Here is a 49,250-nt window from a genome sequence, read left to right on the forward strand (position 1 = left end):
TACGGCAGCTTCATGCTGACCTTGCCGTACTTCGTCTTCGGCCGCAAGGCGTATGAACGCCTGGGGCGCATCGCGCTGCTGGCGTCCCTCGTGTGCGGCATGACGGCGCCCGTGGCGCTGCTGGCCGACCTGCACGGGCCGGGCCGCTTCTACCATTTCTATATCTACTTCCAGCCGCAATCGTGGATGTCGTGGGGCTCGTTCTTTATTCCCCTGTATTTGGGTTGCCTGATGCTGTACGCGTGGCTGGCGCTGCGGGTGGATTTTGCCACGCGAGGGCAGGGACATGACCGACTTGCCTTTGCCTATCGCCTGCTGGGGCGCGGTGGCGCCGCATCGCGCAAGGCCATCGTCAGCGCCGCCGCCTTCACCTTGCTGGCCGCCTTCGTGGTGGGCCTGTACACGGGCATGGAAGTGATGGTGGTGCGTGCCCGTCCGCTGTGGTTCACGCCCTTCCTGCCGGCGCAATTTGCGGCTACGGCCTTTGTTGGCGCGGTGGGCTTGGCGCTGCTGTTCAACCGCTTCCTGCCGGGCCGCGAGCAGGCGCTGGAAGTGTCGCTGAACCGCGCGCTGGCCCTGTCGCTGGCGCTGGTGCTGGCGCTGGGCGGTGGCTGGCTGTTCGTCAGTCTCTCTGGCGTGAGCGCCAGCCACAGCATGGCGTTCACCCAGGTGGCGGGCATGCCGCAATGGCAGTTCACGGCTGTCTGGGCCGTGCTGTCCTCCATTGTGCCGATGGCGCTGGCCATCTGGCGCCCGGCCACGAGTGGCCTGGTCAACGGCCTGATCGCGCTGCATAGCGCCTGGATGATGCGCTGGACGATTTTCATCGGCGGCCAGACGATCCCGAAAACGGGCGCGGGCCTGTACGACTACCACCTGCCGATGGGGAATGATGGCTTGATGGGGATTATCGGCACGGCCGGCCTGTGGATCGCGCTGCTGTTGCTGATGCTGGAATTTTTGCCATGGGCCGGACGCATGCTGCGCAATCGTCCCGCCATGGCCACGCACTGAGGAGCTAGAAATGAACGAACACACACACGACGACGTCTCTGAAGACGAGAATGAAAAGCGCCGCAAGCTGCTGCGCTATGGCGCCATCGGCGGTGGCCTGGCCGCGTTTGCCGCCAGCTTTTCCACCACGGCCGGCCGCATGGTCGACCACGCGCTGGGCAAAGACAAGCCTGTGCAGAAACTGCACGGCAATTCGCTGCCGCCCGAGTTTTCCGTCGACACGGCCACGGGCAAGTTGACCGTCAATCCGGACCAGCAAGTGAGCTACACCATGTGCATGGGCTGCACCACGTTTTGCGGCGTGCGCGTGCGCCTCGATAAAAAAAGCGGCAAGGTCTTGCGCGTGGCGGGCAATCCGTACAGCCCCCTGTCGGCCGATCCGGCGCTGCCATACCAGACCTCGATACGCGACAGCTTCGTCTCGCTGTCGCGCTTCCAGGAAAAGGGCTTGAAGGGCCGCTCGACGGCTTGCGGCCGCGGCAACGGCGTGCTGGAACAGATGGAGTCGCCGTTCCGCGTGCTGGCGCCCATGAAGCGTGTGGGGCCGCGCGGCGGCGGCCAGTGGGAACCGATCGCTTTTGACCAATTGGTCAAGGAAGTGACGGAAGGCGGCGACCTGTTTGGCGAAGGCCATGTGCAGGGCTTGCGCGCCTTGCGCGAACTGGAAAAACCGATCGATCCGGCGCAGCCGGAACTGGGTCCGCAAGTGAACCAGGTGGGCCTGATGTGCAGCACCGACGATGGCCGCCTGGCGTTCGGCACGCGCTTTTTCAAGCAGTCGTACGGCAGCTTGAACCTGGTCAACCACGGCTCGTATTGCGGCGGCGCCTACCGCAGCGGTTCGGGCGCCATGTTCGGCGACATGAAGAAAATGCCGCACGCGAAAGTGGACCTGGAAAACACGGAGTTCTGCATTTTCGTCGGCACGGCGCCGGGCAATGCGGGCAACCCGTTCAAGCGCCAGGGCACCCTGATCGCCAAGGCCCGCTCGGGCAAGCGCGAATTCAGCTACGTCGTCGTCGATCCCGTGCTGACGAACGCGGACAGCCTGGCCGCGGGCGACCGCAGCCGCTGGGTGCCGATCAAGCCGGGCACGGACGGCGCGCTGGCCATGGCCATGATACGCTGGATCATCGAGCACGAACGCTATGACCGCAACTTCCTCGTGCAGCCGAACCTGAAGGTGGCGGAAGCGGCGGGCGAGGCCGCCTGGTGCAACGCCACGCATCTGATCATCAACGAAAAGGGCCATCCGCGCGATGGCCGCTACCTGCGCGCGTCGGACATCGGTGCGGTGGATCTGGCGGAAGAAGAGCGCTACAAGGATGGCGACGCCTTCTGCGTGATCGACGCCGCCACGCAAGCCATCGTGCCGCACAACGCAGCCAAGGGCGAGGCGCGCCTGTTTTTCGATGGCCCGCTGGACGTGGCCGGCGCGCCGCTGCACCTGAAGACAGCGATGACGATGCTCAATGAAGAAGCGCAGCGCCACAGCATGGATGACTACGCGACCGCCTGCGGCATCGCGCGCGACATCATCGAAGGCCTGGCGCAGGAACTGACCAGCCACGGCAAGCGCGCGGCCGTCAATGCGCACGGCGGCATGATGTCGGGCGCCGGCTTTTACAACGCGTACGCGCTGGTCATGCTCAATACCCTGATCGGCAATTTGAACCGCAAGGGCGGCACCCTCGTCAATGGCGGCAGCTTCAAGGATGCGGGACCCGGCCCGCGCTATAACCTCGAGAGTTTCGACGGCGAGATCAAGGCGGCCGGCATGCCGATCGGGCGCAATGTGCCGTATGAAAAAACCTCGGAATTCAAGCTGAAGAAAGAAGCGGGCAAGGCATATCCGGCCCGGGCGCCGTGGTATCCGAACGCGCCCGCGCTGGCGACCGAATGGCTCACCAGCGCCATGAACGGCTATCCGTACACCTTGAAGGCGCTGATCCTGTGGAGCTGCAATCCCGTCTACGGCATCACGGGCTTGCGCGCGCAGATCGGCAAGGAGCTGGCCGATCCGAAGAAGATTCCCCTGATCGTCGCCATCGACCCCTTCATCAATGAAAGCTCGGCGTTTGCCGATTACCTGCTGCCCGATACCTTGCTGTATGAAAGCTGGGGCTGGGCTGGCGCCTGGGGCGGCATGCCCGTCAAAATGAGTACGGCGCGCTGGCCCGTGGTCGAACCGCGCGTGCAAAAGACGCCGGACGGCCAGACCATCTGCATGGAATCGTTCTTCATCGCGCTGGCAAAAACGATGGCCTTGCCCGGCTTCGGCCCGGACGCCTTGCAGGATATGGATGGCCAGCGCTATCCCCTGCAGCGCGCGGAAGACTGGTATCTGCGCGGCGGCGCCAACATCGCCTGGCAGGGAAAAACGTCGGTGCCTGACGCGAGCGACGACGACATCGACCTGTCCGGCGTGGCGCGCATCCGCCCCGAACTGGAACGTACCCTGAAGCCGGAAGAGTGGCGCAAGGTGGCCTTCATGCTGGCGCGGGGAGGGCGCTACCAGAGCTATGGCGAGATGTTCGGCCTGCGCCTGCCACCCGCGAATGCCAAGGCGCCGGCTGCTCCTGTGCCCGTGACCGACGAGACGCCGTATCCGCAGGACTGGTCCACGCACCGCTATCTGAAACCGATGATGCTGTACAACGAGGGCCTGGGTGTGAGCAAGAACAGCTTGAGCGGCAAGCGTTTCCCCGGTACGCCCGCGTGGAGAGTGGCGGCGTTTGCCGATGGCACGCCCGTACGTAAAACCTATCCGGCCAGCGAATGGCCGTTCGAACTGATCAGTTTTAAATCGGCGCTGCAAAACTCGTACAGCATCGGCGCGCGGCGCTTGCGCGGCATCCATCCGGACAATCCCGTCGCCGTGCACCCCGACGACGCGGCCCGCTTGAAGCTGCAAAATGGCGATGAAATTGTTTTGGAAACGCCGGGCGGCAAGGCCAGGGCCACGGTGATGCTGCGCCATGGCGTGCAGCGCGGCGTGATCGCCATCGAGCACGGTTTCGGCCACAAGGAGCACGGCGCGCGCGCCCACCGCATCGGCAAGCTGCGCCAGCCCGATGAACCGGCCATCGGCGCGGGCATCAACCTGAACGACCTGGGATTGACGGATCCGAGCCGTGGCGACAAGAACGTGTTTGTCGATCCCGTTTCGGGCACGGCTGTGCGGCAGGGGCTGCCGGCGCGGATCGTGCGGACTTAGATTTGTCCACTAGTTGGTAGGTCGGATTAGCGTAGCGTAATCCGACAGACAGCCTAAATTGCCCCACCCGCCATCAGCAGCCGGGCTACCTCGGCTGCTGAATGCAGGCCCAGTTTTTCCATCGTGTTATGGCGGTGCACCTGCACCGTCTTGTCGCTGATGCCCAGTTCGCGGGCGATGACTTTCGACGCTTTGCCTTCGGCCATCAGCAGCGCCACTTCGCGCTCGCGCGCCGTCAATGTCGCCAATGCTGCCTGTGCCGTATTGGTGCTGGCGGCGCTGCGGCTTTCTTCCACGCTGCGGGCCACGGCGCGCGAGACGGCGTCCAGCAGCACCTGGTCCTTGCATGGCTTTTCCAGAAAATCGCAGGCGCCTGCCTTCATCGTCTGCACGGCCATGGCCAGGTCGCCGTGGCCGCTGAGGAAAATCACGGGTAGCGCAATCGCGTGGCGTGATAGTTCCTGCTGCAATTCCAACCCGCTCATCAAAGGCATGCGCACGTCGAGCAGCAAGCAGCCGGGCGCATGGCCCGCGTAGCGCTGCAGGAAATCGCGCGCCGATTCGAACGTTGCCACTTTCCAGCCGGCCGAATCGAACAGATAGGCCAGCGAGCGGCGCATGGCGGCATCGTCGTCGACGACAAAGATGATGGCGTCGCTTTCATTCATGGTGTTTCCTTATTTGCGTCCATATGGCTATCTTCGGGCAGGCGGAACCAGACCGTCAAGCCTGGCGCATCAGCGTTGGCGTGCGCCGACAGGCTGCCGCCGAACGATTCGATGATGCTTTTGCTGAGCGACATGCCCAGGCCCAGTCCTTCGGCCTTGGTGGTAAAGAACGGTTCGAACAATCGCGCCATCTGCGCTGCTGGCAGGCCGCATCCCGCGTCGCGCACGGCTACCGTGCAGGCGCCATTTTCACGGTGCAGCAGCACGCCGATTGGATGCTGCGGATTGCCGTTTTCCACCTGCGCATCGAGCGCATTTTTCAATAAATTGAGCAGCACCTGCTGCACTTGCTGCGGGTCGGCCAGCACGTGCGCGTCAAGATTGCTGCCGTCGTGGGTCCAGCTGATACGGGCGTGCGGATGGGCGGCGCGGAACAGTGCCACGGCTTGCTCGACGGCGCCGGCCAGGGCGAAAGCCGTGCTGTGCGCGGGACGTTTTTGCGCCATCGCGCGGATGTGACGGATGATGGCGCCGGCGCGTTCGCTTTGCGTGGCGATCTCCTGCGCGCCGTCGAGCAGGGGCGCCGCGTCGAGCCGGCCGGCCGTGATGCGGCGCGCCATGCCGCGCGCGAAATTGCCGATGGCCGCCAGCGGCTGGTTCAATTCGTGCGCGATGGCGCTGGCCATTTCGCCCAATATCGCCAGGCGCGCCGTGTGGTCGAGCGTGGCCTGGCGCTGGCGCGCCTGTTCTTCCAGCGCGCGCTGCTGGTGCTGGGCCGCGCGCAATTGCTCGGTGCGCCGGCTGACCAGGTATTCCACGCGCACCGTGTGCACGGCCCAGGCCACGAGCAGGGCCAGCACCAGCAGCATCCAGCCCCAGTAGCGGCGCAGCGCCGTCTCGAAGGTCAGCTTGTCCAGATAGGCGTAGGGGCCGATGTGCAAGTCGCGGAACAGTTCATCGACGATCTGGTAATCGCTGGGCACTGTCCAGCTGTAGCCTTCACCGGTGCGCGGCATGGCCAGCAGGGCTTGCGCCACTTTTTTTGCCAGCGCGGGCGGCGTCTGGCGCAGGGCAACGAAGGGCCAGTCCGGATACAGCCGCGACGAGCTGGCGCAGCGAAAGCCGGGAATCGGGCGCGTGGTGATCACGCGCAGTTCGTCGGCCCGTACTTCGCCGCGCGCCACCATCTGTTCGAGCAGGCAGGTGCGCACGATGCCCGCATCCATATGCCCCGACCGCACGGCGTCGACGATCTGCTGCGAGGGAAAGCCGCTGTAGCGCAGGCTGGCAAAATCATGCGTGGGATCGATGCCCGCTTCGCGCAGTTCGCGCGCGGCGATCTGGTAGCCGCCAAAGGCGTCGGGCGCCACGGCCATCACGTTCTTGCCCGCCAGGTCGGCCAGGTCATGCAGCGGCGACGCGCTGCGCACGACGATGGCCGAGCCGATGGCCTGGCGCGGCGAGTCCGTCCATGGCGATTCCAGGGTGGCGATGCGGCTGGCGCCGTCGCTGTGTTCGAGCGCCACGTAGTGGCCGCTGCTGGTGATGGCGAAGGCGATCGCTTGCGATTGCACGGCGCGCGTCAGGCCCGCCTGGTCGTAGTCGGCCAGGATGAAACGGATGCCGGGAATGCTGGCCTGCAGGTGGCGCGTCACGTACGACCAGTCCTGCTGCACCGCGTCGCCGCCCTTGTAGGCGAGTACGCCTATTCTGACTTCCGGCAGCGCCGTGTCGGCATGCACTGGCGAGAACAGGATCGCCAGCGCCAGTACGACAAGCCTGCGCACTAGAACATGCTGCGCTGCGCCGAACGCGCATCGCCGAACAGGTCCAGCAGCAGTTTCTTGATCGGTGCAGGCAGCGGCGCATCGGCGATTTTCGCGCCGTCGTACCAGACGTGCGTCGCTTCTCCTGCCAGCGCCAGACGGCGCGCCACGGTGATACGGCAGGGGACGATGTGCAGCTTGTAGTGGGTGAAGACGTGGACGATGGGCAGCAGCCGTTCCTGCGATTCGATTTCGCCGAACGGCGCCACGGCGCGCGCCAGCGCATCCTGATCGATGTCGCGCGGACAGTCCTCGCCGGCCAGCACGTGGCCATCGAGTTCGGGCAGGGACAGCAAGCCGCCCCAGATGCCCGAGCCGGGACGCTGCTCCAGCAGCACCTGGCCATCGTCGATGACGACCAGCATGACGGCGTGTTTTTCCGGGCTGGTTTTCTTCGGTTTGCGTACAGGTAAATCCTTGGTGCGGCCGGTGGCGTAGGCCACGCAGCGCGGCTGCAGCGGGCAGCGGCCGCAATCGGGGCTGCTGCGCGTGCACAGGGTGGCGCCGAAGTCCATCAGGCCCTGCGTGTAGGCCTCGATGCCTGTCTCTGGCAGCAGCGCTTCGGCGCGGCGCCACATGGCTTCCTCGACCCGTTTTTCGCCGGGATAGGCATCGATGCCGAAGGTGCGCGCGAACACGCGCTTGACGTTGCCATCCATGATGGCCGCGCGCGTGCCGCTGGAAAACGCGGAGATGGCGGCGGCCGTCGAGCGGCCGATGCCGGGCAGGTCGGCCAGCAGGGCCGGGTCGCTGGGGAACACGCCGTCGTATTCGGCCACCACGCGCTGCGCGCACTTGTGCAGGTTGCGCGCCCGCGTGTAGTAGCCTAGGCCGCTCCACTGCGCCATCACGTCTTCGACGGGCGCGCTAGCGAGGTCGCGCAGGGTGGGGAAGCGTTCGAGGAAGCGCGTGTAGTAGCCGAGCACGGCGGTGACCTGCGTTTGCTGCAGCATGATTTCGGACAGCCAGATCAGGTAGGCATCACGCGTGTTTTGCCAGGGCAGCGCGTGGCGGCCATGCTGCTTTTGCCATGCGATGACGGTGGCGGAAAAAGTCGGGTCGACATAATCTTCAAAAGGTGCCATGCCCGTGGCGGGCGAGAGCGGGTGCAGCAAACGTTTCATGCAGGATTCCAGTGTTCTGTTGTCTATGTTGCGCTGGCCGCACGCAGGGTGGCCAGCAATTGCGCCAGCTGCGCCTTGTCGCGTTCGAGCGCCGCCAGGCTGGCCTCGAAGCCGGCGATTTTCTGTTCCAGGCTGCCCGTCGCGTCGTGGATGCGCTGGATCGAGGCGAAGCGCAGTTTCAGCTGTTCCTTGTACTCGACGATCTGCGCTTCGAGCGGCGCCATGATGACTTTCAGCCAGGCGCTGGCGTCGTCATTGGCGTTCGTGAAACTGCGGCGCACGCGCGAGGCGATGGTGTCGAAGAATTTTTCCATCAGCACGACGCGGCTGGTGGTGAGCAGGGTCGCCGTGCCGAACTGCTTATGGTAGACGGCTTCGATGTCGGCGATTTCCTGGCGGTAGCGGGCCAGCGAAAACGGCATCGGCAAGGCCAGCGCCAAACCATGTTCGGAGGCGAATTTGCGGTACATCACGTTCATCATTTCCGTGATCTCGGCCGTCTTGCCTTCCGAGCGGTCCAGGTTGCTGGCGATGCGCTCGAAATACTGGCGCACGGCTTCGCGCAGGCCCGTGAAAAAGCGGCTGCGCTGCATGGCGGCGCGCACGCCGTCGATATCGTCACGCACGATGTCCATGCCCAGGCTCGTGTACAGCTCCGTCGACAGGCGGGTAAACACGGCGCGCGTCGCCTGCAGCTTGAACAGGCTGCTGTCGAATTCCTTCTTCTCGATATCGATGCGCCGCATCATGTGCGCGATCACGCTCTGGTTCTTGCCGCGCAGGCTGTGCAGCTCGTGCAGCTGCTCGGCGATGCCGCGCGCGCGGGCCGCCGCCTGCACCTGCTGCGCCGCTTCGATGGCGTCCAGGTCGAACGCCAGCTGGCGCCGGATGATGTCCTTGCGCGCGGGGATCAGCTCTTCGAACAGGGCCGTCTCCAGCGGCAGCAGGCGGCTCTTTTCCAGCAGCGCCGCATCGTCGTTGATCTTGCCCACGAGGGCCTTTTGCGCCGAGACGGGGAACACCTGGCTCGCGTCCAGTGTCAACAGATGCGCCACGCTGGCCTGCTGGCGTTCGATCGCCTGCGCCACCTCGGCATCGCCGCGCAATTCGTCCCACATGCTGTCGATCTTGTTGAGTACCACCAGGCGCCCCGCGCCGGCGCCGATATGGTTGCGCCATACCTCGATATCGCTGCGCGTGACGCCCGTGTCGGCCGCCAGGATGAATAGCACCGCGTGCGCATTCGGGATCAGGTTCAGGGTCAGTTCCGGTTCCGTGCCGATGGCGTTCAGGCCCGGCGTGTCGAGGATGACCAGGCCCTGTTTCAGCAGCGGATGGGGGAAGTTGATGATGGCATGGCGCCACATGGAGATTTCCACCTGGCCGTCCTCGTCGAGCATGGCGGGAGCATCCGCGTCGTCGGCGTCGTACAGGCCGTAGCGCGCCGCTTCCTCGACGCTGACTTTTTTCGTCAGGCTGACTTGGCGGATCGCTTCCTGCATGTCGCCGCCCGCCTCGATATTCAGGGGCAGAATGGTCCAGGCGGCGGGCAGGTCGCGGTAGTCGCTGGTCGACAGGTTCTGCGCGCGCGTCTCGATGGGCAGCAGCCGGATCGAGGGCGGCCAGGCCGCGTCGTACAGCAGCTCGGTGGGGCACATGGTGGTGCGGCCCGCGCCCGATGGCAGGATGCGCTGGCCGTAGCCGGCAAAGAAGATGGCGTTGATCAGCTCGGATTTGCCGCGCGAGAATTCCGCCACGAAGGCGACGGATAAACGGTCGTCGAGCAGGCGGGAACCACAGCGCGCCAGGCGCAGCGCGGAGGCGCCGTCGACCAGGCCTGCCGCGCTGGCGGCTTGCCGGTATGCCTGCAAGGCGGCCTGCACGTCCTGCCGCCAGGCGCTGTATTGTTCCAGGTCTCTGACCATCTGCTCCCCTTTACCTATGACTTACTTTTGACAGTTCACGCAGTAGAACGTGGAACGCTGTCCCTGCACGATCTGGCGGATAGTCGCGCCGCACACGCGGCAGGGCTTGCCCGCGCGGTTGTACGTGAAATACGTCTGCTGGAAGTAGCCGGACTGGCCATTCACGCCGATGAAGTCGCGCAGGGTGCTGCCGCCCTGCACGATGGCTTCGGCCAGCACGTCGCGGATCGCCTGCGCCAGTTTTTCGTAGCGCGCCAGACCGATGCGCCGCGCTGGCGTCTTCGGGTTGATCCCCGCGCGGAACAGGCTTTCGGAACAATAGATATTGCCCACGCCGACGACGATGTCGCCCGCCATCAGCACCTGCTTGATGTTGGTGCCCTTGTTGCGCGTTTTTTCGAACAGCAGCTGGCCCGTGAAGCCGCCTTCCAGCGGTTCCGTGCCCAGGCCGCGCAGCAGCGCGTGGCCGTCCAGCGGGCCGTCGGCCTCGTCGTGCCACAGCACGGCGCCGAAGCGGCGCGGATCCGTCATGCGCAGCACCTGGCTGCCGCCGTCCGCATCTTCCACGACGAGGTCGAAATGGTCATGCTTTTGCGCTTCCGTCCCCGTCGGCAGCACGCGCAAATGGCCCGACATGCCCAGGTGGATGATCAGGGTGCCGTGGCGGAAGTGGATCAGCAGGTATTTGCCGCGCCGCCCCGTCAGACCGATGGTTTGCCCCGACAATTGTTCGCCCAGGGCAGGGGGGAAGGGCCAGCGCAAGCCGTCGCGGCGCAGCACGACGGAGCGCACGGCGCGCCCTTCGAGGTGGGGCGCGACACCGCGCCGTGTGACTTCGACTTCTGGCAATTCTGGCATAGGGCTCGATTGGTTGAAAACCGGGTAAAAAAACAGGCGGGTTGCCGGCCGAGGGCTGGCCCTGGCAGGCTACGCCGCCACGACGTATATATTTCGTTACATACGTGAAGTACGCGATAGTCGCGTTGGGCGTAGAATCAAACTTTGCCGTTTAGCCAGGATCAGCCTTTGAAAAACGCTTTCGCCATTGTAACCTTGTCCGCCCTGATGGCCACGCATGCCATGGCACAGACGCCTGTCGCCCCTGCCGATGCCGCGGCCAGCCCCTCTGCGTCCGCTCCCGCCGCGCCGCAGGAAGAGGGCAGCGAGTCCAAGGTGGACGCCAAGGCGGACGGCTTGCCCAAGGTCGAATTGAGCAGCGACCTGCTGTACAAGCTGACCCGCGCGGAAATGGAATTCAAGAGCGGGCAGTGGCAAGGGCCGTACGTGACGATGATGGTGGCGGCGCAGCAGACGCGCGATCCGCGCCTGGCGCGCCGCGCGTCCGAAATGGCGCTGGCCGCCAAGCAGGGCAGCGAAGCGCTGGCGGCCATCCGCCTGTGGCGCGAGCTGGCGCCCGACTCGGACGAGGCAACGCAATTCTTCCTTGGCTTTGTCGTCCTGACCGACAAGATCGAGGAAGCGGAACCGATCTTCGCCGAACGCCTGGCCAATGCGCCGGGTGGCGCGCGTGGCGTGGCCCTGTTCCAGATGCAGCAGATTTTGTCGCGCTCGAATGACAAGCTGTATGCCTATTCGATGATGACGCGCCTGGTGCAGCCTTACCTGGACATGTTCGAAGCGCATCTGGTGCTGGCGCAGGGCGCCTTGTCGCTTGGCGAGCGTGACCGCGCCATCCGTGAAGCGAACAAGGCGCTGGCCATCAAGCCGAACTCCGAACTGGCCGCGCTGACCCTGGCGCAGGTGACGGGCGAACCCGAGGCGGCAAACAAGGTGCTGGCCACGTTCCTGCAAAAGAATCCGGACGCCGTCGAAGTGCGCGGCGCGTATGCGCGCCTGCTGGTCGAGCAAAAGCAGCTGGAGCCGGCGCGCGAACAGTTCCTGCTGCTGCTGAAAAGCCAGCCCGATAACGTGGGCGCCCTGTATGCGCTCGGCATCGTGGCGCTGCAGCTGGAAGACACCAAGGGCGCGGAGCAGTACTTCAAGCGCTTCCTGGCCGTGCTGGAAAAAAATCCTGGCGATACGCGCGATCCGTTCAAGGCCCTGATGATACTGTCGCAGATCGCCGAGACGCGCGGCGACACGGCCGGCGCAATCGCCTGGCTCGACAAGGTCGACAACAGCGCGTCGGCCGGCTATGTCGAGGCGCGCTTGCGCCGCGCCCAGCTGATCGCCCGCGGCGGCAATCTCGATGCGGCGCGCAAGGCGCTGACGGAAATCGAAACGGACGATCCGGTTAGCCAGGCGCAGGTGCTGCTGGTCGATGCGCAATTCCTGCGCGACGCCGGCTACGTGCAAAGCGCGTACACGGTGATGGAAAACGCCTTGCTGCGTTTCCCCGACAATCCGGAACTGCTGTACGACTACGCCTTGCTGGCCGAGCGCCTGGATAAATTCGAGCTGATGGAGGCGAGCTTGCGCCGCGTGATGGCGCTGGCGCCCGACAACCAGCACGCGTACAACGCGCTCGGTTATTCGCTGGCCGAACGGGGCCTGCGCCTGGAAGAGGCCCATGCGCTGATCGAAAAAGCGCTGCAGATGGCGCCGGGCGACCCGTTCATCATGGACAGCATGGGCTGGGTGCAGTTCCGCATGGGTAACCTGGCCGCGGCGGAAAATGCGCTGCGCCGCGCCTATGCCGTGCGCAGCGATCCGGAAATCGCCGTCCACCTGGGCGAAGTGCTGTGGCAGAAGGGCGACAAGGCCGAAGCGCAAAAACTGTGGCGCGAGGCGCAAAGCAACGACCCGAAAAACGATGCGCTGAAAAGTACGCTGGCACGCTTGAATGTCAGTTTGTGATTGAATCGATTAACTAAACTATAAAACCAGCGCCATGGCGCTGGTTTTTCCTTGTGCCCATGTTGAAAAAACTCCTCCCCCTCACGCTCGTCTGCCTGTCCCTCTCGGCCTGCTCGACCCTGACTTCCCCCTTTTCGTCCGGCGCCGCGCCATCCGGTCAAACCGTCGCCCCCTACCGCGACCAGGTCGAGCTGACGGGCCGCCTGAACGTCGTGTACCAGAAGGATGACAAGCCCGAATCGGCCACCGTCAATTTCAACTGGCAGCAGACGGCGCAGCGCACGGACGTGACCCTGTATTCGCCCGTCGGCAGCACGCTGGCGACGATCGTCGTCACGCCGCAGCAAGCCGTGTTGACGCAAAGCGGCAAGGCGCCGCGCAGCGCGCCCGATGTCGATGCCCTGAGCGCGCAGCTGCTGGGCTGGTCCTTGCCCGTGTCGGGCTTGCGCGACTGGCTGCAAGGCCATGCCGTGGGCGCCGACGGCAAGCGCTTCGTCGCTTCGCCGGCCAACGACAGCGTCACCACCAAGGACGGCTGGCGCTTGCGCTATGTGTCGTGGCAAGATGCGTCTGACAATACACCGGGCGCCTTGCCCCAACCGCGGCGTATCGATGCCGAACGCAATGCCAGCGCGCAGGCCGATGCCGTCTCGCTGCGCATCGTGCTCGATCCCGCCCCATCGGCTCAAGCACAATGACGTTGACTACCCTGAATAACTGCCCGGCCCCGGCCAAGCTGAACCTCTTTTTGCACGTCAACGGCCGCCGCGCCGATGGCTATCATCTGCTGCAGACGGTGTTCCAGTTGCTCGACCATGGCGACACCCTGCACTTCGCGCTGCGCGACGACACGGCGATCCGCCGCGTGACGGCCCTCGCCGGCGTGCCGGAGGAGCAAGACCTGATCATCCGCGCCGCGGCACTGCTGCAGGCCGAAGTGTTGCGCCGCACGGGCGCCTTGCCGCGCGGCGTCGATATCGCCATCGACAAGGTGCTGCCCATGGGCGGCGGCCTCGGTGGCGGTTCGTCCGACGCTGCCACGGCCCTGATGGCCTTGAACCGCCTGTGGCAGGCGGGTTTGACGCGCGAGGAATTGATGGCGCTGGGCTTGCCGCTGGGAGCCGATATCCCGTTTTTCATCTTTGGCGAGAATGCCTTTGCCGAAGGCGTGGGCGAAGCCTTGCAGCCCGTTGCCACGCCCGAGTGCTGGTATGTCGTGATCGAGCCTGGCGTGCAAGTGCCGACCGCCGCAATTTTTTGCGCGGAAGGCTTGACGAGAAATACCGAACCCGTCACAATAGCGGACTTTTCCAGGCACCTCGCAGAAGGAAACGATGCGGGCGGGTTTGGTAAGAATGATTTACAGCAAGTGGCATGCAGTCTTTTCAAGCCGGTAGCAGATGCGGTAGAATGGCTGGGTGCTTACGGTGAGGCCAGGATGACTGGTTCCGGTGCTTGTGTGTTTAGTGCGTTTGAGAGTCAGGAAGAAGCGGATGCGGTGCTCAGCAATGTGCCACCAGTCTGGATCGCCTGGAAGGCAAAAGCGCTGAATCGCCACCCGATGCTCACCATGTTGTAGAGAGCAAAAAAAGATTTTGCTTAGCGTCAAATAGTCGGTATAATACTGGCCAACATGACGGCAAGCAGTCAGTAACGTAGGGGAATCGCCAAGCTGGTTAAGGCACTGGATTTTGATTCCAGCATGCGAAGGTTCGAATCCTTCTTCCCCTGCCACCATTTCACCGTAGTCTGTCGATGCGAAGTTGGCGTCCAGTACGGGAAAAAGCAGATGTGCCGCCACGCGGCATATTCTAAACATGACTGACCGGGCCTATGCCCGGTTAGTGCTTTTCAAGACTTCTATATCACCTCTTGGGACTCCCATGGCTTACGAAAACCTGATGGTTTTTACCGGCAACGCGAATCCAGCGTTGGCAGAGGGGGTCGCAAAAAACCTCGGCATCCCTCTCGGTAAAGCAAACGTTTCGAAATTCTCCGACGGCGAAGTAATGGTCGAGATTAACGAAAACGTACGCGGCAAGGATGTTTTTGTTTTGCAATCCACCTGTGCTCCAACCAACGACAGCCTGATGGAAATCATGCTGATGGTTGATGCCTTGAAACGTGCTTCCGCTGGCCGCATCACCGCCGCGATTCCTTACTTCGGCTACGCCCGCCAAGACCGTCGTCCACGCTCCGCGCGTGTGGCGATTTCGGCCAAGGTGGTGGCGAACATGCTGGAAGAAGCCGGTGTCGAGCGCGTCCTGATCATGGACTTGCACGCCGACCAGATTCAAGGTTTCTTCGATATCCCAGTCGACAATATTTACGCTTCGCCAATTTTGCTGGGTGACCTGCAAAAGAAAAACTACCAGGATCTGCTGGTGGTGTCGCCGGACGTCGGCGGTGTGGTACGTGCGCGCGCCCTGGCAAAACGCCTGGGCTGCGACCTGGCCATCATCGACAAGCGTCGTCCAAAAGCGAACGTGTCCGAAGTGATGAACATCATCGGTGAAGTCGAAGGCCGCAACTGCGTGATCATGGATGACATGGTCGACACGGCAGGCACCTTGACCAAGGCTGCCGAAGTGCTCAAAGAGCGCGGCGCGAAAAAAGTCGTGGCGTATTGCACGCACGCGGTGCTGTCGGGCCCGGCGATCGACCGTATTTCGGCCTCGCCACTCGACGAGCTGGTCGTGACCGATACGATCCCCCTGTCCGAAGCGGCCCTGGCCTGCGGCAAGATCCGTCAATTGACGTGCGCGCCGCTGCTGGCCGAGACGTTCAAACGCATCATCAAGGGTGACTCCGTCATCTCGCTGTTCATCGACTGATTCGATCAGCAGTAACAGACGTAATGCCTGCGGCGCGACCGGCTTTTTGCCTGTTGCGCCGCAGTGTTTTAATTTTCGGGGTGTTTTGCACCCCATTTCCGAGGATTCCTGGTCGCGGGCATCCTCATAACACAAGGCGCAAGCCTTGTTCTTCTTGGAGTTTCACATGAAAGTTATCGCATTTAAACGCGAATTGCAAGGTTCCGGAGCGAGCCGCCGCCTGCGCATTTCCGGCCAAACCCCTGGTATCGTCTACGGTGGCGCTGAAGCCCCTGTGCTGATCTCGCTGGATCACAACGCCCTGTACCACGCGTTGAAAAAAGAAGTGTTCCACTCGTCGATCCTGGATCTGGAAATCGACGGCGTTTCCCAGCAAGTTCTGTTGCGCGACTTCCAAGTCCACGCATACAAACAACTGGTTCTGCACGCTGACTTCCAGCGCGTTGACGCATCGCAGCCTATCCACGTGAAAGTGGCTCTGCACTTCATCAACGCTGACGTTTCCCCAGCAGTCAAACTGCACGGCGCGACCATCAGCCACGTTGCCAATGAAATCGAAGTAGCTTGCCTGCCAGGCAAACTGCCAGAATTCATCAACGTTGACCTGTCGAACATCGACGTCGGTCACTCGCTGCACGTTGGCGACCTGGTCCTGCCAGCTGGCGTGACCGCTGTCACCCACGGCGCCAACCTGACCATCGCTACCGCTTCGGTACCTGCTGGCCACGTTGCTGCTGAAGCCGCTGCTGCTGAAGTTGTTGCTGACAAGAAGTAATTTTGCCGCCGCAGCAATGCGGTAGTCGCAAGGAAAAACCCGCCAGGTTCGCCGCGCGGGTTTTTTTCCGCCTGTTTTCACCGATAATGCTTTCTTTTACATTGCAGACACAGCCATGCCCATACGCCTGATCGTCGGCCTCGGCAATCCGGGACCCGAATACGAACAAACCCGCCACAATGCCGGCTTCTGGCTGGTGGACAATCTTGCCAACAGCTTGCCCGGCACGCGCCTGCAGCGCGACTCGCGCTATAACGCCATGCTGGCCAAGACTTCCATCGGCGGCAACGAAGTCTGGCTTCTCGAACCGCTGACCTTCATGAACCGCTCGGGCCAGTCCGTGGGCGCGCTGGCGCGCTTCTTCAAGATCGCCGCCGATGAAGTACTGGTCGTGCACGACGAACTCGATTTGATGCCCGGCATCGCGCGCCTGAAAAAGGGCGGCTCGGCGGGCGGCCACAATGGCTTGAAAGACATCACGGCCGCGCTGGGCACGCAGGATTACTGGCGCTTGCGCTTGGGCATCGGCCATCCGCGCACCCTGAGCCTGCAGCAGCAGGTGGCCGACTTCGTGCTGCACCGCCCGCGCCGCGAAGACCAGGAACTGATCGAGCAAGCGATCGACAAATCCTTGCAGGTGATGCCGCAGATCGTCGAAGGCAAGTTCGAAGCCGCGACGATGAAACTGCATACGGCCTAGTTATTTTCCTGCCTGGCCGAAGCCGGCCATGATGGTTTTCGCCATCTGCTGCTGGCTGGCCTGGGCGCTGCTGCCTTCGCCCGCGTTGGCGGCGATCAGCAAGCCGTCGCCGCTGCCGGGCGCCAGCGCGATCAACGCGTGCCAGTAGCCGTTCGAGCCCAGGTGGGTGAGCACACGCTGCGGCGCTTGCGGTGGAAAATGCATCACGCCCCAGCCCAGGGCTGCATTCGTGTCGCCCTGCGCCGTGTGCAGCAAGATATACGTTTCCCGTTTCAGCAGCTTGCCCTTGCCTTGTTCGCCGTGCAGTTGATCAAGCGCAAACTTGGCCCAGTCTTGCATGCTCAGGTGAATCTCCCCATCGGGCGCCATCATCAGCGGATTGCTGGCCATCAAGCCGGCAATCGGCTTGTTCTCCTTATGCCCCAGATTCTGTCCGCGCACGGTGGGGCCGAACGCGGCCCGCATGCCCAGCGGGCCGAACACTTCGGCCTGCATCAATTCCTCATACGTCTTGCCCGTGGCCTGTTCCGCGATGGCGGCGGCGATCATGGCGCCGCTGTTCGAGTAGTGCGATTCGCCGCGCGGCGCGGCCACTGGCGCGTCGGCCAGCGCGCGCTGCGCGTATTCCTGGCGCAGCAGCGGCAAGGGGCGCGTGTCCGCGTAGGTGGAATTGATCCACGCCTCGTCTGGATTGGGCGGCAGGCCGGCACGGTGCGACAGCAGATCCATCAGGTTGACGTCGCGGTACTCGGCGCGCATGCCGCCAGCCAGCGCGGGCAGCATGCGCGACAGCGGCGCGTCCCACGACAGCACGCCCCGTTCCACCAGCCGCGCGATCAGGGTCACCGTCATGGCCTTGCCATCGGAGCCGATATTCCACACGTCATCGGCGCGCACGGCATCGTGGCCGTCATTGGCGCGCACGCCAGCTTGCGCCTGCGCATCGATCTTGCCGTCGCGAATCACGAGTATGGTCATGGCCGGCACGCTCTTGTCGGCCAGCGCCTGCTGCAGCATGGCGTTCACGTCATGGGCGCGGGCGGTGCCGCTGAGCAAAAAGGCGGTGCTGCAAACGAGCGAGGCAAGCAGGGTTTTCATGGTGTCTCCAGTCGATAAGGGTGATGGAACATGCTAAAATGTTCGCAAAACATGATTTAATTATTGTTTTACGATAATTTATTCTAACGGCACTAGCCGCTTTCGTATACTTTTCTTTTAACTATGAAAAAAAATCAGACGGCGCCCGCGGCGCTGAGCCGGCGCGTGCGCTACGGCGTTTCGGGATTCTTTGTCTTGTACCTGCTGCTGACGGTGCTGGGCTGGCTGGCGCCCGCGCCGGCCGTGCAGGGAGCCGTCGGCGGCGCCGGCATGTATGAACTGTTGCTGCAATTGCAGAGCCAGCCATTCGAGCGCCTGGCCGCCATGCCCTTGTGGCAGCGGGGACTGGGCCTGGCGCTGGCCTTGCCGGCCTTGTGCGTGCTGGGTGACGCCGTGCGCCAGCTGGCCGCGGTCTTGCGCCAGTTCGAGCAGGGCGTGTTTTTTACGCCGCAGGTAGCGCGGCACTTTCGCCGTTTCGCCGGCGGCTTGCTGCTGGGGACGGTGCTGACCCTGCTGGAACCCACCATGCGCGGCATGCTGTTCGGCTTGCTGGAAGAGGGGGCCAGCCAATTGCGCCTGGTCATCGACATCACGGGCGGCGACTTGTGGACCTTGCTGCTGTGTTCAGTTTTCTTTGCGCTGGCGCAAATCCTCCATGAAGGCCAGCGATTGGCCGATGAAAACAGCGGGTTCATCTGATGGGTATCGTCGTGCGCCTCGACCTGGTATTGGCCAGGAAAAAAGTGAAATCGAAGGAACTGGCCGCCTTCATCGGCATCACGGAACAGAATTTGTCTCTCTTGAAATCGGGCAAGGTGCGCGGCGTGCGTTTCGATACCCTGTCGAAGATTTGCGAGATGCTCGAATGCCAGCCCGGCGACATCCTGGAATTCGATGCGTCGCAGCCGGACGACGGGGATGGCGGCAGTTAGCGGCACAGAGGGCGGTTTTTTTGAAGAGTAGGGTGCATAGAGGTACAATTGACCCTTACGAGCATTAATACAGCAAGATTATCCAGAAAACGCCGGTACAGGCCGTTTTTGCACCAGCCGCTTGCCGGCAAAATTGATTAATTAAAGGTTTTCCATGAGTCTCCAATGCGGTATCGTCGGCTTGCCGAACGTCGGCAAGTCCACCCTGTTCAATGCACTGACGAAAGCCGGCATCCCGGCTGAAAACTATCCGTTCTGCACCATCGAGCCGAACGTCGGCGTCGTCGAAGTGCCGGATCCGCGCATGGATGCGCTGGCCGCCATCGTCAAGCCGGAACGCATGGTCAACGCCATCGTGGAATTCGTCGACATCGCCGGCCTGGTGGCAGGCGCATCGAAGGGCGAGGGCCTGGGCAACCAGTTCCTGTCGCACATCCGCGAAACGGACGCCATCGTCAACGTCGTGCGCTGCTTCGAAGATGATAACGTCATCCACGTGGCCGGCAAGATCAACCCGCTCGACGATATCGAAGTCATCCAGACCGAACTGGCGCTGGCCGACATGGGCACTGTGGAAAAAGCCATCCACCGCGAAAACAAGAAAGCCCGTTCCGGCGACAAGGACGCGGCCAAGCTGCTGGCCATCATGGAACGCATGATGCCTTACCTGAACGACGCCAAGCCCGTGCGCGCGATGGGCCTGGACGCGGACGAAATGGAACTGATCAAGCCGCTGTGCCTGATCACGGCCAAGCCCGCCATGTTTGTGGCCAACGTCTCCGATTCGGGCTTCACGGACAACCCGCTGCTGGACCAGTTGACGGCCTATGCGCAATCGCAAAACGCCCCCATCGTCGCCATCTGCGCGGCGCTGGAAGCGGAAATCGCCGACCTGGACGATGCCGACAAGGGCGCTTTCCTGGCCGACATGGGCATGGAAGAGCCAGGCCTGGACCGTTTGATCCGCGCCGGCTACAAGCTGCTGGGCCTGCAAACCTACTTCACGGCAGGCGTGAAGGAAGTGCGCGCGTGGACTGTCCCTGTGGGCGCCACTGCACCGCAAGCGGCCGGCGTGATCCACACCGACTTCGAACGCGGCTTCATCCGCGCGCAAACCATCGCCTATGATGACTTCATCGCCTACAAGGGCGAAGCGGGCGCCAAGGAAGCGGGCAAGATGCGCGCCGAGGGCAAGGAATACGTGGTCAAGGATGGCGACGTGCTGAACTTCCTGTTCAACGTCTAAAGGACAGATGCTTGCTGGCGAGCGCCAGCAACATACTGCATTAGTCCATTGCGAAAAGCCGCTCAATGTTTGGGCGGCTTTTTTTTGTCCGTGATTTGAAAAGGCCTGTCATGCAGCCAGATAAGCAACCGTTCGTTTCCATTGTCATGGCCACGTATAACCGGAGCAATATCCTCGGGTATGCGATTCAATCGGTACTCGCCAGTACTGTGCAGGATTGGGAACTGATTATTGTCGGCGATTGCTGCACCGACGATACCGCCGAGGTAGTGGCCGCGTTCGGCGACACGCGCATCCGCTTCGTGAATCTGGAGACCAATTACGGCGAGCAGACGGGGCCCAATAATATGGGCGTCAGCCTGGCGCGCGGCAAGTATCTGGCCTTTCTGAATCACGATGATTTGTGGTTGCCCGATCATTTGCAAAGCAGTATCGATCTTCTCGAACGCGCCGGGGCTGACCTGGTCTTTGGCCAGGGACTGGTGGTCTTGCCGGTGGGATATCACATGGTGGGGGCGCTGGCGGACGGCGTGCAAGCGTACCGTCCGTGGATGGACGTCCCCGCTACTCTGTGGGTCATGCGGCGTGAGCTGGCCCTGCGGATCGGGCCATGGCAGCCATCATGGGAAGTGCGCTGCTGGCCGTCGCAAGCCTGGTTGCACCGCGTGTATCGCGCGGGGCGGCCGATGCTGGCTCATCCCCGTATCGGCGCCATCCTGATCCAGTCTGGCAGCCGCAGCAATGCCTACCTCGACCGGCAGCAAAGCGAGCATGCGTTCTGGTGGGCACACATGCAAGATCCCCTCAATATTCTGCAGGCTGTCACTACGCTCTATGGCCAAGTTGCTCATGAGCGGCTGATTGCGCCGCTACAGTCTGCCGTGACGACCATAAAAGCGTTATCGCGCCGCATTTGTTATATGTTGGGGCTGTGGCCGCCGCATCCCGGCTTTTGGATAAAATATTGGCGCAAAGGAACGTTTATACGTGAATTACGGCGTCGCCGGGGATTGAAGGACATGCCGCAGCGATAGATAATACGGTTGCAATATATAAGAGCATTTTTATAAAATTTCTGGGGGTAGATCTGGTGGTTGAGAAAGATAACTGGCTGTTGGCTGGCGCGAAGCAAGATGGCGAAAGCATTACCAAGGAATGGAAGCCGAAATCGCCTTCCTTGATCGACGGCGTGATCTTTCAGGAAATCAAACCTGTCTTGACGGCGTATGGCAGCCTGACTGAAATTTTCCGCACCGAATGGGTGCCGGATGCCGCACAGATCGGCCAGATATTTGCCTCGACCCTGGAGCCGGGTGGACTGAGCGCCTGGCATGCGCACGCCATCACGACAGACCGCTTGTTCGTGGCTGCGGGCCAGATGCGCGTGGTGCTGTACGACGCGCGCGAGGATTCGCCCACCTTTGGCATGCTCAACGAATTCAAACTGGGCACCAAGCGTCCCGGCTTGCTCGTCGTGCCGCCGCGCGTCTGGCACGGCGTCCAGAATTATTGCAGCACGCCGGCCATCCTCGTCAATGCGGTGGACCATGCGTATCGCTATGATGCGCCGGATCACTGGCGCGTGCCGGCCGATTCGGACACGGTTCCCTATCGTTTTTCCAACGATAGGCATGGCTGAGATGCCGGGCCTTGCTGAACGATGCGTCTGAACCGTCTCGCGGGTTTTTCAGCCGGCCCCATCTTGTCGCTACTGTGCAGCCTTGCCACCGTGCCTGCCGTGGCCTGGCTGTTTCCGCCTGCTGACATAGGCAAGCTGGATTTTTTCATGACCGCGTGCACGGTGACCGGCTTGCTGCTGTCGCTGGGGCTGGATAAGGCTTTCCTGCATGAATACCATTACAGCACGAGCCGTAGCGGCTTGCTGAAAGCGTGCCTGTTGCCTGCCATGCTGTTGGCGCCTGTCGCACTTGCGCTGGTGCTGCTGCTTGCCGCACCGGTATCTCGACTGTTATTCGATGTGACGCAGCCTGCACTAGCCTTGCTGTTCGTTGCCGGCGTGCTGAGTGCCTTGGTCAATCGCCTGATCGCGCAGCTCTTTCGCATGCAGGAGCGCGCCTGGGTTTTCAGCCTGGCGCAGGTATTGCCGAAAATATCGCTGCTGATGCTGCTGCCGGTGTTGTGGTGGGATCCGCAGCGCAATTTTGTGCACCTGGCAAGCCTGGTCGTGGCCACCACCTGGATGGTCACGTTATGGCTGTTGTGGCATGCGCGCGAATCGCTGGCGCAAGCTTGGGCCGCCCCCGTGGACCGGGGGCTGCTGCGGCGCCTGCTTTCCGAGGCCGGGCCTCTGCTGGTGAGCGCCATTGGCTACCTGTCCATGCTGTCGGCCGGCATGGGCTTGCTGCGCTCTTTTGCTGGCTTTGACGAGCTCGGTATTTATGCGCTGGCCATGCGCGTGGCCACCGGCGCCTGGCTGGTGCAGTCCATCTTCACCATCGTATGGGTGCCGCAAGTACACAAATGGGCCGCCGCCGGTGGAGATCTATCGAATATCGAGGCCATTTGCCGCCATGCGCTGGCCATCGTGGTCGTGGGTTTTTGCCTGACGGGCACCCTGGCCTGGCTGATCGGATGGGTCTTGCCTTCCAACTATCATGGCGTCGCCTATCTGGCGGTGGCCACCGTGGGCCAGCCGCTGTTGTATGCTTTGGCAGAAGTGACAGGCGTCGGCATCAATCTGGCCCGCCGTCCTGCATTATCGATCGCCGCTTTCGCGGCAGGCTTGCTGGGTACGCTGTTGGCTGGCGCCGTGCTGGTGCCGCGTTGTGGCGCCATGGGAGCCGCCGTGGCGCAGCTGCTGGGTTTCCTCGTGTATTTTGTCGTCAAGACAGAATTAGGTATGCGCGTCTGGCGTCCGCTGCCGCGCCGTTCGATCTATCTCGGTGTTGCCCTGTTGTCTTTCCTGGCGGTGGGCCATGCGTTTTTTGCGCAGCGTATGGGGCCGCTTGCCCCGCTGGCGTGGTGCGTGCTGCTCGCGGCCGCACTGTACATTTACCGGCCTTCGCTGCGTGCCGCATTCAGGCTGCTCAGGCCCGTCCGGTAGCAGGGCTGAGAGCGTTTGCTGCCCGTCGCCGTATTGCGCTTTCCTGCTCACTCCGCGTACAATGAGAATAATTCTCATTTATAATCCGATGCGCCTGTTCTTGCCGGCCGTTGGCGACAGGAAGGGTATCGTGAGCACCGCCGAGTTAGCGCTTCAGCAGCAAGTCAGCAGTCTGTACACCGACCACCATCACTGGCTGCGTGGCTTGCTGCGCCGTAAACTCGGCAATGCCTTTGATGCGGCCGACCTGGCGCATGACGTGTACCTGCACCTGATGAAGACGGGCAGGGTGCCGCCGGCCGGGGAGTCGCGCCGCCATCTGACGCAGATCGCCAACGGCATGGTCATCGACCTGTACCGCCGCCGCCAGATCGAGGCCGCCTACCTGGAAGTGCTGGCCCTGGTGCCCGAAGCGCTGGCGCCGTCCGAGGAAGAGCGCGCGCTGGTGATCGAGGCGCTGACGGAAATCGACGCCGTGCTGCACCAGCTGCCCGCCAAGGCACGCAAGGCCTTGTTGCTGTGCAAACTCGATGGCCTGAGCTACCGCGACATTGCCACCGAATTGCAGGTGTCCGTCTCGTCCGTCGAAAAATACATCGCCGCCGGCCTGCTGGCCTGCTACCAAGCCATGCACACCCAAGGCGCCTGAACCATGGATGTGGTGATTGCACCGGTCATCGTGCAGCAGGCGGCCCAATGGATGGCGCGCCTGTGGTCCGATGACGCCAGCGACGAAGACCGGGCTGCCTGTGCCCGCTGGTGCGCCGCCCATCCGCACCACGCCATCGCCTGGCAGCGTTTGCAGGCATTCGAGGGCAAGCTGCACAGCGTGCCGCGCGACGCGGCCCGGCACGCGCTGCGCGAACCGGCGCCAGCCGCCTACCTGAACCGCCGCCGTGCCCTGAAACTACTGGCCGTGCTGCTGCCCGTGGGCGGCATGGCGTACATGCTGCGCGGCACGGATGCGTGGCAAGTGGCCACGGCAGGGCATGGCACGGCCACAGGCGAGATCCGCGAGATTACCTTGCCGGACGGCACGTGCGTGATGCTCGCTTCCGCTTCCGCCATCGATGTGCGCTTCAGCGCCAGCGAGCGCTTGCTGATACTGCGCAGCGGCGAAATCCTCGTCACGACGGCGCGCGATCCCGATCCGGCCCAGCGGCCTTTCCGCGTGCAGGGCCGCCATGGCACGGTGCAGGCGCTGGGCACGCGTTTTACTTTACGCCAAGACGAATACACGTCGCGCGTGGCCGTCTTCGAGGGTGCCGTCGAGGTGCGCCTCGCGCATGCGCCGGGCCGTCCCGTGCGCATCGACACGGGCCAGGGCGCCGTCTACTCGGCCGACATCGTGCAGTCTGGCGCACCCGCGTCCGCCAGCGCCGCGGCCTGGACCAAAGGGATGCTGGTGGCCGACAACATGCGCCTCGATGAGCTGCTTGCGGAACTGGCCCGCTACCGTCCCGGCCTGCTGCGCTGTGACCCGGCCGTGGCTAGCCTCACCGTCAACGGCGTGTTTTCCTTGCGCGATACGGACCGCGCGCTGCACAACCTGGCGCTGGCCTTGCCCGTGCAGATCGTTGCGCGCACGCGCTACTGGGTGACCGTCCAGGCCGCTGCCTGACAATTTCGCGGACCCGATTGAGGGTTTTGCATTCTCGTTCGGGATATAGGGTGAGAGCCACCCTTATCCATTGAACTTATGCACGCTTTTTCCCGTTTTTTCCATGAGTAGCCCAAGCCGCCAGGCCGGCCCGATCAGCCGGATACTGCAGCCCATCCGCGGGCGCCTGATCGCCGCCGCCGTGCTGGCCGGTACGGGTTCCATGCTGACCCTGGTGCCGCTGGCCGGCATTGCGCAGATCGCGCAAATCGCCCTGAACCCCGCGCTGGCGCGGGGTGATATGTGGCAGATCATCATCGCCAGCGTCGCCTGCCTGTTTGCCGGCATGGCCCTGACCACGCTGGGCGAGCTGGCCGCGCATCTGGCCGACAACCGCCTCACCCATCAATTGCGCCTGCAGGCCATGCAGCGCCTGGGGCAGGTGCCGCTGGGCTGGTTCACCAGCCGTGCCTCGGGCGAGGTCAAGCAGGCGATGCAGGACGATATCAATACCCTGCACAGCCTTACCGCGCACTTCTATACGACGACGGGGCGCGCCGTGGGCGCCATCGCCATCTCCGTCATCTATCTGTTCGCCATGGACTGGCGCCTGGCCATCGTTTCGATATTGCCATTTCCCGGCTTCTTCCTGTTCTTCGGCCGCGCCATGAAGGCCAGCGGCGGCAATATGGAACAATTCGTCGCCGGCATGGGACGCATCAACAATGCCGTGGTGGAATTCGTCAACGGCATCCCCGTGGTCAAGGCCTTTGGCGCCACGGGACGTGCGCACGGCAGCTACCGCGCCGCCGTCGATGCGTTTGCCGAGGCGTTTGCCGCGTTTACGCGCCCCCTGGTCGGCTCCATGGCGAATGCCAATGCGCTGATCGCGCCCGTCGCCGTGCTGGGCGTGGTGGTGCTCGCCGGCACCGTCTTCGTGGCGCTGGAGGCGATGGCGCCCATCGATATTCTGCCGTTCGCCCTCGTGGCGCCCGGCATTTCCGCACCGATGCTGCTGCTGCATTACCTCACGCATGACCTCAACAACGCCACAGGCGCGGCCCAGCGCGTGCAAGCCTTGCTCGACACGCCCGTACTGGCGCAGCCGGCGCCAGGCCAGCAGCAGTTGCCAGTCGGTACCGAGATTCGCATGGAAAATGTGGGCTATGCCTACGATGGGCACAACAAGGTGCTGTCGGACATCACGCTGACTTTGCAGCCCGGCACGGTGACGGCCATCGTCGGCGCTTCCGGTTCCGGCAAGTCGACCCTGGCGCGGCTGCTGCTGCGCTTTTTCGACCCGACAGAAGGGCGCATCACCTTGGGCGGCGTCGACCTGCGGCACATCGCCACGCCCGAGCTGTACCGGCGAATCGGTTTCGTGCTGCAGGAAGTGCGGCTGATCCACGCCAGCGTGCGCGAGAACATTGCGCTGGGCCGCCCATCGGCCAGCACGCACGAGATCGAAGCGGCGGCGCGCCTGGCGAACATCCACGAGCGCATCCTGGCCTTGCCGCGCGGATACGATTCCGTCATCGGCGAGGATGCGCAGCTGTCCGGCGGCGAGTTGCAGCGCGTCAGCATCGCCCGTGCCGTGCTGCTCGATCCGTCCGTGCTGGTGCTCGATGAAGCGACGTCCGCGGCCGACGCGGAAAACGAAGTGGCGATCCAGGATGCGTTGTCGCGCTTTGCCCAAGGCCGCACCCTGCTGGTGATCGCGCACCGGCTCGACACGGTCATGCATGCCGACAACATCGTCGTCGTCGAGAACGGCGCCATCGCCGAGCAGGGCAGCCATGCCGGCTTGCTCGCCCACCAGGGCCGCTATGCGCAACTATGGGCGCTGGGCGGCTATCAGGATTCCCAGGAAGATGCGGTGCTCCCATGCTGAAAACGTTTATTCAACTGCTGGGCGATGATGCGCCCGTGTTCCGCCGCTATTGCGCCATGGCGCTCGCATATGGCGTGCTGAGCGGGCTGACGATCACGGCGCTGGTATTGGCTCTGGGCCGGCTGCTGGCCGGCGATACGGGCGGCGCGGCCCTGTGGCTGATCGTGCTGCTGGCCGGGCTGGTCGCTTGCTGGGCCTGGCGGCGCCAGGTGGAGAAAGCGGGCGTGCGCGTGGGCGTGACGGTCTTGCAAGGGGCGCGACAGCGCCTGGGCGACCACGTGGCGCGCCTGCCCGTCGGCTGGTTTACGCCGGAGAATACGGCCAAGCTGGGCCACGTCATCACGCAAGGCATGATGAACGTCGCGCAGCTGCCTGCCCACGTGCTCACGCCCGTGATTTGCGGCGCCGTCACGCCCGTGGTCTTGCTGGCCGCGCTGTTCGCGCTGTATTGGCAGCTGGGCGTGGTCGCGCTGCTGGCGCTGCCCCTGCTGGGCGGTGCCTTGCGGCTCACGGCGCACCTGGGCCAGCGCGCCGATGATGCCTACCACCATCACTTTGCCCAGACCAGCCAGCGTCTTGTGGAGTTTGCGCAAGCGCAGTCGGTGCTGCGCGCATTCGGTGGCGCAGCTGAAGGCGGCACGCGTTTCCTGCAGCAAGCCATCGACACACAGCGCCACGCGGGCACGCGGCTCATTTACCTGTCGGCGCTGTCGTCGGTGCTCAACGCCTGGACCGTGCAAGCCATCTTCGCCGTCTTGCTGGCCATTGCCGCGAGCCTGCTCGGTACGGTAGCGGTGGCAGACGCCATCACCGTCATCGTGGCGTTGCTGCTGGTGGTGCGCTTTGTCGACCCGCTGCAGGAAGTGGCCAGCTATGGCGAAGTGCTGCGTGGCGCGCGCGGCCCGCTGGACGCTGCGCGCGATATTTTCGCCGTGCAGCCCTTGCCGGAAGCACACAAGCCGCAAGCGCCGCGCGATGCTTCGGTCGAATTGTGTGGCGTGCACTTCCGCTATGCGCCGGACCAGCCCGACGTCTTGACGGACATCAACCTGCAGATTGCGCCGGACAGCATGACGGCACTGATCGGCGCTTCCGGTTCAGGCAAGACGACCCTGGTGCGCCTGATCGCGCGCTTCTTTGACGCCAGTGCAGGCACGGTGCTGGTGGGCGGCGTCGATGTGCGCAACATGTCCAGCGAGCAATTGACCCGCCAGATCAGCCAGATCTTCCAGGACAGTTATCTGTTCCAGGGCAGCATCGGCGACAACATCCGCATCGGCAAGCCGGCCGCCAGCGATGCCGAGGTGCTGGAAGCGGCGCGCCAGGCTGGCGTGGCCGAGATCATCGCCCGCCTGCCGCAGGGACTTGCGACGCTGGTGGGCGAGGGCGGCGCGCGCCTGTCCGGCGGCGAACGCCAGCGCATCGCCATCGCGCGCGCGCTGGTCAAGGATGCACCGATTCTGCTGGTCGACGAGGCGACGGCCGCGCTCGACGCGGAAAACCAGGCCGCCATCGCCGAAGCGCTGGCGCGGCTGCGCGGCAAGCGCACGGTGATCGTCATCGCCCACCAGTTGTCGACGGTGGCCATGGCCGACCAGATTGTCGTGCTCGATGGCGGCACCCTGGGCGAGCAGGGCGCGCCAGCCATCTTGCGCGCGCAGGGCGGCCTGTATGCGCACTTCCTGGCCCAGCGCCAGGCGGCCAAAGGCTGGCGCATCGCCGCGCCCGCGCACCAGCCTGGAACGGAGTCCGGCATTTGACACACGCGCGTCTGCTTTTCCTTTTCGTGCTGCTGTGCTGCGCCTCCTTGCTGGTCGGCGCCAGGCAGATGGAGTGGGCACAACTGTTGTCATCGTCCGGCGCGCTGTCCGACGATACGTGGCTGACCCTGACGGCCAGCCGGCTGCCGCGCCTGGCGGCGCTGGTGCTGACGGGCGTGGGCCTGTCCGTGTGCGGCGTCATCCTGCAGCACATCGTGCGCAACAAATTCGTCGAGCCGGCCACGTCGGGCGGCCTCGATGCGGCCAAGCTGGGCATCCTCGTTGCGCTGACCGTGGCACCTGCGGCGGGCACGGCCGGCAAGATGGCGTTCGCGCTGGCCTTCTGCCTTGCCGCCAGCGTACTGTACGTGGCCCTGATCCGCCGCATCCGCTTCAAGAACACCATTCTGGTGCCCGTGATCGGCCTCGTGTATGGCGGCGTGCTCAGCGCCGTGGCCGAGTTTTATGCCTACCGCAACAACATCCTGCAAAGCATGCAGGGCTGGCTGCTCGGCGATTTTTCGCGCATCGTGCAGGGCAACTATGAAATCATTTATCTGATCCTGCCCATCGTTGCTTTCACGTATGTGTACGCGCAGCGTTTTACCGTGCTGGGCATGGGCGAGGGCATGGCGACCAGCCTGGGCCTGAATTATGCGGGCACGGTGGCGCTGGGCCTGATGCTGGTGGCCGTCACGGTGGCGGCCACGGTGATCACGGTGGGGGCGGTCCCGTTTGTCGGGCTGGCCATCCCGAATCTGGTGGCCTTGCGCTATGGCGACAAGCTGGAGCGCACCCTGCCCATCGTCGCCCTGTGCGGCGCGTCGCTGCTGCTGGCCTGCGACATCGCCGGGCGATTGCTGATCTATCCATTCGAGGTGCCAATCGGCCTGACGGCCGGTGGCGTGGGCGGCCTGCTGTTCCTCATCCTGATCATCCGGGGGCGGCGATGAAGCGGTTCTTGAATCAACGGATGCTGTGGCTTGCCGTGTTTGCTTTGGCGCTCGCTTTCCTCTTCCTCGGCGCCAATCTCGACTTCGATTACGTCATCCCCAAGCGCCTGTCGCGGCTGGCCGCCATCGCCATCGGCGGCGTCTGCGTGGCCGTGTCGTCGATTGTGTTCCAGACCATCGCCGGCAACCGGATACTGACACCGGCCGTCATGGGTTATGAAGCCGTGTACCTGCTGCTGCAATCGCTGCTGATCCTCGCGATGGGCATGCACAGTGTGGTGCTGCTGGGACAGAACGGCAATTTTGTCGTGTCGATTGCGCTGATGCTCGCGTATTCCTGGGCCATCCACTATTGGCTGTTTCGTGATGGTAAGAACAACGTGTATTTTCTGCTGCTGCTGGGTTTTGTGCTGACGATGGTGATCGGCACGTTTACCCAGTTCATCCAGCTGCGCATCAGCCCCGGTGAATTTGCCATCTTGCAAGGCTTCAGCCAGGCATCGTTCAACAAGGCGCAGCCTGCACAATTGCTGTACTCGGCCCTGCTGGCAGGCGCCGCCTGCGTGGCTGTCGTAAAAACTTTGCCGGCGCTCGACGTGCTGGCGCTGGGGCGCGAACAGGCGATCTCGCTCGGCATCGATTACCGGCGCATGGTGCGGCTGCAGTTGGCGCTGATCGCCGTGCTGGTGGCCGTGTCGACCAGTCTGCTGGGCCCCACGGCCTTCATGGGCATCTTTGTGGCGAACACAACATATGCCCTGGCCCGCACGGGGCGTCACCGCGCCACCTTGCCGCTGGGCTGCGCCATCGCCATCGTCATCTTTCTGGCCGCCCAGCTGCTGGTCGAGCACGTTTTCAACTACCGGACCACGGTTGGCATCCTCGTCAACCTCGTATGTGGCGCGTATTTCCTCGCGCTCATGGTCCGCACCCGGGGTACCGCATGATCCACGTCAACCATATCGAAAAAAGCTACGGCGCCAGGCGTGTGCTGGACAACGTCAGCGTGCAGTTTCCCAAGGGGAAAGTAACGTCCTTGATCGGCCCGAATGGCGCCGGCAAGACCACCTTGCTGATGCTCATCGCGCGCTTGCAGGAAGCGAATGGCGGCGAGATTGCGATAGACGGGCGCAGCATCGCGGCCATCAAGATCCAGGACTATGCGAGACTGGTGGCCACCCTGCGCCAGTCTCCCGATTTTCATTTGCGCCTGACGGTGGAAGAGCTGGTCGCCTTCGGCCGCTTTCCCTACAGCCGGGGTAACTTGACGGCGCAAGACCGGCAAGCGATCGACGAGGCCATCGCCTTTTTGTCGCTGGACAATCTGCGCCTGGCCTACGTCGATGAGCTGAGCGGCGGCCAGCGCCAGATGGCCTTCCTGGCCATGACGATTGCCCAGCAGACCGATATTTTGCTGCTCGACGAGCCGCTCAATAATCTCGACATGCAACACGCCGTGCAGATCATGCGCGCGTTGCGCCGCCTGTGCGACGAGCAGGGCCGCACCGTGATCCTGGTGATCCACGACATCAATTTCGCCGCCAATTATTCCGACCACATCGTTGCCATGCAGGGAGGCGCCGTGCGCTTTTCCGGCCCTGCCGACGAGGTCGTCACCGAGGCACGCTTGCGCGCCCTGTACGGCATCGATTTTCACATCGTGCGCAATGAGCGCGGCTGCGTCTGCAATTACTTTACCCCCACAGGAGCTTGAGATGATCTGGAACAAATCCCGCTGCGCGCTGGCCGTGCTGCTCGCCGCCATGGCCGCCCTGCAAGGCTGCACCGACAAGGTGGCCACGGCGCCGCCGGCGCCTGCCGCATCCGCATCGGAGCAGGCATTTACTCCCGTCACCATCGTGCACAAGCTGGGCACGACGGTGATCAAACATCGCCCGCAGAGGGTGGCCGTGCTCGACATGAACGAAGTCGATTTCCTCGACCAGCTGGGCGTGCCCGTGGCCGGCATGGTGAAGGATTACGTGCCGCATTTCCTCACGCGCTACAAGGACGACCAGGCCATCCGCGACCTGGGCGCCATCGTGCAGCCCAATCTCGAGCATATCCACGCGCTCCAGCCCGATCTGGTGCTGATGACGTCGATTCAGGCCAACCATTACAAGGAACTGAGCCAGATCGCACCCACCTTGCATTTCGACGTGGATTACCAGAACAGCGAAAGCAAGCATATCGAGGTGGTCAAGCAGCACTTGCTGACGCTGGGGCGTATCTTCGGCAAGGAAGGCATCGCCAACCGGAAAGCGCAGGAGCTTGACGCCAAGGTGGCGGACGCGCGCAAGGTGACCCAGGACCGTCCCGAGAAAGCGCTGATCGTGCTGCATAACAATGGTGCCTTCAGCTCATTTGGCGTGCAGTCGCGCTACGGTTTTATCTTTGAGGCGCTGGGCGTGAAACCCGCCAGTTCGGCCATCGAAGCGGGCTTGCATGGCCAGCCCATTTCCAGCGAATTCATCCAGCAAGCCAACCCCGACATCATCTATGTTGTCGACCGTACGGCCGTGATGGAACACCGTCCCGTCATGACGGCCGAACAGATGGCCAATCCGCTGCTGCGCCAGACCAAGGCCTGGAAGAACGGCCGTGTCGTCTTTGTCGATGCGGATGCCTGGTACATCACGGCGGCCAGCGTGACGTCGCTGAAGCGGGTGATCGACGACGTGCTCAGCGGTTATCAATGATATTTTCGTAATGATTCGTATTGAGATTGAGGGTTTTGCCTTTTCGTTCGGGAGATAGGGTGAGAACAAGCAATCATCCCATCTGAAAGGATTTACTGTATGACACACCGCATGGCAACGCGCCACCTTCCCGCCTTGAACCTGAGCCGCATCGCCAACGCCGTGCAACTGGCGATCATCACGGGCTTGACCGTGGGGGCGCTGGGCGTGGCGGCCCCGTCAGCCTACGCACAAGCGGGGACGGGCCAGGCCAGGCAAGCGTTCAGCGTGCCGGCCGGTGCGCTGGGCTCGGCGCTCAACACTTTCGCCGCCGAGGCGGGCGTGGAATTGACGGTCGAGGCTAGCCTGCTGCAAGGCAAGAACAGCGCAGGCCTGTCCGGCAGCTACAGCGTGCCCGAGGGTTTTTACGAATTGCTGCGCGGCCACGGCTTGCAAGCCGTGCGCGAGGGCAATGGCAGCTATACGGTACGCCGCGAAGCGGCGCACAGCGCCGCCGCCGAGGCAGCCGCCACCATGCCGGCCGTGACGGTGTGGGGCAAGGGCAACGCCGTGACGGATGCCTACGCCGGTGGGCAAGTAGCGTCTGGCGGCCGCGTGGGATTTCTGGGCGACAAGGATTTCATGGAAACCCCGTTCAACACCATCAGCTATACGGATAAATTCATCGAAGACCGGCAGGCGCGCGACATCACCGATGTGATTTCCGCCACCGACCCCACCGTCTTCAGCAGCGGCATGACGGGCATCATTGGCGAGAATTATTCGATACGGGGCTTCAGCTCGAATATCGGCGACGTCGCGTTTGGCGGCCTGTACGGCATCTCGCCCTACTACCGCACCTCGCCTGAAATGTTCGAGCGCATCGAGGTGCTGAAGGGACCGTCAGCATTGCTCAATGGCATGCCACCGGGCGGCTCGGTAGGCGGCAGCATCAACCTCGTGCCCAAGCGCGCGGGCGATACGCCGCTGGCGCGCATGACGGCATCGTACATGTCGGACGCGCAATGGGGCGGCCATGTGGACGTGGGTCAGCGGTTCGGCGAGCATAAACAGTTCGGCATCCGCGTCAACGGCGTCTACCGCGATGGCGAGGGCGCCATCGACCATCAGAAAAAGAAGACCAAGCTCGTCTCCGTGGGCCTGGACTGGCGTGGCAACGGTGCGCGCCTGTCCGCCGACCTGTACCACAGCGAGGACCGCGCCGATGGCTTGAACCGGGGCGTCAACCTGGCCCCCGGCTTGCCCGTGCCGCGTCCGCCAAAAGCGGAAACCTTGTTGAATCCCAGCTGGGCGTTCTACGATACCAAGGACAAGGGCGCCATGTTGCGCGGCGAGCTGGACCTGAACGAGCAAGTGATGGCGTATGCCGCCGTGGGCGCCAGCCGGGCCGACTACCAGTCGACGGGCGCGTACCTGATCCAGGTGTTCAACACGGCTGGCGACTACCGCACCAATCTTGCCGACCTGGGTTTTGATGTGGAAAAGCAGTCGGCGGAAGCAGGCTTGCGGGGCAAGCTGCGCACGGGCGATATCGGCCATCAATGGGCCGTCAACGCCACGTATTATCACCACACGGACAAGCAGTACGGACGCAGAAATACCCTGGAAAAAGACTGGATCACGAACATCTATAACCCCGTCTGGGGTCCGGCGACGCGCTTCGAGGCGCCGCAAATTTCCAAGGCGGAACTCCGCCTGGCCAGTATCGGCCTGGTCGACACGCTTTCTTTTGCGCAAGACAAGGTGCAACTGACGGTGGGCTTGCGCCGCCAGGAAGTGCTCAGCGATAACTTCAACATCAAGACGGGCGCGCGCACCTCGCGCTATGACGAAGGCGCCACCACGCCGGCCGTCGCCCTGCTGGTCAAGGCGAGCCAGACGATTTCCCTATATGGCAATTACATCGAAGGCTTGAGCCAGGGCGCCACGGCGCCGTTGACGGCGGCCAACTCGGGCGAGGTCTTTGCGCCATACAAGTCGAAGCAGGCGGAGCTTGGCCTCAAGGTCGACCTGGGCGAGTTCGCGCATACGGTCAGCGTGTATGAAATCAAGCGGCCCAGCAGCTATGTCGATCCCGTCAGCAATATCTTTTCCTTTGGCGGCGAACAGCGCAACCGCGGCGTCGACTGGGGCTTCTTTGGTTCGCCCCTGCGCGACGTGCGCCTGATGGGCGGCGTGGCGTATGTCGACCCGGTCTTGAGCAAGACGCCGGGCGGCGCCAACCAGGGCAAGCAGGCAGCGGGCGTGCCCAAACTGCAAGCCAAGCTCGGTGTCGAATGGGATACACCCGCCATCCCCGGCGTGACCCTGACGGCGAATGCGACGGCGGCATCGAAGCAATACATCAATGCCGACAATTCGATGTCCGTGCCGGGCCGTACCGTGTTTGATCTGGGCGCCCGCTATGCGACGAAGGCGGCGGGCCGGCCGTTGACCGTACGCGCCAGCGTGACGAACGTCGGCAACAAGGCGTACTGGGCGCTGCCGCAATGGACCAGCCTGGGCCTGGGCGCGCCGCGCACCATCATGCTGTCGGCCACAACGGAGTTTTAATCTGTCTTGTTGCTATTCGTCCGCGCCCCGCGCCAGGCTGTCCGAGCGCCGCCACGTCCACATCAGCCCGATGCCGGCCGAGGTGCCGCTGTTCTGGCGCAGCAGGGGGCTGGCGCGGTTGGCGGCGCCTGTGTAGTTGTCGTAGCGTAAAAAGGCAAAGGCGCGCCAGTCTTGGTGCAGCCGGTACGAACCGCCCAGACCCAGCCGCGTGAGCATCAGCCCGCTCTTTGCCGCATACGCTGGCCGCTGCGCCGTGGCAAACGCGGGGCTGACGCCATAAAAATAATCGTTGATGGCAGCATTGCCCAGCACGGCGCCCAGGCTGGCGTCGACATGCCATGCCTGCTGCTCGCCTTGCAGTCCATACACGAAACGCGGCTCGAACGTGGCGCCCTGGCGGCGCAGGCCGCCGCGCGCTTCGATGACGGCGCGCAAGGGCAGTTCCAAGCCCAGGCGGCTGTGCTGCGTCGGCTCGGCCAGCTTGATTTTCAGGCGCGGGCCAAATTCCACCAGGGTGCCCAGGTCGGGCATGCCGCGCCGGGCCGGCACGTCGCTGGAGCGGGCCGGCAAGGACAGGGCAAAACCGATATCGAAGTCGAGGCGGTCCGTATCGAGCAGGCGCGCGCCCACGCCCGAACGGTCGGCGCGCAACACTTTCCCGCGATAAATCAGATAGGGCAGGGCCAGGCTGCGCGTCGAGCGTTCGCTGGCGCCGGGATAGGCGGGCGTGACGGCCGTGCCGCCAAATACCCCCGCTTCCCATAAGGGCAGCGGTGCTTCGGCGGCTTGCGCCGGCGCCATGGCGGCGGAGAAGGCACAGGCGGCCAGCAAGGTGCGGGCGGTGTTCATCGAGGAAATCCGCAAGGTTTGCCGGCCTGTAGCGATTCCAGCGCCTTGTCGCTGAGGGCGCTCGATTGACCGCTTTTCTTTGCCAGCGCGATGGCGCGGCTGAAATGAAAGGCGGCCGCGTCGTCGCGGCAGGCGGCGCTGGCGGCGCGCCCGGCTTCGTGGTGCAGCCGCGCCTGCCAAGCGAAATCGCCATGGCCCAGTTCGGCATTGCCAGCGGCGTCCGCGTAGTTGCGCATCGCTTGCGCCCAGTCGCCCTGGCTGGCCGCTTCCCGCGCGAACTGCTCCTGCTGCGCCGCCGTGCGCAGTTCGATTTGCGTGGCGCAGGCGCCCAGGGCCATCAGGACGAACGGCAGGACGAGGCAAGTACGGAAGGACAGGAGTGTGGACATGGCGCCACTGTAGCGCATGGGAAGGGGCGCACGTTTGCGCTGAACGCGTGAATCTGGGCTTTTTTGTAGCACTGATGACATATAATTTGCACACGACTTTGTTATCTTTGACACATCACCGAACAGGAGCACCATGTTTTCACGTAAATTTCATTCTTGTGCACAGCTGATGCTGGCTACCTTGCTGATGGGCTTTGTCGCGGCCTCGCCTGCGCGTGCGCAGCAGGCGGCCGTCAAATTGCCGAACGTGGTGATCCTGGCAACGGGCGGCACCATCGCCGGCAGCGGCGCCGACAGCACCACCACCGTCGGCTACACCTCGGCCACCGTGGGCGTCGAACGCCTGATCGCGGCCGTGCCGGAACTGAAGAAAGTGGCAAACGTAAAAGGCGAGCAAGTATTCCAGATCGCCAGTGAAAGCATGGGCAACAGCCACTGGCTGACCCTGGCCAAGCGCATCAACGTGCTGCTGGCCTCGAACGACGTCGATGGCGTGGTCGTCACGCACGGCACCGACACCATCGAGGAAACGGCGTATTTCCTGAACCTGACCGTGAAAAGCCACAAGCCGGTCGTGGTGGTGGGCGCCATGCGTCCGTCGACGGCCATCTCGGCTGACGGCCCGATCAACCTGTACAACGCCGTGTTGCTGGCCGGTAGCAAGGAAGCCGTGGGCAAGGGCGTCCTGGTGGCCTTGAACGACCAGATCAACGCCGCGCGCGAAGTGAGCAAAACCAACACCTCGACGACCGATACCTTCAAGTCGCCGGAACTGGGCATGCTTGGCTACATCCAGGGCAGCAAGCCTTTCTTCTACCGCCAGTCGACGCGCAAGCACACCTTGGAGTCGGAATTTGACATCAGCAAGCTCGATGCCCTGCCACAAGTGGACATCGTTTACGGCTACGCCAACATGAACCGTGTCGGCATGGACGCCTTCATCGCCGCTGGCGCCAAGGGCATCATCCACGCTGGCGTGGGCGATGGCAGCGTGGCCGCACAAATGAAGCCGGCCCTGGTGGAAGCGCGCCAGAAGGGCGTGCTGATCGTGCGTTCGAGCAGAGTCGGCCAAGGCATCGTGGCGCGCAATGGCGAAGCCAATGACGATGAACTCGACAGTGTCGTCTCCGACACCCTGAACCCGCAAAAAGCCCGCATCCTGCTGATGCTGGCCCTGACCAAAACGAACAGCACGCAAGAAATCCAGCGTATTTTCTACACGTATTAATCACTGCTACGCCACACTCAGCCTTATTGGCTCAGTGTGGCTGATTTACGCTTGCCCGCTTTGCTGCCATACTTCGCTTCTGAATAATTTCCTGACAGAAGCTGCAACACTGTCTCCGGTTCATGGCCATCCTGTCCGACATCATTCTGTATCCCATCAAATCGTGCGCCGGCATCCATTTGCGCGAGGCGGTCCTGACGCGTTCAGGGCTGATGAGCGAGCACGTGTTCGACCGCGAATGGATGGTGGTCGATGAGCAGGGCCGCTTCCTGACCCAGCGCGAACATCCGCGCATGGCGCTGATCGTGCCGTCCATCAAGGCCACCACCCTGGAATTGCGCGCGCCGGGCATGCTGCGCCTGGAAATCGAGCTGGGATTGCCGCATCCGCAACACTCGCCCATGCTCGACGTGCAAGTGTGGGACGATTGCGTGCGCGCCTACGATTGCGACGACGTCACGGCCACCTGGTTTTCCAACGCCATCGGCGTGCCGTGCCGCCTGGCGCGCTTTCATCCGGACGTGGTGCGCGCCACAAGCACCAAATGGACCGATGGCGTCGCCGCCGAGACCATGTTTGCCGATGGCTACCCGGTGCTGATCGCCGGCGCCGCTTCGCTGGCCGACGTGAATGACAAGCTGCGCGCGGCTGGCCGTGACGCGCTGCCGATGAACCGCTTCCGCCCCAACCTCGTCATCGGCGATATCGGCGCCTTCGAGGAAGACTACGCCGACTTCCTGCAATTCGGCGCGACGGTGCTAAAACCCGTCAAGCCGTGTTCGCGCTGCCCGATTCCGTCGGTGGACCAGGCCACGGGCGTGCCCGGACCGGACCCGCTCGACGTCATGCATGGCTATCGCGCCAAGCCCGAGCTCGACGGCGCCATCTGCTTCGGCATGAACGCCATCGTCACCGAAGGCGGCGATGAGCGTATCGTGGTGGGGCAGGACATCGGTTTCGAACTGGCATTTTAAGCATGGCGCCCGCACACAAGGGTTTAAGGTTTCTATGAATCAAGCAATACCGCCGGACCCGCGCATTGCCAGCCTCGAAGCCGAAAACCAGGCCTTGCGCGCACGCATGGCTTTCCTGCTGGAACAGGCCGAGCGCAACCACGACATCATGTGCCGCCACCAGGCGTTCGACCTGGAAATCGTCAGCGCGTCCACGTTTCCTGAATTGATCGGCACCATCTTCCGCACCTTGCCCGTGATTTCCGACCTCGACGGCGTCACCTTGAGCCTGCTCGACGAGGATGACGATATCGTGCTGGTGATGGAAAAGCTCGGAGTCGATTTCAGCGCCTTCCCGCAGTTGCTGTTCGTGCATGCCGTGGCCGAGCTGGGTTTTGCTCCGCCGGCGCCCGTGGCCGAGGGCGAAGCGGCCTTGCCGCCGATGCCGCTGCTCGGTGCCTTCGATGCTGCCGTGCATGGCCCCCGTTTTCCGCAGATCGAATCGCTGCGCAGCGTGGCGCTGGTGCCCTTGCTGCGCAACAAGCGCCTGATTGGCAGCCTGAACCTGGCCAGCAGCGATGTGACGCGCTTTACGCCCGCGCTGGGCACGGATTTCGTCAAGCATATGGCATCCATCATCGCCATTTGCTTGGAAAACGTGATCAGCAATGAAATGCTCAAATACATCGGCTTGACCGATTCCCTGACGGGCGTCTACAACCGGCGCTATATCGACCGCCGCCTGCTGGAAGAAATCGCCCGCGCGCGGCGCCAGAATTATTGTATTTCATGCATGTATATCGATATCGACCATTTTAAGCTGGTCAATGACACGCATGGCCACCAGGGCGGCGATGAAGTGCTGCGCGAAGTGGCTACGCGCATCCGCACGGAATTGCGCCGCTCCGATGCGTTGGGCCGCTTCGGCGGCGAGGAGTTCGTCGTGCTGCTGATCGACGCCGATCTCGACAGTGCGACCTTCGTGGCCGAACGCATCCGCGCCAGCATCGCCGGCACCATGTTCGACTTGCCGGGCAGCGCGCAGGCGTGGGTCAGCGTGTCGATCGGCGTGGCCAGCCTGGAAGCGGACGCGGCGCTGCTGCCGATTGAAACGGTGGCGCAGCAACTGGTGGCGCACGCGGACCAGGCCCTGTACCAGGCCAAGGCCGATGGCCGTAACAAGGTTGTCAGCTGGAAAGCGCAGCGCGATTGATTATTTCAACAGCAAGGTCTCGGCTTTGGCCACGGCGTCGGCCGTGCCGCGCAGCACCACCACGTCGCCGCTGGCCAGCTGCGTTTCGGGCGTGACATCGAGGCGGCCGCGGCCGCGGCGGATGGCCGTCACAAACGCGCCGCAGCCGGCCACGTCGACCGCACTCAAGGGCAGTCCCACACAATGCGCGTCCTCGCTGACGGTGACCGTATGCAGGCGTTCGAGCTCGGCATCGTCGCCCGCGTCGCTGGAACCGTGGAAATAGCCGCGCAGCGAGGCATAGCGCTCCTCGCGCGCCGCCTGCACCCGGTGCACCACGCGGCGCAAGGGCACGCCCATCATGATCAAGGCATGCGAAGCGAGCATCAGGCTGCCTTCCATCAATTCCGGCACCACTTCGGCCGCGCCCGCCTTCTTCAACTGGTCGAGGTCGGTATCGTCGTGGCTGCGCACGATGACGGGCAGGGTCGGCGCCATTTCGTTCAGCAGATGCAATAACTTCAGTGCCGAGGGCGTGTTGGCATACGTGATCACGACGGCGCTGGCCCGGTAGATGCCGGCCGCCACCAGGCTTTCGCGCCGGCCCGCATCGCCATACGAGACGTTGGCGCCGGCCAGCTGCGCTTCCTGCACCCGTTCCGGATCCAGGTCCAGCGCGTGGTATTCGATTTTTTCTTCCGCCAGCAGGATGGCCAGGCTTTGCCCGCTGCGCCCGAAGCCGGCGATCAGCACGTGTTTTTGTGACGCCATGGTGCGGGTGGCGATCCTGGTCAGCGCCAGCGACTGCATCATCCAGTCGTTGGCCGCCAGTTTCATGACGATGGCGTCCGACTTGGCGATGAGGAAAGGCGCCACCAGCATCGACAGCACCATCGAGGCCAGCACCACCTGCACGACGAACGGGTCCATCAGCTTGATGCCGCCAGCGAGGTTCAGCAGCACGAAGCCGAACTCGCCCGCCTGCGCCAGTCCCAGTCCCGTGCGCAAGGCCACGCCGTTGCTGGACCCGAACAGCCGGGCCAGACCCGCGATCAGCGCGAATTTCAGCAGCACGGGGGCGCACAGCAAGAGCAGCACCAGCCACCAGTTATCGAGCACCACGCGGATATTGAGCAGCATGCCGACCGTGATGAAGAACAAGCCCAGCAGCACGTCGCGGAAGGGCTTGATATCCTCTTCCACCTGGTGCTTGAATTCCGTCTCGGAAATAAGCATGCCGGCAACAAACGCGCCCAGGGCCAGCGACAGCCCGGCCCGTTCCGTGATCCACGCCGCGCCCAGGGTAATCAAGAGCAGGTTGAGCATGAACAATTCTTGCGAGCGGCGCTTGGCAACGATGGTCAGCCAGCCGCGCACCATCTTCTGGCCGATGAACAGCAGCAAGATCAGTACGACCAGAGCCTTGCCGCCGGCCCAGGCCAGGGTTTCGGCCAGGTTGTCCGAATCGCGCGTGAGGGCCGGGATCAGGATCAGCAGCGGCACGACGGCCAGATCCTGGAACAGTAAAATGCCGATGATCTTGCGGCCGTGTTCGCTTTCGAGCTCGAGCCGCTCCGTGAGCATTTTCGAGACGATGGCTGTCGACGACATGGCCAGCGCGCCGCCCAGGGCGAACGCGGCTTGCCAGCTCAGGTGGATGTAGGCGGACAGGTAGCGCCCGACGAACCAGCCGAAGACGACGGTGGCGATGATGGTGGTGACCACCTGCGCCATGCCAAGGCCGAAGACGATGCGCCGCATGGCGAGGAACTTGGGCAGAGAAAACTCGAGCCCGATGGAAAACATCAGGAAGACGACGCCGAACTCGGCCAGCGTATGGCTGGCCTCGTTTTCGGCCGCCAGGCCCAGCGCATGGGGCCCGATGACGATGCCAACGGCCAGGTAGCCCAGCATGGGCGGCAAATGCAACATTCTGAAAGCGACCACGCCCAGCACGGCGCTGCCGAGTAACATCAGGGTCAGTTCAAGCGAGGAAAACATGGGTTGCCCGGTACGGTCAATGGAAATCGTTGTTTGTTGTGACTGGCAAGTTTTTTGCTTTCCTAATTCGTTTATACTTTGGGCATGAGTGTAACCCATGAAAAAACAATGCTGAAAGCTTTTGATCGAATTGACATGCAAGCGACGACCGAGCGCGCTGTTGCGCTGGCCCGCACCACCTTGCAGATCGAGTCCGACGCCATCGTTGCGCTGCACGCGCGCCTTGCCACGGACGACAGCGTGGGCCGCGCCGTGGCGCTGTTGCTGCAATGCAAAGGAAGAGTCGTCGTCTCCGGCATCGGCAAGTCCGGCCATATCGCGCGCAAGATTGCCGCCACCCTCGCTTCCACCGGCACGCCGGCCCTGTTCGTGCATCCGGCAGAAGCGGCCCATGGCGATCTGGGCATGGTCACCTCGGACGATGCTTTTATTGCCATATCGTACTCGGGCGAGTCGTCCGAACTGATGGCCATCATGCCTGTCGTCAAGCGCATGGGCGGCGTACTGATTTCCATGACGGGCAAACCGAATTCCAGCCTGGCCCAGCTGGCCGATGTGCACCTGGATATTTCTGTTGAGAAAGAAGCCTGTCCGCTAAACCTGGCGCCGACGGCCAGCACCACTGTCACCCTGGCCCTGGGCGACGCGATCGCCGTGGCCTTGCTCGACTTGCGCGGCTTCAAGGAAGAAGATTTCGCCCGCTCGCACCCGGGCGGCGCCCTGGGTCGCCGCCTGCTCACGCATGTGCATGACGTCATGCGCAGCGGCGAAAGGGTGCCGAAAGTGCCGGTAGAGGCATCCCTGCTGCAGGCGCTGGAAGAAATGACGAAGAAGGGCATGGGCATGACGGCCATCGTCGACGCGGACAACCGCCCCGTGGGCGTGTTTACGGATGGCGACTTGCGCCGCATGTTCGAGCGCGTGCAGGATTTCACGCAAGTGGCGATCCGCGACGTCATGCATGCGCAGCCGCGCAGCATCGCGCCCGAACGCCTGGCCGTCGATGCCGTGGCCGTGATGGAGCAGTTCCGCATCAACCAGATGCTGGTCGTCGATGCCGACGGCAAGCTGGTGGGCGCGCTGCATATCCATGACCTGACGCAAGCGAAGGTGATCTGATGGACAGCGTGGCGGACAACCTGGCGCGCGCGGCCAAGGTCAAACTGATGATCTTTGACGTCGATGGCGTGCTCACCGACGGCAGCCTGCATTTCGGCCCCGATGGCGAGATGATGAAAACGTTTAATGTGTATGATGGCCTGGGCATCAAGCTGCTGCAGGAATCGGGCGTGCAGACGGCTATCATCAGCGCGCGCCGCTCGGCCATTACGGCACGCCGCGCGCAAGACCTGGGCATTACCCATGTGCACCAGGGCGGTCACGACAAGCTGACGCCATTTCGCGAACTGCTGGCGCTGACGGGCTTGACGGAAGAGCAATGCGGCTATATCGGCGACGATGTCATCGATGCGCCCATCCTGAAACGCGTCGGTTTTGCCGTCAGCGTGCCGGGCGGGCGTCCGGAAGCGCAGGACCTGGCGCACCATGTGACGCAGGCCGGCGGCGGCCGCGGCGCGGTGCGCGAGATCTGCGAATTCCTGCTGCGCGCCCAGGACAACTATGCGCGCGTCATGGCGCCGTTCCTGGAGTGAGGCGCACCTTGCCGCCAGTGATATTGGAAAGAGTGAAACCCTATGCGTAAGCCAGGAGGCGCCCATCGCTGGCGCACGATTTTTACCCTGCTGGGTGCGGTTGTTGTCGCGCTGGCCAGCTTTTGGCTGCTCGAAGTGATGAACAAGAACAGCCAGGACATCAAGGCCAGCAAGCATCTGGATGAGCCCGATTATTTCATCACCAATTTCAGCCTGGTGCGCATGGATTTGACGGGTAAGCCCAGCTATATCGTGTCGGGCACCAAGCTCACGCATTATCCGGCCGACGATTCGTCCGATATCGACCAGCCCTTCGTGCGCAAGCTCACGCCAGGCATGCCGCCGTTGAACATGAATGCGGAACTGGCGCATATCGACCAGGACAATACCCGGCTGCAACTGCACCGCAAGGTCGTGATCGACCGCGCGGCCAGTCCGAAGGCGCAGAACCTGACGGTCAGGACGGAAGCGCTGACGGTGTTTCCGGACGAGGAAAGAATGGAAACGGACGTGCCTGTCGATATCCTGACGGGGACTTCGCGCCTCAATGGCATCGGCATGAAAGCCAATAACGCCACGGGCGTGGTGGAAGTGCAGAATGCGCTGCGCATGGTCCTCCCGCCGAAACCGCGCCCTGCCGCGGCGGCAAAATGACAGAATGAAACAAGGAAACCATACTATGAAGAACATCTTGCTGTTGACCGTATTTTCGCTGGCCATCATGGGCGTGGCGCATGCCGAGAAAGCCGATTCCGAGAAGGAAGCCGTCATCACGGCACGCAGCGGCCACGTCGATGACGTCAAGCAGGTGCGTACCCTGACGGGCGACGTCGTGCTGGTCAAGGGCACCCTGACCATGAAGGCGGGCCGGGCATTGATCACGGAAGACCCGCAAGGCTACCAGTTCATCACCTTCTGGGCCGATCCCGGCAAGCTGGCCACGTTCCGCCAGAAGCGCGATGGCGCGGGCGACCTGTGGGTCGAAGGCGAAGCGGAGCGCGTGGAATACGACAACAAGACGGAAGTGGTGAAACTGTTTTCCAAGGCCAAGCTGACGCGTCTGGAAGGCACGAAAGTAACCGACGTGGCCAATGGCGCCTTCATCTCGTATGACAGCCGCAAGGAAGTATTCAAGATGGAAAATTCCGACAGCGGCACCAGTACCTCCGATGGCGGCAGCGTGCGCATGGTGATCCAGCCGAAGACCAAGGCGCCGGAAGCGGAGAAAGCGCCGGCCACGCCTGCGCCAGGAAAGAAATAATGGACAATACTCGTTGCGGCAGCACCCTGATCGTTCGCGGTCTACAAAAAACCTATGGCAAGCGGCAAGTCGTGCATGATGTCTCGCTGCAAGTCGAATGCGGCGAAGTGGTGGGTTTGCTGGGCCCGAACGGCGCCGGCAAGACCACCTCGTTCTACATGATCGTCGGCCTGGTGCCGTCGGACGGCGGCAGCATCGATATCAGCGGCGTGGACATTTCCAGCCTGCCGATCCACCGCCGCGCGCAGATGGGCTTGTCCTATCTGCCGCAGGAAGCGTCCGTCTTCCGCAAGCTGACGGTGGAAGACAATATCCGCGCCGTGCTGGAAATCCAGACCGTCGAAGGCCGTCCCCTGAAGAAGGCCGAGATCGAGGAGCGCCTGGATAAACTGCTGGCCGATTTGCAGATTGAAAAGCTGCGCGAGAACCAGGCCCTGTCCCTGTCGGGCGGCGAGCGCCGCCGCGTGGAAATCGCCCGCGCGCTGGCCACGGATCCCCGTTTCGTGCTGCTCGACGAGCCGTTCGCCGGCGTCGATCCGATCGCCGTGATCGAGATTCAGCGCATCGTGCGCTTCTTGAAGGAGCGCAATATCGGCGTGCTGATCACCGATCATAATGTGCGCGAGACGCTGGGTATTTGCGACCGTGCCTACATCATCAACCAGGGCTCGGTACTGGCGTCGGGACGCCCCGACGACATCATCGCGAACGAGTCGGTACGCCGGGTCTATCTGGGCGAACACTTCCGCATGTAAGCCAATGAAACAATCATTGCAGCTGCGCACTTCGCAGCACCTGGCACTGACGCCGCAGTTGCAGCAATCGATACGCCTGTTGCAATTGTCGACCCTGGAATTGCACCAGGAACTCGAGCAACTGCTGACGGACAATCCCTTGCTCGAGCGCCTCGACGATCCGCTCGACCGTTCGCTGCGCCTGCTGTCGGACGGGGCCTTGAGTTCCACGGCGGCGCCGGCCGAAGCGCCGCCCCAGGCGCCAGGCCAGGAGGCGCCTGCCGCGCCTGCCGAAGCGGAAACCTTTGACGGCGAGGCGGGCGAGGGCCCGGCCGCCGCGGACGGCGGCGACAGTGACTGGAGCGAGGCGAGCCGGGGCAAGGCGCCCGACGACGAAGATTCCCGCCCGCAACTCGAGGCCCATCACTGCACCCTGCGCGAACACCTGATGGAGCAGATGCGCGTGACGGTGCTTGAATTGCGCGACCGCGCGCTGGTCGAGCTGATCATCGACGCGCTCGACGACAATGGCTACCTGGAAGAGTCGCTCGACGACATCCTGGCGCGCCTGCCGGAAGAGCTGGAAATCGACGCCGACGAGATGCGCACGGCCTTGTCGCTGCTGCAAAGTTTCGATCCGCCCGGCGTGGGCGCGCGCAATGCGTCCGAATGCCTGGCGCTGCAGATCAAGCGCTTGCCGCACATCGCCATGGTGACGCGGCGCATGGCGCTCGTCATCGTGGAAAAGCACCTGGCCTGGTTTGCCCAGCGCGATTTCAACAAGCTGAAAAAAGCCCTCGATTGCGACGATGAAGACTTGCGCGAAGCACAGACGGTGATTCGCCAGTGCAATCCGCATCCGGGTGCCGTGTTCGCCTCGGACGTGTCCGATTACGTGGTGCCCGACGTCGTCGTCAAGCGCGCGCGCAATGGCTGGCAAGTGACCCTGAACAACGACGTCATGCCGCGCCTGCGCGTCAACGCCATGTACGCCAACCTGCTCAAGCAGGGCAAGGGCGAGGGCGCCATGGGCGCACAGTTGCAGGAAGCCAAGTGGCTGATCAAGAATATGCGCCAGCGTTTCGACACGATTTTGCGCGTGGCACAGGCGATAGTAGAAAGACAAAAGAACTTTTTCTCGCATGGGGCCGTTGCCATGCGCCCCCTTGTGCTCCGTGAAATAGCTGATACACTGGGTTTACACGAGAGTACTATCTCGCGGGTAACAACTCAAAAGTACATGCTGACCCCGCACGGCATGTTCGAGTTGAAATATTTCTTTGGTAGCCACGTCGCCACCGAAGCGGGGGGCGAAGCGTCATCGACGGCGATACGGGCATTGATCGTGCAACTGACAGGAGCAGAAGACCCTAAAAATCCTTTATCCGACAGTAAGATTGCGGACATGCTGGGGGAACAAGGCATGGTGATTGCGCGACGTACTGTTGCCAAATACCGGGAAGCGTTGAAAATTCCGCCAGTGAGCCTGCGTAAGTGTTTGTAAGTTTTTTTCGGTTCCTCTGCGGGCCGGATAGGATGGACCGCACGAACCCGATCATCTTTAGGAGTGTGTATGAATCTCACCATCAGCGGACATCATCTCGAAGTGACACCAGCCATCCGTGAATACGTACAAACGAAGCTGGAACGCGTGAAACGTCATTTCGATCAAGTTATCGATATCGCCGTGATTCTGACCGTGGATAACCTCAAAGAGAAAGAAAAACGTCAAAAGGCCGAAGTCAACCTGCGTTTAAGTGGCAAAACCGTCTATGTGGAAAGCCTGGCACAAGACCTGTATGCCGCGATCGATGCCCTGATCGACAAGCTCGATAGGCAAGTGATGAAATACAAAACCAAAGTGCAAGGGCACGGTAAAGAGGCGATCAAGCATCTGCCAGACAACTCCGAGGAAGACGCCGTCGTCGCCGTTTAAGGCCACCCGCTTTCAGCAGTTGTGATCAACTAAGGGCGCACATTGCGCCCTTTTTTGCGCCTGGACCTTTTGAACGCAATGTTCCCCGCGCAGGCGCTAGAATGTTTGTACTTTTACTTTTTTCACGCCTGCCATGAGCGACTTCGTCCAGACCTCCATCCGCAACCGCACGGGGCACATCGTGCTCGACCGTCCGAAAGCCTTGAATTCCCTGTCGCTGGAGATGGTGCGCGCCCTGAGCGCTGCCCTGCTGGCCTGGCGCGACGATCCGCAGGTGGACGCCGTCGTGATCCGCTCGAGCAGCGAGAAAGCACTGTGCGCCGGCGGCGACATCCGTTTCTTCTACGATGCGGGCCTGGCCACGCCGCAAGGCGGCAGCGCCTTGCTGGAAGATTTCTTTACGGAAGAATACGCGTTAAATCATGTGATCCATTTCTATCCGAAACCGTATATCGCCGTGATGGATGGCGTGGTGATGGGCGGCGGCATGGGCGTGGCGCAAGCCGGACCCGGCAACCGCCTGCGCATCGTCACGGGCCGCACGCGCATGGCCATGCCGGAAGTTAATATTGGCTTGTTCCCGGATGTGGGCGGCAGTTATTTCCTGTCCCGCCTGGCCGGCCAGCTGGGCCTGTACCTGGGCTTGACGGGCTTGACGATCAACGCGGCCGACGCCCTGTACACGGACCTGGCCGATGTCTACCTGCCCGAGGCGCAGATGGGGGCGCTGCTGGCCCTGTTCGAGTCGACGCCGGGCGAGGCCTTGCCGGTTGCCATCAAGGCGCTGGCGGCGCCGTTCCAGGCCGAGGCGGGTATCGCCTCGCTGGCGGCGGCGCGCGTGGCGCTGGACCGTCACTTCGGCGCCGGCTCCGTGGCGGCCATCATGGCCTCGCTGGCGCAGGACGACAGCGCGTTCGCCAGCAAGGCGCTGGCGGCCATGCGCCTGCGCTCGCCTTTGATGATGTCGGTAACTCTGGAATTGCTGCAGCGCGGGGCTCACTTGGGCGTGGCCGATTGTCTGCGTCTGGAGCGCACGGTGGTGCGCCACAATTTCGAGCATGGCGAAGTGCTCGAAGGCGTGCGTGCGCTGGTGGTCGACAAGGACAATGCGCCGCGCTGGAACCCATCAAGCCTGGACGAGGTCGATGCTGCCATGGTGGCGCGCTTCTTCGCACCGGTCTGGCCGGCGTCAGCGCATCCGCTGCGCCACCTGAATTAACTAGGAGCGCTCGCGGTGGCGCAGCACGACGCGCTCGTTGGGGCCGAAGTATTGCGCCAGCCGTTCCGCCATGTACACGGAGCGGTGCTGGCCACCCGTGCAACCGAGGGCCACCGTCAGGTAGCTGCGGTTGTCGGACTTGAATGACGGCAGCCATTTTTCGATGAAGGCGCGGATGTCGGCCAGCAGTTCCAGCGCGCTCGGCTGCGCGTCGAGGAAGGCGATCACGGGCGCGTCGCGGCCGTCGAGCGGGCGCAGCGCCAGGTCGTAATAGGGATTGGGCAAGGCCCGCACGTCGAAGACGAAATCGGCGTCCAGCGGCACGCCCAGCTTGAAGGCGAACGATTCGAAGAACAGGGTCAGCGGCGCGCGTTCGGAAGCGATCATATCCTTGATCCAGGCGCGCAATTTGTTGGCGCTCAGCTCCGACGTGTCGATCACGTGGCCCAGCTGTTCGATGGCCGACAGGCGTTCACGCTCTTCCGAGATGCACTCGATCAGGGTGCGGCGGCTGGCCGGATTCTGGTTCGGGCGCAATTCATGCGACAGCGGATGGCTGCGCCGCGTTTCCGAGAAGCGCGCCACCAGCGAATGCGTGGTGGCCGTCAGGAACATGACCTTGACGTCGTGTCCCTGGTCGCGCAGCAGCGCCACATTGTGCGGCAGGCTGACGAGCGACTCGGCGCTGCGCGCATCGACGGCGACGGCCAGTTGCGGTGTACCTTCGTCGAGCAGGGTTTGCACCAGGCTGGGCAGCAAGGCCGGTGGCAGGTTGTCGACACAATAGTAGCCGGTATCTTCCAGCACATTGAGCGCGACGGATTTACCGGAGCCGGATATTCCGGTGATAAGGACGATATGCATAGCCCGATCATACAATAAAGATCGGCACTCTGCTCCAAGGCAATTATCTTTACAAATTATTGCAATTTGGACTGTGGTATTTCTTTGCTGCACACGTCAACCATGTTGTCGGATTACGCGGGGCTTTGCCCCGCCTCGGCGGCCCGCTAATCCGACCTACGTTGCTAATCGCCACTCATGGCGAGTCGTTGGTGCAGCAGGGAATTCACGCAGCACTGCTGCGTGCCTGCGTAACGGTTCGCCCTTGCAAGGGCGAACTCCTTGGCAACATTAATC

The 49,250-nt window shown here is 63.1% G+C and carries 44 protein-coding genes and 1 tRNA gene (1 of these 45 only partly in view); 35 read left to right on the plus strand and 10 right to left on the minus strand.

Going from position 1 to position 49,250, the window contains the following annotated elements:
* Together nrfD and KO538_RS26740 are read left to right on the plus strand one after the other, a co-directional pair.
* Nucleotides 1–1,014 carry the 3' portion of an NrfD/PsrC family molybdoenzyme membrane anchor subunit gene (nrfD, locus tag KO538_RS26735; protein ID WP_219330170.1) on the plus strand. 93 nt of this gene lie to the left of the window's left edge, so the window shows 1,014 of its 1,107 coding nt (coding positions 94–1,107); its start codon lies beyond the left edge, outside the window; it ends in the stop codon at nt 1,012–1,014.
* Nucleotides 1,015–1,024: 10 nt separating this feature from the next.
* A complete protein-coding gene (locus tag KO538_RS26740) occupies nt 1,025–4,231 on the plus strand; it encodes a molybdopterin dinucleotide binding domain-containing protein (RefSeq protein ID WP_219330171.1) in 3,207 nt (1,068 codons plus the stop codon).
* 53 nt (nt 4,232–4,284) lie between these two features.
* On the opposite strand, the gene KO538_RS26745 is transcribed toward KO538_RS26740, so the two are convergent.
* The 5 genes from KO538_RS26745 to mutM are packed head-to-tail and all read right to left on the minus strand — an operon-like array spanning nt 4,285 to nt 10,632.
* On the minus strand, nt 4,285–4,899 hold the full coding sequence (locus tag KO538_RS26745; protein ID WP_219330172.1) for a response regulator transcription factor: 615 nt from the start codon (nt 4,897–4,899) through the stop codon (nt 4,285–4,287).
* Nucleotides 4,896–6,686 (minus strand): sensor histidine kinase, encoded by a 1,791-nt coding sequence (locus KO538_RS26750; protein ID WP_219330173.1) that lies wholly within the window; start codon nt 6,684–6,686, stop codon nt 4,896–4,898. The genes KO538_RS26745 and KO538_RS26750 overlap by 4 nt, the downstream gene beginning before the upstream one ends.
* Nucleotides 6,686–7,849, minus strand: coding sequence for an A/G-specific adenine glycosylase (gene mutY / locus KO538_RS26755; RefSeq protein WP_374106892.1), 1,164 nt, complete (start codon nt 7,847–7,849; stop codon nt 6,686–6,688). Before mutY ends, KO538_RS26750 begins: the two co-directional genes overlap by 1 nt.
* A 23-nt stretch (nt 7,850–7,872) precedes the next feature.
* Complete coding sequence (locus tag KO538_RS26760) at nt 7,873–9,774, minus strand: dynamin family protein (RefSeq protein WP_070305307.1); 1,902 nt, start codon at nt 9,772–9,774, stop codon at nt 7,873–7,875.
* 21 nt (nt 9,775–9,795) lie between these two features.
* Nucleotides 9,796–10,632, minus strand: a complete 837-nt coding sequence (gene mutM / locus KO538_RS26765) for a bifunctional DNA-formamidopyrimidine glycosylase/DNA-(apurinic or apyrimidinic site) lyase (RefSeq protein WP_219330174.1) — start codon at nt 10,630–10,632, stop codon at nt 9,796–9,798.
* A gap of 168 nt (nt 10,633–10,800) precedes the next feature.
* On the opposite strand from mutM, the gene KO538_RS26770 reads away from it, so the two are divergent.
* The 7 genes from KO538_RS26770 (at nt 10,801) to pth (ending at nt 16,900) form a co-directional block, all read left to right on the plus strand.
* Nucleotides 10,801–12,591, plus strand: a complete 1,791-nt coding sequence (locus tag KO538_RS26770; RefSeq protein ID WP_219330175.1) for a tetratricopeptide repeat protein — start codon at nt 10,801–10,803, stop codon at nt 12,589–12,591.
* 59 nt (nt 12,592–12,650) lie between these two features.
* Entirely contained in the window at nt 12,651–13,289 is a 639-nt protein-coding gene (locus KO538_RS26775; RefSeq protein ID WP_219330176.1) for an outer membrane lipoprotein LolB, read from the plus strand.
* Complete coding sequence (gene ispE / locus KO538_RS26780) at nt 13,286–14,170, plus strand: 4-(cytidine 5'-diphospho)-2-C-methyl-D-erythritol kinase (RefSeq protein WP_219330177.1); 885 nt, start codon at nt 13,286–13,288, stop codon at nt 14,168–14,170. The genes KO538_RS26775 and ispE overlap by 4 nt, the downstream gene beginning before the upstream one ends.
* A 78-nt stretch (nt 14,171–14,248) precedes the next feature.
* Nucleotides 14,249–14,325: transfer RNA gene (locus KO538_RS26785), tRNA-Gln, on the plus strand.
* 149 nt (nt 14,326–14,474) lie between these two features.
* Nucleotides 14,475–15,425, plus strand: a complete 951-nt coding sequence (locus KO538_RS26790) for a ribose-phosphate pyrophosphokinase (RefSeq protein WP_034753270.1) — start codon at nt 14,475–14,477, stop codon at nt 15,423–15,425.
* 166 nt (nt 15,426–15,591) lie between these two features.
* The gene (locus KO538_RS26795) at nt 15,592–16,200 is read left to right on the plus strand and encodes a 50S ribosomal protein L25/general stress protein Ctc (protein ID WP_035824067.1); all 609 of its coding nucleotides are present in this window, start codon (nt 15,592–15,594) and stop codon (nt 16,198–16,200) included.
* A gap of 115 nt (nt 16,201–16,315) precedes the next feature.
* A complete protein-coding gene (gene pth, locus KO538_RS26800; RefSeq protein ID WP_034753275.1) occupies nt 16,316–16,900 on the plus strand; it encodes an aminoacyl-tRNA hydrolase in 585 nt (194 codons plus the stop codon).
* On the opposite strand, the gene KO538_RS26805 is transcribed toward pth, so the two are convergent.
* On the minus strand, nt 16,901–17,998 hold the full coding sequence (locus tag KO538_RS26805; RefSeq protein WP_219330178.1) for a serine hydrolase: 1,098 nt from the start codon (nt 17,996–17,998) through the stop codon (nt 16,901–16,903).
* 123 nt (nt 17,999–18,121) lie between these two features.
* Between KO538_RS26805 and KO538_RS26810 the strand changes: the two genes are divergently transcribed.
* The 15 genes from KO538_RS26810 to KO538_RS26880 all read left to right on the plus strand — a co-directional run bounded on the left by KO538_RS26810 (nt 18,122) and on the right by KO538_RS26880 (nt 34,696).
* Entirely contained in the window at nt 18,122–18,697 is a 576-nt protein-coding gene (locus KO538_RS26810) for a hypothetical protein (RefSeq protein ID WP_219330179.1), read from the plus strand.
* Nucleotides 18,697–18,930 carry a helix-turn-helix transcriptional regulator gene (locus KO538_RS26815; RefSeq protein ID WP_034753279.1) on the plus strand — a complete coding sequence of 78 codons (234 nt, stop codon included), beginning with the start codon at nt 18,697–18,699 and terminating at the stop codon, nt 18,928–18,930. Before KO538_RS26810 ends, KO538_RS26815 begins: the two co-directional genes overlap by 1 nt.
* 154 nt (nt 18,931–19,084) lie before the next feature.
* A complete protein-coding gene (ychF, locus tag KO538_RS26820; RefSeq protein ID WP_034753282.1) occupies nt 19,085–20,176 on the plus strand; it encodes a redox-regulated ATPase YchF in 1,092 nt (363 codons plus the stop codon).
* 110 nt (nt 20,177–20,286) lie between these two features.
* A complete protein-coding gene (locus KO538_RS26825; protein WP_219330180.1) occupies nt 20,287–21,210 on the plus strand; it encodes a glycosyltransferase family 2 protein in 924 nt (307 codons plus the stop codon).
* A 56-nt stretch (nt 21,211–21,266) separates the two neighbouring features.
* The gene (locus KO538_RS26830) at nt 21,267–21,815 is read left to right on the plus strand and encodes a dTDP-4-dehydrorhamnose 3,5-epimerase family protein (protein ID WP_080698627.1); all 549 of its coding nucleotides are present in this window, start codon (nt 21,267–21,269) and stop codon (nt 21,813–21,815) included.
* Between the two features lie 21 nt (nt 21,816–21,836).
* A complete protein-coding gene (locus KO538_RS26835) occupies nt 21,837–23,240 on the plus strand; it encodes a lipopolysaccharide biosynthesis protein (protein ID WP_219330181.1) in 1,404 nt (467 codons plus the stop codon).
* Nucleotides 23,241–23,370: 130 nt separating this feature from the next.
* A complete protein-coding gene (locus KO538_RS26840; protein ID WP_219330182.1) occupies nt 23,371–23,889 on the plus strand; it encodes a sigma-70 family RNA polymerase sigma factor in 519 nt (172 codons plus the stop codon).
* Nucleotides 23,890–23,892: 3 nt separating this feature from the next.
* Nucleotides 23,893–24,861, plus strand: coding sequence for a FecR domain-containing protein (locus KO538_RS26845; protein ID WP_219330183.1), 969 nt, complete (start codon nt 23,893–23,895; stop codon nt 24,859–24,861).
* 103 nt (nt 24,862–24,964) lie between these two features.
* A complete protein-coding gene (locus KO538_RS26850) occupies nt 24,965–26,731 on the plus strand; it encodes an ABC transporter ATP-binding protein (protein WP_219330184.1) in 1,767 nt (588 codons plus the stop codon).
* Nucleotides 26,725–28,491, plus strand: a complete 1,767-nt coding sequence (locus tag KO538_RS26855) for an ABC transporter ATP-binding protein (protein ID WP_219330185.1) — start codon at nt 26,725–26,727, stop codon at nt 28,489–28,491. The genes KO538_RS26850 and KO538_RS26855 overlap by 7 nt, the downstream gene beginning before the upstream one ends.
* A complete protein-coding gene (locus KO538_RS26860) occupies nt 28,488–29,444 on the plus strand; it encodes an ABC transporter permease (RefSeq protein ID WP_257620605.1) in 957 nt (318 codons plus the stop codon). Before KO538_RS26855 ends, KO538_RS26860 begins: the two co-directional genes overlap by 4 nt.
* Nucleotides 29,441–30,391, plus strand: coding sequence for an iron chelate uptake ABC transporter family permease subunit (locus KO538_RS26865; RefSeq protein ID WP_034753294.1), 951 nt, complete (start codon nt 29,441–29,443; stop codon nt 30,389–30,391). Before KO538_RS26860 ends, KO538_RS26865 begins: the two co-directional genes overlap by 4 nt.
* Complete coding sequence (locus tag KO538_RS26870) at nt 30,388–31,158, plus strand: ABC transporter ATP-binding protein (RefSeq protein ID WP_219330186.1); 771 nt, start codon at nt 30,388–30,390, stop codon at nt 31,156–31,158. Before KO538_RS26865 ends, KO538_RS26870 begins: the two co-directional genes overlap by 4 nt.
* Nucleotide 31,159: 1 nt before the next feature.
* Nucleotides 31,160–32,143, plus strand: a complete 984-nt coding sequence (locus KO538_RS26875) for a siderophore ABC transporter substrate-binding protein (RefSeq protein ID WP_219330187.1) — start codon at nt 31,160–31,162, stop codon at nt 32,141–32,143.
* A gap of 99 nt (nt 32,144–32,242) precedes the next feature.
* Complete coding sequence (locus KO538_RS26880) at nt 32,243–34,696, plus strand: TonB-dependent receptor (RefSeq protein ID WP_219330188.1); 2,454 nt, start codon at nt 32,243–32,245, stop codon at nt 34,694–34,696.
* A gap of 12 nt (nt 34,697–34,708) precedes the next feature.
* On the opposite strand, the gene KO538_RS26885 is transcribed toward KO538_RS26880, so the two are convergent.
* Nucleotides 34,709–35,545 carry a MipA/OmpV family protein gene (locus KO538_RS26885; protein WP_219330189.1) on the minus strand — a complete coding sequence of 279 codons (837 nt, stop codon included), beginning with the start codon at nt 35,543–35,545 and terminating at the stop codon, nt 34,709–34,711.
* A complete protein-coding gene (locus KO538_RS26890) occupies nt 35,542–35,934 on the minus strand; it encodes a hypothetical protein (RefSeq protein WP_139248495.1) in 393 nt (130 codons plus the stop codon). The genes KO538_RS26885 and KO538_RS26890 overlap by 4 nt, the downstream gene beginning before the upstream one ends.
* A gap of 133 nt (nt 35,935–36,067) precedes the next feature.
* Here KO538_RS26890 and KO538_RS26895 point away from each other — a divergent pair, with 133 nt between their 5' ends.
* From KO538_RS26895 to KO538_RS26905, 3 genes are all read left to right on the plus strand, one after another.
* On the plus strand, nt 36,068–37,162 hold the full coding sequence (locus KO538_RS26895; protein ID WP_034753307.1) for a type II asparaginase: 1,095 nt from the start codon (nt 36,068–36,070) through the stop codon (nt 37,160–37,162).
* Nucleotides 37,163–37,284: 122 nt separating this feature from the next.
* Nucleotides 37,285–38,136 carry an MOSC domain-containing protein gene (locus KO538_RS26900; protein WP_219330190.1) on the plus strand — a complete coding sequence of 284 codons (852 nt, stop codon included), beginning with the start codon at nt 37,285–37,287 and terminating at the stop codon, nt 38,134–38,136.
* A 34-nt stretch (nt 38,137–38,170) separates the two neighbouring features.
* Nucleotides 38,171–39,328, plus strand: coding sequence for a diguanylate cyclase (locus KO538_RS26905; RefSeq protein WP_219330191.1), 1,158 nt, complete (start codon nt 38,171–38,173; stop codon nt 39,326–39,328).
* On the opposite strand, the gene KO538_RS26910 is transcribed toward KO538_RS26905, so the two are convergent.
* Nucleotides 39,329–41,308, minus strand: coding sequence for a monovalent cation:proton antiporter family protein (locus KO538_RS26910; protein WP_219330192.1), 1,980 nt, complete (start codon nt 41,306–41,308; stop codon nt 39,329–39,331). It lies immediately after the preceding gene.
* Between the two features lie 84 nt (nt 41,309–41,392).
* Here KO538_RS26910 and KO538_RS26915 point away from each other — a divergent pair, with 84 nt between their 5' ends.
* The 8 genes from KO538_RS26915 to KO538_RS26950 all read left to right on the plus strand — a co-directional run bounded on the left by KO538_RS26915 (nt 41,393) and on the right by KO538_RS26950 (nt 48,110).
* The gene (locus KO538_RS26915; protein WP_374106893.1) at nt 41,393–42,427 is read left to right on the plus strand and encodes an SIS domain-containing protein; all 1,035 of its coding nucleotides are present in this window, start codon (nt 41,393–41,395) and stop codon (nt 42,425–42,427) included.
* Nucleotides 42,427–42,960, plus strand: a complete 534-nt coding sequence (locus KO538_RS26920; protein ID WP_046681707.1) for an HAD family hydrolase — start codon at nt 42,427–42,429, stop codon at nt 42,958–42,960. The genes KO538_RS26915 and KO538_RS26920 overlap by 1 nt, the downstream gene beginning before the upstream one ends.
* 42 nt (nt 42,961–43,002) lie before the next feature.
* Nucleotides 43,003–43,614 (plus strand): LPS export ABC transporter periplasmic protein LptC, encoded by a 612-nt coding sequence (gene lptC / locus KO538_RS26925; protein WP_034753320.1) that lies wholly within the window; start codon nt 43,003–43,005, stop codon nt 43,612–43,614.
* A gap of 25 nt (nt 43,615–43,639) precedes the next feature.
* Nucleotides 43,640–44,221, plus strand: a complete 582-nt coding sequence (gene lptA / locus KO538_RS26930) for a lipopolysaccharide transport periplasmic protein LptA (protein ID WP_034753322.1) — start codon at nt 43,640–43,642, stop codon at nt 44,219–44,221.
* Entirely contained in the window at nt 44,221–44,976 is a 756-nt protein-coding gene (lptB, locus tag KO538_RS26935) for an LPS export ABC transporter ATP-binding protein (RefSeq protein ID WP_034753325.1), read from the plus strand. Before lptA ends, lptB begins: the two co-directional genes overlap by 1 nt.
* 4 nt (nt 44,977–44,980) lie before the next feature.
* Nucleotides 44,981–46,459, plus strand: a complete 1,479-nt coding sequence (locus tag KO538_RS26940) for an RNA polymerase factor sigma-54 (RefSeq protein WP_219330193.1) — start codon at nt 44,981–44,983, stop codon at nt 46,457–46,459.
* Nucleotides 46,460–46,528: 69 nt separating this feature from the next.
* On the plus strand, nt 46,529–46,891 hold the full coding sequence (gene hpf, locus KO538_RS26945; protein WP_034753331.1) for a ribosome hibernation-promoting factor, HPF/YfiA family: 363 nt from the start codon (nt 46,529–46,531) through the stop codon (nt 46,889–46,891).
* A gap of 133 nt (nt 46,892–47,024) precedes the next feature.
* Nucleotides 47,025–48,110, plus strand: a complete 1,086-nt coding sequence (locus KO538_RS26950) for an enoyl-CoA hydratase/isomerase family protein (RefSeq protein WP_070305333.1) — start codon at nt 47,025–47,027, stop codon at nt 48,108–48,110.
* Here KO538_RS26950 and rapZ read toward each other — a convergent pair whose 3' ends face one another.
* Nucleotides 48,111–48,974, minus strand: coding sequence for an RNase adapter RapZ (gene rapZ / locus KO538_RS26955; RefSeq protein ID WP_034753336.1), 864 nt, complete (start codon nt 48,972–48,974; stop codon nt 48,111–48,113).
* Nucleotides 48,975–49,250 lie beyond the last annotated feature (276 nt).

The organism is Janthinobacterium sp. NKUCC08_JDC (assembly GCF_019345575.1).
Classification (GTDB): Bacteria; Pseudomonadota; Gammaproteobacteria; order Burkholderiales; family Burkholderiaceae_D; genus Janthinobacterium; species Janthinobacterium aestuarii.

What these genes read in the sequence shown, in the direction of transcription:
- KO538_RS26740 (WP_219330171.1), top strand. Translation starts at nt 1,025, where the DNA reads ATGAACGAACACACACACGACGACGTCTCTGAAGACGAGAATGAAAAG.
- KO538_RS26745 (WP_219330172.1), bottom strand. Translation starts at nt 4,899, where the DNA reads ATGAATGAAAGCGACGCCATCATCTTTGTCGTCGACGACGATGCCGCC.
- mutY (WP_374106892.1), bottom strand. Translation starts at nt 7,849, where the DNA reads ATGAAACGTTTGCTGCACCCGCTCTCGCCCGCCACGGGCATGGCACCT.
- KO538_RS26760 (WP_070305307.1), bottom strand. Translation starts at nt 9,774, where the DNA reads ATGGTCAGAGACCTGGAACAATACAGCGCCTGGCGGCAGGACGTGCAG.
- mutM (WP_219330174.1), bottom strand. Translation starts at nt 10,632, where the DNA reads ATGCCAGAATTGCCAGAAGTCGAAGTCACACGGCGCGGTGTCGCGCCC.
- KO538_RS26775 (WP_219330176.1), top strand. Translation starts at nt 12,651, where the DNA reads ATGTTGAAAAAACTCCTCCCCCTCACGCTCGTCTGCCTGTCCCTCTCG.
- ispE (WP_219330177.1), top strand. Translation starts at nt 13,286, where the DNA reads ATGACGTTGACTACCCTGAATAACTGCCCGGCCCCGGCCAAGCTGAAC.
- KO538_RS26790 (WP_034753270.1), top strand. Translation starts at nt 14,475, where the DNA reads ATGGCTTACGAAAACCTGATGGTTTTTACCGGCAACGCGAATCCAGCG.
- KO538_RS26795 (WP_035824067.1), top strand. Translation starts at nt 15,592, where the DNA reads ATGAAAGTTATCGCATTTAAACGCGAATTGCAAGGTTCCGGAGCGAGC.
- pth (WP_034753275.1), top strand. Translation starts at nt 16,316, where the DNA reads ATGCCCATACGCCTGATCGTCGGCCTCGGCAATCCGGGACCCGAATAC.
- KO538_RS26805 (WP_219330178.1), bottom strand. Translation starts at nt 17,998, where the DNA reads ATGAAAACCCTGCTTGCCTCGCTCGTTTGCAGCACCGCCTTTTTGCTC.
- KO538_RS26810 (WP_219330179.1), top strand. Translation starts at nt 18,122, where the DNA reads ATGAAAAAAAATCAGACGGCGCCCGCGGCGCTGAGCCGGCGCGTGCGC.
- KO538_RS26815 (WP_034753279.1), top strand. Translation starts at nt 18,697, where the DNA reads ATGGGTATCGTCGTGCGCCTCGACCTGGTATTGGCCAGGAAAAAAGTG.
- ychF (WP_034753282.1), top strand. Translation starts at nt 19,085, where the DNA reads ATGAGTCTCCAATGCGGTATCGTCGGCTTGCCGAACGTCGGCAAGTCC.
- KO538_RS26825 (WP_219330180.1), top strand. Translation starts at nt 20,287, where the DNA reads ATGCAGCCAGATAAGCAACCGTTCGTTTCCATTGTCATGGCCACGTAT.
- KO538_RS26835 (WP_219330181.1), top strand. Translation starts at nt 21,837, where the DNA reads ATGCGTCTGAACCGTCTCGCGGGTTTTTCAGCCGGCCCCATCTTGTCG.
- KO538_RS26845 (WP_219330183.1), top strand. Translation starts at nt 23,893, where the DNA reads ATGGATGTGGTGATTGCACCGGTCATCGTGCAGCAGGCGGCCCAATGG.
- KO538_RS26850 (WP_219330184.1), top strand. Translation starts at nt 24,965, where the DNA reads ATGAGTAGCCCAAGCCGCCAGGCCGGCCCGATCAGCCGGATACTGCAG.
- KO538_RS26855 (WP_219330185.1), top strand. Translation starts at nt 26,725, where the DNA reads ATGCTGAAAACGTTTATTCAACTGCTGGGCGATGATGCGCCCGTGTTC.
- KO538_RS26865 (WP_034753294.1), top strand. Translation starts at nt 29,441, where the DNA reads ATGAAGCGGTTCTTGAATCAACGGATGCTGTGGCTTGCCGTGTTTGCT.
- KO538_RS26870 (WP_219330186.1), top strand. Translation starts at nt 30,388, where the DNA reads ATGATCCACGTCAACCATATCGAAAAAAGCTACGGCGCCAGGCGTGTG.
- KO538_RS26875 (WP_219330187.1), top strand. Translation starts at nt 31,160, where the DNA reads ATGATCTGGAACAAATCCCGCTGCGCGCTGGCCGTGCTGCTCGCCGCC.
- KO538_RS26880 (WP_219330188.1), top strand. Translation starts at nt 32,243, where the DNA reads ATGACACACCGCATGGCAACGCGCCACCTTCCCGCCTTGAACCTGAGC.
- KO538_RS26885 (WP_219330189.1), bottom strand. Translation starts at nt 35,545, where the DNA reads ATGAACACCGCCCGCACCTTGCTGGCCGCCTGTGCCTTCTCCGCCGCC.
- KO538_RS26890 (WP_139248495.1), bottom strand. Translation starts at nt 35,934, where the DNA reads ATGTCCACACTCCTGTCCTTCCGTACTTGCCTCGTCCTGCCGTTCGTC.
- KO538_RS26895 (WP_034753307.1), top strand. Translation starts at nt 36,068, where the DNA reads ATGTTTTCACGTAAATTTCATTCTTGTGCACAGCTGATGCTGGCTACC.
- KO538_RS26900 (WP_219330190.1), top strand. Translation starts at nt 37,285, where the DNA reads ATGGCCATCCTGTCCGACATCATTCTGTATCCCATCAAATCGTGCGCC.
- KO538_RS26905 (WP_219330191.1), top strand. Translation starts at nt 38,171, where the DNA reads ATGAATCAAGCAATACCGCCGGACCCGCGCATTGCCAGCCTCGAAGCC.
- KO538_RS26910 (WP_219330192.1), bottom strand. Translation starts at nt 41,308, where the DNA reads ATGTTTTCCTCGCTTGAACTGACCCTGATGTTACTCGGCAGCGCCGTG.
- KO538_RS26915 (WP_374106893.1), top strand. Translation starts at nt 41,393, where the DNA reads ATGAGTGTAACCCATGAAAAAACAATGCTGAAAGCTTTTGATCGAATT.
- KO538_RS26920 (WP_046681707.1), top strand. Translation starts at nt 42,427, where the DNA reads ATGGACAGCGTGGCGGACAACCTGGCGCGCGCGGCCAAGGTCAAACTG.
- lptC (WP_034753320.1), top strand. Translation starts at nt 43,003, where the DNA reads ATGCGTAAGCCAGGAGGCGCCCATCGCTGGCGCACGATTTTTACCCTG.
- lptA (WP_034753322.1), top strand. Translation starts at nt 43,640, where the DNA reads ATGAAGAACATCTTGCTGTTGACCGTATTTTCGCTGGCCATCATGGGC.
- lptB (WP_034753325.1), top strand. Translation starts at nt 44,221, where the DNA reads ATGGACAATACTCGTTGCGGCAGCACCCTGATCGTTCGCGGTCTACAA.
- KO538_RS26940 (WP_219330193.1), top strand. Translation starts at nt 44,981, where the DNA reads ATGAAACAATCATTGCAGCTGCGCACTTCGCAGCACCTGGCACTGACG.
- hpf (WP_034753331.1), top strand. Translation starts at nt 46,529, where the DNA reads ATGAATCTCACCATCAGCGGACATCATCTCGAAGTGACACCAGCCATC.
- KO538_RS26950 (WP_070305333.1), top strand. Translation starts at nt 47,025, where the DNA reads ATGAGCGACTTCGTCCAGACCTCCATCCGCAACCGCACGGGGCACATC.
- rapZ (WP_034753336.1), bottom strand. Translation starts at nt 48,974, where the DNA reads ATGCATATCGTCCTTATCACCGGAATATCCGGCTCCGGTAAATCCGTC.